At 42.0% G+C, this 57,671-nt stretch carries 54 protein-coding genes and 1 riboswitch (1 of these 55 running past the window's edge); of the genes, 12 read left to right on the forward strand and 42 right to left on the reverse strand.

The annotated features are described in order from the left end of the window. Window positions 1-538: 538 nt before the first annotated feature. Window positions 539-979 (forward strand): RNA recognition motif domain-containing protein, encoded by a 441-nt coding sequence (locus tag OH461_RS17930; RefSeq protein ID WP_270021928.1) that lies wholly within the window; start codon window positions 539-541, stop codon window positions 977-979. On the opposite strand, the gene murI is transcribed toward OH461_RS17930, so the two are convergent. The 8 genes from murI to OH461_RS17970 all read right to left on the reverse strand — a co-directional run bounded on the left by murI (window position 954) and on the right by OH461_RS17970 (window position 13,290). After that, entirely contained in the window at window positions 954-1,745 is a 792-nt protein-coding gene (gene murI, locus OH461_RS17935) for a glutamate racemase (protein WP_270021929.1), read from the reverse strand. The two genes, OH461_RS17930 and murI, sit on opposite strands and share 26 nt — an antisense overlap. 31 nt (window positions 1,746-1,776) lie before the next feature. Further along, window positions 1,777-2,466, reverse strand: coding sequence for an ATPase (locus OH461_RS17940; RefSeq protein ID WP_270021930.1), 690 nt, complete (start codon window positions 2,464-2,466; stop codon window positions 1,777-1,779). 50 nt (window positions 2,467-2,516) lie between these two features. Next, the gene (locus OH461_RS17945; RefSeq protein WP_270021931.1) at window positions 2,517-4,286 is read right to left on the reverse strand and encodes a TonB-dependent receptor domain-containing protein; all 1,770 of its coding nucleotides are present in this window, start codon (window positions 4,284-4,286) and stop codon (window positions 2,517-2,519) included. 52 nt (window positions 4,287-4,338) lie between these two features. Continuing rightward, a riboswitch (cobalamin riboswitch) is annotated at window positions 4,339-4,656 on the reverse strand. 201 nt (window positions 4,657-4,857) lie between these two features. After that, on the reverse strand, window positions 4,858-6,057 hold the full coding sequence (locus tag OH461_RS17950) for a hypothetical protein (RefSeq protein WP_161439471.1): 1,200 nt from the start codon (window positions 6,055-6,057) through the stop codon (window positions 4,858-4,860). Window positions 6,058-6,063: 6 nt separating this feature from the next. Then, the gene (locus OH461_RS17955) at window positions 6,064-7,158 is read right to left on the reverse strand and encodes a nucleoid-associated protein (RefSeq protein ID WP_038160567.1); all 1,095 of its coding nucleotides are present in this window, start codon (window positions 7,156-7,158) and stop codon (window positions 6,064-6,066) included. Between the two features lie 125 nt (window positions 7,159-7,283). Next, a complete protein-coding gene (locus OH461_RS17960; RefSeq protein WP_161439472.1) occupies window positions 7,284-8,543 on the reverse strand; it encodes a GIY-YIG nuclease family protein in 1,260 nt (419 codons plus the stop codon). 3 nt (window positions 8,544-8,546) lie between these two features. Further along, complete coding sequence (locus OH461_RS17965; RefSeq protein ID WP_270021932.1) at window positions 8,547-10,577, reverse strand: DEAD/DEAH box helicase; 2,031 nt, start codon at window positions 10,575-10,577, stop codon at window positions 8,547-8,549. Between the two features lie 31 nt (window positions 10,578-10,608). After that, window positions 10,609-13,290 carry a class I SAM-dependent DNA methyltransferase gene (locus OH461_RS17970; protein WP_270021934.1) on the reverse strand — a complete coding sequence of 894 codons (2,682 nt, stop codon included), beginning with the start codon at window positions 13,288-13,290 and terminating at the stop codon, window positions 10,609-10,611. A gap of 385 nt (window positions 13,291-13,675) precedes the next feature. Between OH461_RS17970 and OH461_RS17975 the strand changes: the two genes are divergently transcribed. From OH461_RS17975 to OH461_RS17985, 3 genes are all read left to right on the forward strand, one after another. Continuing rightward, complete coding sequence (locus OH461_RS17975; protein WP_270021936.1) at window positions 13,676-14,851, forward strand: SIR2 family protein; 1,176 nt, start codon at window positions 13,676-13,678, stop codon at window positions 14,849-14,851. Window position 14,852: 1 nt separating this feature from the next. Then, window positions 14,853-16,685: an ATP-binding protein gene (locus tag OH461_RS17980; protein ID WP_038160581.1), complete on the forward strand. Its 1,833-nt coding sequence runs from the start codon at window positions 14,853-14,855 to the stop codon at window positions 16,683-16,685. A 114-nt stretch (window positions 16,686-16,799) separates the two neighbouring features. Beyond that, window positions 16,800-17,096, forward strand: coding sequence for a cyclic-phosphate processing receiver domain-containing protein (locus OH461_RS17985; RefSeq protein ID WP_094147019.1), 297 nt, complete (start codon window positions 16,800-16,802; stop codon window positions 17,094-17,096). Between the two features lie 122 nt (window positions 17,097-17,218). Here the strand turns inward: OH461_RS17985 and OH461_RS17990 are convergent, their stop codons facing one another. From OH461_RS17990 to OH461_RS18015, 6 genes are all read right to left on the reverse strand, one after another. Continuing rightward, on the reverse strand, window positions 17,219-18,085 hold the full coding sequence (locus OH461_RS17990) for a hypothetical protein (RefSeq protein ID WP_038160585.1): 867 nt from the start codon (window positions 18,083-18,085) through the stop codon (window positions 17,219-17,221). Between the two features lie 114 nt (window positions 18,086-18,199). Continuing rightward, complete coding sequence (locus tag OH461_RS17995) at window positions 18,200-19,183, reverse strand: hypothetical protein (protein ID WP_270021941.1); 984 nt, start codon at window positions 19,181-19,183, stop codon at window positions 18,200-18,202. 399 nt (window positions 19,184-19,582) lie between these two features. Then, window positions 19,583-20,107 (reverse strand): hypothetical protein, encoded by a 525-nt coding sequence (locus tag OH461_RS18000; protein ID WP_270021943.1) that lies wholly within the window; start codon window positions 20,105-20,107, stop codon window positions 19,583-19,585. Between the two features lie 19 nt (window positions 20,108-20,126). Next, complete coding sequence (locus OH461_RS18005; protein ID WP_011149152.1) at window positions 20,127-20,432, reverse strand: hypothetical protein; 306 nt, start codon at window positions 20,430-20,432, stop codon at window positions 20,127-20,129. Window positions 20,433-20,475: 43 nt separating this feature from the next. Next, complete coding sequence (locus OH461_RS18010; RefSeq protein WP_038160595.1) at window positions 20,476-21,858, reverse strand: DEAD/DEAH box helicase; 1,383 nt, start codon at window positions 21,856-21,858, stop codon at window positions 20,476-20,478. Beyond that, entirely contained in the window at window positions 21,852-22,394 is a 543-nt protein-coding gene (locus OH461_RS18015; protein ID WP_011149150.1) for a hypothetical protein, read from the reverse strand. The genes OH461_RS18010 and OH461_RS18015 overlap by 7 nt, the downstream gene beginning before the upstream one ends. A 92-nt stretch (window positions 22,395-22,486) precedes the next feature. On the opposite strand from OH461_RS18015, the gene OH461_RS18020 reads away from it, so the two are divergent. Further along, on the forward strand, window positions 22,487-22,693 hold the full coding sequence (locus tag OH461_RS18020) for a helix-turn-helix domain-containing protein (RefSeq protein WP_161439476.1): 207 nt from the start codon (window positions 22,487-22,489) through the stop codon (window positions 22,691-22,693). Between the two features lie 82 nt (window positions 22,694-22,775). Here OH461_RS18020 and OH461_RS18025 read toward each other — a convergent pair whose 3' ends face one another. From OH461_RS18025 to OH461_RS18040, 4 genes are read right to left on the reverse strand one after another with little or no spacing between them, the layout of a single operon-like run. Next, window positions 22,776-23,321 carry a hypothetical protein gene (locus OH461_RS18025; RefSeq protein ID WP_161439477.1) on the reverse strand — a complete coding sequence of 182 codons (546 nt, stop codon included), beginning with the start codon at window positions 23,319-23,321 and terminating at the stop codon, window positions 22,776-22,778. A 3-nt stretch (window positions 23,322-23,324) separates the two neighbouring features. Beyond that, complete coding sequence (locus tag OH461_RS18030) at window positions 23,325-25,502, reverse strand: integrase (RefSeq protein WP_161439478.1); 2,178 nt, start codon at window positions 25,500-25,502, stop codon at window positions 23,325-23,327. 11 nt (window positions 25,503-25,513) lie between these two features. Continuing rightward, window positions 25,514-27,982, reverse strand: coding sequence for a hypothetical protein (locus tag OH461_RS18035; protein WP_161439479.1), 2,469 nt, complete (start codon window positions 27,980-27,982; stop codon window positions 25,514-25,516). Between the two features lie 4 nt (window positions 27,983-27,986). After that, window positions 27,987-29,393 (reverse strand): tyrosine-type recombinase/integrase, encoded by a 1,407-nt coding sequence (locus OH461_RS18040; protein WP_161439480.1) that lies wholly within the window; start codon window positions 29,391-29,393, stop codon window positions 27,987-27,989. 467 nt (window positions 29,394-29,860) lie between these two features. Between OH461_RS18040 and trmA the strand changes: the two genes are divergently transcribed. Further along, the gene (gene trmA / locus OH461_RS18045; RefSeq protein WP_270021944.1) at window positions 29,861-30,970 is read left to right on the forward strand and encodes a tRNA (uridine(54)-C5)-methyltransferase TrmA; all 1,110 of its coding nucleotides are present in this window, start codon (window positions 29,861-29,863) and stop codon (window positions 30,968-30,970) included. A 70-nt stretch (window positions 30,971-31,040) separates the two neighbouring features. On the opposite strand, the gene OH461_RS18050 is transcribed toward trmA, so the two are convergent. Together OH461_RS18050 and fabR are read right to left on the reverse strand one after the other, a co-directional pair. Beyond that, window positions 31,041-31,430, reverse strand: coding sequence for a YijD family membrane protein (locus tag OH461_RS18050; RefSeq protein ID WP_270021945.1), 390 nt, complete (start codon window positions 31,428-31,430; stop codon window positions 31,041-31,043). Further along, on the reverse strand, window positions 31,430-32,071 hold the full coding sequence (gene fabR / locus OH461_RS18055; protein ID WP_270021946.1) for an HTH-type transcriptional repressor FabR: 642 nt from the start codon (window positions 32,069-32,071) through the stop codon (window positions 31,430-31,432). The genes OH461_RS18050 and fabR overlap by 1 nt, the downstream gene beginning before the upstream one ends. A 253-nt stretch (window positions 32,072-32,324) precedes the next feature. Between fabR and sthA the strand changes: the two genes are divergently transcribed. Beyond that, window positions 32,325-33,755: a Si-specific NAD(P)(+) transhydrogenase gene (gene sthA / locus OH461_RS18060; protein WP_270021947.1), complete on the forward strand. Its 1,431-nt coding sequence runs from the start codon at window positions 32,325-32,327 to the stop codon at window positions 33,753-33,755. Window positions 33,756-33,842: 87 nt separating this feature from the next. On the opposite strand, the gene dinF is transcribed toward sthA, so the two are convergent. The 4 genes from dinF to OH461_RS18080 form a co-directional block, all read right to left on the reverse strand. After that, the gene (dinF, locus tag OH461_RS18065) at window positions 33,843-35,162 is read right to left on the reverse strand and encodes an MATE family efflux transporter DinF (protein ID WP_270021992.1); all 1,320 of its coding nucleotides are present in this window, start codon (window positions 35,160-35,162) and stop codon (window positions 33,843-33,845) included. Between the two features lie 75 nt (window positions 35,163-35,237). Then, window positions 35,238-36,065, reverse strand: a complete 828-nt coding sequence (locus OH461_RS18070) for a class I SAM-dependent methyltransferase (RefSeq protein WP_443088478.1) — start codon at window positions 36,063-36,065, stop codon at window positions 35,238-35,240. A 112-nt stretch (window positions 36,066-36,177) separates the two neighbouring features. Further along, entirely contained in the window at window positions 36,178-36,798 is a 621-nt protein-coding gene (gene lexA, locus OH461_RS18075; protein WP_260261981.1) for a transcriptional repressor LexA, read from the reverse strand. 94 nt (window positions 36,799-36,892) lie between these two features. Beyond that, on the reverse strand, window positions 36,893-37,255 hold the full coding sequence (locus OH461_RS18080) for a diacylglycerol kinase (protein WP_270021949.1): 363 nt from the start codon (window positions 37,253-37,255) through the stop codon (window positions 36,893-36,895). Window positions 37,256-37,460: 205 nt separating this feature from the next. Between OH461_RS18080 and plsB the strand changes: the two genes are divergently transcribed. Further along, a complete protein-coding gene (plsB, locus tag OH461_RS18085; RefSeq protein ID WP_270021950.1) occupies window positions 37,461-39,902 on the forward strand; it encodes a glycerol-3-phosphate 1-O-acyltransferase PlsB in 2,442 nt (813 codons plus the stop codon). Window positions 39,903-39,984: 82 nt separating this feature from the next. On the opposite strand, the gene ubiA is transcribed toward plsB, so the two are convergent. After that, complete coding sequence (ubiA, locus tag OH461_RS18090) at window positions 39,985-40,839, reverse strand: 4-hydroxybenzoate octaprenyltransferase (RefSeq protein WP_270021951.1); 855 nt, start codon at window positions 40,837-40,839, stop codon at window positions 39,985-39,987. Next, window positions 40,840-41,379: a chorismate lyase gene (locus OH461_RS18095; RefSeq protein WP_270021952.1), complete on the reverse strand. Its 540-nt coding sequence runs from the start codon at window positions 41,377-41,379 to the stop codon at window positions 40,840-40,842. It abuts the gene before it with no gap. Between the two features lie 163 nt (window positions 41,380-41,542). Between OH461_RS18095 and OH461_RS18100 the strand changes: the two genes are divergently transcribed. Then, entirely contained in the window at window positions 41,543-41,950 is a 408-nt protein-coding gene (locus OH461_RS18100) for a flagellar basal body-associated protein FliL (protein WP_270021953.1), read from the forward strand. 53 nt (window positions 41,951-42,003) lie between these two features. Here OH461_RS18100 and glpG read toward each other — a convergent pair whose 3' ends face one another. The 6 genes from glpG to ftsY all read right to left on the reverse strand — a co-directional run bounded on the left by glpG (window position 42,004) and on the right by ftsY (window position 47,555). Then, entirely contained in the window at window positions 42,004-42,828 is an 825-nt protein-coding gene (gene glpG, locus OH461_RS18105) for a rhomboid family intramembrane serine protease GlpG (protein ID WP_270021954.1), read from the reverse strand. A 14-nt stretch (window positions 42,829-42,842) separates the two neighbouring features. Further along, complete coding sequence (glpE, locus tag OH461_RS18110) at window positions 42,843-43,163, reverse strand: thiosulfate sulfurtransferase GlpE (RefSeq protein ID WP_270021955.1); 321 nt, start codon at window positions 43,161-43,163, stop codon at window positions 42,843-42,845. Between the two features lie 429 nt (window positions 43,164-43,592). After that, entirely contained in the window at window positions 43,593-44,450 is an 858-nt protein-coding gene (rpoH, locus tag OH461_RS18115; protein WP_270021956.1) for an RNA polymerase sigma factor RpoH, read from the reverse strand. 186 nt (window positions 44,451-44,636) lie between these two features. Beyond that, window positions 44,637-45,605, reverse strand: a complete 969-nt coding sequence (ftsX, locus tag OH461_RS18120) for a permease-like cell division protein FtsX (RefSeq protein WP_270021957.1) — start codon at window positions 45,603-45,605, stop codon at window positions 44,637-44,639. Beyond that, the gene (gene ftsE / locus OH461_RS18125; RefSeq protein WP_270021958.1) at window positions 45,595-46,269 is read right to left on the reverse strand and encodes a cell division ATP-binding protein FtsE; all 675 of its coding nucleotides are present in this window, start codon (window positions 46,267-46,269) and stop codon (window positions 45,595-45,597) included. Before ftsE ends, ftsX begins: the two co-directional genes overlap by 11 nt. A 38-nt stretch (window positions 46,270-46,307) precedes the next feature. After that, window positions 46,308-47,555, reverse strand: a complete 1,248-nt coding sequence (gene ftsY / locus OH461_RS18130; protein ID WP_270021959.1) for a signal recognition particle-docking protein FtsY — start codon at window positions 47,553-47,555, stop codon at window positions 46,308-46,310. Window positions 47,556-47,766: 211 nt separating this feature from the next. On the opposite strand from ftsY, the gene rsmD reads away from it, so the two are divergent. Continuing rightward, window positions 47,767-48,366 (forward strand): 16S rRNA (guanine(966)-N(2))-methyltransferase RsmD, encoded by a 600-nt coding sequence (rsmD, locus tag OH461_RS18135; protein ID WP_270021960.1) that lies wholly within the window; start codon window positions 47,767-47,769, stop codon window positions 48,364-48,366. 9 nt (window positions 48,367-48,375) lie between these two features. Continuing rightward, window positions 48,376-48,642, forward strand: coding sequence for a DUF1145 domain-containing protein (locus tag OH461_RS18140; RefSeq protein WP_270021961.1), 267 nt, complete (start codon window positions 48,376-48,378; stop codon window positions 48,640-48,642). 30 nt (window positions 48,643-48,672) lie between these two features. On the opposite strand, the gene OH461_RS18145 is transcribed toward OH461_RS18140, so the two are convergent. The 4 genes from OH461_RS18145 to OH461_RS18160 form a co-directional block, all read right to left on the reverse strand. Continuing rightward, window positions 48,673-49,257: a YhgN family NAAT transporter gene (locus OH461_RS18145; RefSeq protein ID WP_260261995.1), complete on the reverse strand. Its 585-nt coding sequence runs from the start codon at window positions 49,255-49,257 to the stop codon at window positions 48,673-48,675. Between the two features lie 119 nt (window positions 49,258-49,376). Continuing rightward, window positions 49,377-49,613 (reverse strand): YecH family metal-binding protein, encoded by a 237-nt coding sequence (locus OH461_RS18150; protein ID WP_270021962.1) that lies wholly within the window; start codon window positions 49,611-49,613, stop codon window positions 49,377-49,379. Between the two features lie 68 nt (window positions 49,614-49,681). Next, the gene (locus OH461_RS18155) at window positions 49,682-50,299 is read right to left on the reverse strand and encodes a lysoplasmalogenase family protein (protein WP_270021963.1); all 618 of its coding nucleotides are present in this window, start codon (window positions 50,297-50,299) and stop codon (window positions 49,682-49,684) included. Between the two features lie 981 nt (window positions 50,300-51,280). Then, window positions 51,281-51,646: a DUF4145 domain-containing protein gene (locus OH461_RS18160; RefSeq protein ID WP_270021964.1), complete on the reverse strand. Its 366-nt coding sequence runs from the start codon at window positions 51,644-51,646 to the stop codon at window positions 51,281-51,283. Between the two features lie 256 nt (window positions 51,647-51,902). Between OH461_RS18160 and OH461_RS18165 the strand changes: the two genes are divergently transcribed. Then, the gene (locus tag OH461_RS18165) at window positions 51,903-52,232 is read left to right on the forward strand and encodes a DUF2500 domain-containing protein (protein WP_270021965.1); all 330 of its coding nucleotides are present in this window, start codon (window positions 51,903-51,905) and stop codon (window positions 52,230-52,232) included. A gap of 7 nt (window positions 52,233-52,239) precedes the next feature. Here OH461_RS18165 and OH461_RS18170 read toward each other — a convergent pair whose 3' ends face one another. From OH461_RS18170 to OH461_RS18195, 6 genes are all read right to left on the reverse strand, one after another. Beyond that, window positions 52,240-53,253 (reverse strand): acyltransferase, encoded by a 1,014-nt coding sequence (locus OH461_RS18170; RefSeq protein ID WP_270021966.1) that lies wholly within the window; start codon window positions 53,251-53,253, stop codon window positions 52,240-52,242. Between the two features lie 114 nt (window positions 53,254-53,367). Then, the gene (gene arsJ / locus OH461_RS18175; RefSeq protein ID WP_270021967.1) at window positions 53,368-54,588 is read right to left on the reverse strand and encodes an organoarsenical effux MFS transporter ArsJ; all 1,221 of its coding nucleotides are present in this window, start codon (window positions 54,586-54,588) and stop codon (window positions 53,368-53,370) included. 100 nt (window positions 54,589-54,688) lie between these two features. Beyond that, a complete protein-coding gene (locus OH461_RS18180; RefSeq protein ID WP_270021993.1) occupies window positions 54,689-55,198 on the reverse strand; it encodes a cyclin-dependent kinase inhibitor 3 family protein in 510 nt (169 codons plus the stop codon). 5 nt (window positions 55,199-55,203) lie between these two features. After that, complete coding sequence (locus tag OH461_RS18185) at window positions 55,204-56,205, reverse strand: ArsJ-associated glyceraldehyde-3-phosphate dehydrogenase (RefSeq protein ID WP_270021968.1); 1,002 nt, start codon at window positions 56,203-56,205, stop codon at window positions 55,204-55,206. Between the two features lie 76 nt (window positions 56,206-56,281). Further along, a complete protein-coding gene (locus OH461_RS18190; protein WP_270021969.1) occupies window positions 56,282-56,623 on the reverse strand; it encodes a metalloregulator ArsR/SmtB family transcription factor in 342 nt (113 codons plus the stop codon). A 125-nt stretch (window positions 56,624-56,748) separates the two neighbouring features. Continuing rightward, window positions 56,749-57,671 carry the 3' portion of an EAL and HDOD domain-containing protein gene (locus OH461_RS18195; RefSeq protein ID WP_270021970.1) on the reverse strand. Its footprint extends 304 nt past the window's final position, so 923 of the gene's 1,227 nt are visible here — the last part of the coding sequence; its start codon lies off the right edge, out of view — the gene reads right to left on this strand; its stop codon occupies window positions 56,749-56,751.

The following is a 57,671-nucleotide window of genomic DNA, read 5'->3' on the forward strand; positions in this document are numbered from 1 at the left end:
CTTATTGGTTTTCACTTTAAAAAGTGAAATCAAACAGCTCAAGGCTGCTTCCCAATTCGAATGGTCACTTCGTTTCATTGAAACCTAATTTGAAGCCTAAGCTTCTAATTGGATTATCATCAACGAGTGCCCACACAGATTGATAGGTCTATATTTTTAAAGAGCTTTTTCTAACTTCCTCAGCGCTCAGCGCCTCGTCGTTAGGGGTGCGTATCTTACGCTTCCCGTTTTGAGAGTCAAGCATTTTTTCAAACTTTCTTTTCTCTCTCAACCGAATCGGTTTGTGACTTTCGTCTCATTCCGTGTCGATGGAGGCGCATTATAGGGAGCCTCAAATTTATGACAAGTGTTTTTTGCAAAAAAGATTTCGTTTGGCTAAAAAGAAAACAAATCGTTTGAAATAGAATAAAATTTCAACATTTGAGTCATGTCACATCAATGAATTGGAAAAAGACCAACCATATACGTAAGATCCGTGTGTCTATTTTGTTAAATGTAGACACCCTTTATTTCTCTGACTTAGAAGTAGTATTCCAATATGAGTTCAAATAAATCGACTTTAATGATTGTCGCATTAGCTGCACTGGGTGGAATTGCCTTTTCACAGATTACCATTTCACCCGCTGTGAGTTTTGTTATTGGTGTTGTTGTCACCGCTTTTGTATTTAAATTTTCCAACACGACAACAGAAACCATTTCAACAACTGATCCAGCCACCAAGACTTTATATGTAGGCAACTTGCCTTACAAAGCAAATGAGTCTCACGTAAAAGAGTTATTTGCAAAGCATGGTGAAGTTTTCGCTGTACGCTTAATGAAAGACAAACGCACTGGTAAAAGAAGAGGTTTTGGTTTTGTAGTAATGGCAGCCGCAGATGCAGCGACTGCTATTGAGGGGTTAAACGAGCAAGATTATATGCAGCGCACTTTAAAGGTTCGTATTGCTAATGATCCTAAATCTCAACCTGACAGGGACTAACCGAACTAAAACCAAGTAATAGCAATGCTTGATTCAAGGCTCCTTCTTCCCAAGGGGGAGCGCTTGAAAAAATCTCTCTTCTTCCCTTGTTCTCTTCCCGCTGTTTTATTCCCAATAACTCTTGTACGCGTCTTGCTATCGCCTCACCCGAATCCACCAGCGATACTTTCTCGCCAAGAACCGTCTGGATTTCTTCTTTAATAAGAGGAAAGTGAGTACAGCCTAATACCGCAACATCCACTTTATCTTGAATAGGTTTAAGCAGTTGAGCTAACTCGTTTGAATCAATCGCTTTACCGCGGAGCTTTTCTTCGGCCATATCCACCAATCGAGTCGACCCTAACATTTCGACCGGTTTGCTTTGAGAAAAGTCGCGGATCAGTTCGTGAGTATATTCTCGCTTGATGGTCGCAGGCGTAGCAATTAGGCCAACGGCTTTGTTAGCTAGGTTAGAAGCCGGTTTAATGGCTGGTACAACACCAACAACAGGAATTGATAGCTTAGATCGAAGTGATGGCAATACGATGGTACTTGCGGTATTGCACGCGATGACGACCAAATCAATATTGTGCTTAGCGACCATGGTCAATACCAAGCGATTGACTCTTTCGAGTAGAGTGTCGTGGTCTAACTCTCCATACGGGTATGCCGCATTGTCAAAGATATAGAGGTAATCCAATTGCGGGAGTCTCGCTTCAATTTCTTGATAGACCGATAGTCCACCGACTCCTGAATCAAATATCAATACTTTGGCTTGTTGCGACACTGAGTTATTCCACTAATTAAGATGGAGCAAATCATACCCTTCGATTTGTATTTGGCAATGCTTTCGCCGTGTATCTTTGGTACGTGAAGCGTTCTCCAGATTCTAAGTGGCTTACTTGCAGCTCGATATGACCATTAAAGCTATCAGTTTTGGTCACTAAAGTATGAAACTCTCCATCCTCACCGCATGGGTCGACGCCAACTGGTAAGCTGGATAGGAAATCATGGCTATACCACTGCCCGCAATAGTCCGAGCTCAACTGACTACCATCGGTTGTCACCACCAGCGTTTTAATGCCTCGATCTAAAATCTCTTGAGCGAGCTTGGCACTCGACTCGCCCAAAAGAGGGAACACAGCTTGCCATCCCGCCGGCTCGATATAACTTCTTCGGTACTGTTCGATGCCATTGCAAAACATATCACCAAAAGCGACAGCATCAATCTGAAGTGAACTGGATTGTAACGTTTCAACGATACGAGATTGATAGATGTGGTTTGGTGGAAATACTTCAGGCAGTTCAATAAGGAGCAGTGGTAAACCAAGCAGCTCTGCCTGCATTTTTAACACTGGAATTGGCGTCGCTTGAAATGGCACCTCATCTTTAACGTAAGTGGTGTATAAGCCAATTACATTATATGAAGGGTCTTCCATTAAACGTTCAAGCACTAATGTCGAATCTTTGCCGCTCGACCAACTGATAATGACGTTTTTCTTTTGCATGATATTCAGAAGTAAAAAGCCGCCCGAAGGCGGCTTAGGATTAAATCTAATTAGAAGCGGTACTCTACCGTACCAAAGTAACTACGCTCTTGCGTATTGTAACCATCAACCAATACGTATTCTTCATCGAATAAGTTTGCCACTCGAGCGCGAAGAGTTAGGTTATCAATCACTTCGTAGCTGATCGCCAAGTCCACAAGGACATACGCATCAAGCTCATCAGAACCGTCTGTTCTATCACCTTGGTACAAGGTGCTTAATTCTCCACGCCAGCCATTTTCTTGATAACTGATATTCCACTTGTAACTGTCTTTCGCACGGCGATCCAACTGTTTACCTGTGGATTTATCTTCCGCATCGAGATATTCAAGGATCAACTCATGTTGAATAGGGCCTGTATCAAATAGCGCAACAAGCTCCGCACCAAAGATTTCTACAGAATCAACATTCGATGGCTTCCACGTACCCGCGTTGTCTACTGGTGCCCAAGCAATAAGATTGTCGATATCGTTTTGGTAAACGGCCAAACGCCAATCAACCAAATCATAATCCGCTTCGAATGCCAACTCATACTGAATTGACTCTTCCGGCAGAAGGTTTGGTGTTTCATTCAGGTCATTGAATGTCGGCGCTTTAAATGCTGTACCTGAATTCACTTTCAAACGGTACTGATCATTCAGATTCCACACTGTTGCAAATTGCCAAGTCGTTTCATTGCCATAATGCTCATTGTCGTCATGACGAAGTGCAAGTTCGAAATCAAACGCACCAACTGTTGCAAAGCCTGTTGTGTAAATAGCAAAGTTATCACGCGCCGGGTTTTCAAAAGCCTCAGATGACTCAGACACATCATCACGATACCAATCAAAGCCACCACCAAGTGAAATAACGTTGTTCACATGATAATGATTGGTCCACGCTACACCCGTTCGGTCTGTTTGATATTCACTGTCGTAAGCATAGTTATAGTTGTAATCTTGGTTCTGACTTAACGCTAACTTAGATTGCCATTTAGCTGACTGATAATTAATGTGAGCAACCACGTTATACACGGTTTCATCTTTCTTCGCGTCAGCAGCGTCATATTCTACTTCGCCATCATGATAGAAACCTTGAACACCGAGTTGTACTTGCTCATTTAATTTATAGGTTAATGCCGCGGTGACATTCTTCGCATCGTAACCATCATCATCTTCATTACCCGTACCATTTTGAACCGAGAAACCATCTGTCTTAGACTGATTTAACGTAATAGAACTATGAAGCTTTTCAGTTAATTGATGCGCAATAGCTAAAGAACCTTGAGCGTATGCGTCACTACCCGCGCTCAGAGAAAGCACCACTTCTTCTGCATTGGTATCTGTAATTACATTAATAACACCACCAAGTGCATCTGAACCATACGCAACGGCTCGAGGGCCACGTAAGTATTCAATGCGCTGAACACCCGCTAATGGCATTGCTGAAATATTTGCACTACCTAACGTCGCACTACCGGTGCGCACACCGTCTACAAGCAGTAGTACGTGGTCCGAGTTTGTACCACGAACAAACACACTCTGAGATTGGCCGTATCCACCGTTAGATGTAATTTGAATACCCGGAAGACGATTCAACACTTCAAGTAAACTCTTGGCTTGAAGTGCATCGATTTCTTCTTTAGTAACCACTTCGACAGGTTGTATTACACTGTCTAGTGTTTGCTCGAATCGGTTCGCTGTTACAACGACGGTTTCATCGGCTGATGATTGCTGTGCTTGTGTAAAAGAGGCATAAGGAAGCAGCGACACCACGGCCACTGCTAAAATAGATTTGTTCATTGTCGTATCCTAAGTCGCGTAAATTCCTATGAGTCGATCATATGCAGACCACTGCTGTGACTCATTGCTGGCAGGTATTCGGACTTAAGAGCGTATGCTTGCATATACCTAGTAACTCGACTTCCCACATAATCTAATGCAGTGTCTCTTGAGCGTTCGTTCTCTCTTACCGCTGCGCGTCAGCTATCTACAGTTGGGAAAGAATACGTTTAAAAAATAGATTAGATAAGGATAAAGCCTTTAATAATGGGAGCTAGTGCGTCTAAAACTGAAAATATCTACCCAATCCGTATCACTGTCTAAATTTTTCACATTCTCTTATGGTCTGTCTAACTTTTTATTCAATTAGACCATTGAGAATCATGAGATTCGCGTTCTTACTTTCCCTGCAACATAGACGGACAGAAAACCTAAACCTGCCAAAAAAATCGATTTTAATCAAAACCAACTTGATTACCAGTTTAATCTATTGAAATTAAATAAAGTTGTTTATGAAATTTATTAATAGTAACTATTCAGGGGGCAATTGGAGATAAAATTAGAAATCGGGAATTAGTACCACTCATAACTCTTAAGCGATGATTATAAATAATATAAGTGCTATCAATGGAGAAAATATGGCGACCTTATAGTAACCAAGCCATTTACCTGTCGACTTAAAATGTTTGTTTAAGCGACTCTTCATTGCTGTAATTTCAGTATTTAACTCATCTGGGTACTCAGCTTCTTTTCCATCAATAGAGCTAAATACAAGATCTTTAGCTTTCTCCAATGATTCATACTTATTCTTTTGACTTTTAAGCAATCCGTACATAAGCAGAATCGTAACAATAACTCCGATTACTAGCAGGACAAAAACTAGTGCGTCTAACTGACCCTTTTGCATAATTGCGGCTAATGCCATAACAGAGGCTGGGACGGAAAAAAGCTTAAAAACAATGTCACTAGTCAGATTAGTTAATTTTTCAGATAGCTCAATTTCAGCTTCAGCAACTTCTTTTTTAGCCTTATGAAACGAAAAACCACTTAAGTAAGTAGACAGATTATTCTGATATAAAGCAACGAATGCTCCCCAAGAATCAATCAATTTGTTAAAGGCTTCATCTGGGGCATAACCTCCACCTAAAAATTCATGCAATGAAGCATAAAAAACACTCAGTTTATCACTGTAGTGCATATTCAATTCGGATTCGGCTGAAGTCAACTCATTCAAAAGAGAGAAATTAATGTCTTTCGATAGTAAATTTTCAGAAATACTTACACTTAAAACTATAGGTGTTCGATGTTCACCTGAGAGATAAACTAAAGTCCGAGAATCACCCATTTTTTCATCATGATAATGAGCTAAGTTTTCAAGTTTAGCTACACTTCTAATTAGTAATTTCAGCCGGCTAAAAATATCATCGTCATCAGATTCTATTGAGTTAGCTGAATAATATAAATCTTCATCGAATAAATAAAATTCAGGCAATTCAACAACTTCAGAATAAGAAAATGTAAAGTTATCAAGAAAAGCATTTAAGTTTTGGTAAAATTGAGATTCATTAGTTCTAGGCGTTCGAAAAGTTAACTCAATTTCTTGGTCTATATAATCATTAAAATTGACTGAATTTCCATCAATATCACTACCATTTATCTCACGCAGGTATTCACATTGCTCAAGAATTTCAGCTATACCCTCAGTAACATGAACAGAGCAACTAAACACAGGCCGATTAAAGCTATGCTGAGATGCTGCTCTGCGTAACTGAACTAAAGGATAAAAAGACACTGGTTGCTACCCATTAATTTGCTGATTTAGTTTATCAATCAGATCTTGTGGAAGATCCTTGATTATAACTTTAGCTCCATCGAAGTAAACCCTTGCACTGGGATTACCACCTATATCTTCCTTATCAAATTCTAGGTGTAAATCGTCACCTTTGTAGACTAAATGAGTCATTGTTTTGAGTTTTGTCTTATTAACAGGGAACTCAGGTGGAACACCACTTTCTTCGCGGTTTAAATATGTAACAAACTCATCAGCATATCTATCAGCCTGCTCTTCATCATCGGTAGGAAAAAAACGTCGGGCGATTCCTTCGATATCAGGTAAAGTTGCTGGTTCATTAGATTCAGCTTTTTGTTCCAGATAAACAGTCAACGCTCTTTTTAAGTTTGGAGCATGCGCTTTCAAATCTTCTTTAGACTCGAAAAAACCAACACTTTCATCAACAGCCGCTTGAGTTGCTTTTGCTGAAGGTGCACCAGCTTTACATCCCATCGCCTGAATGAAATATCCAGCTGCTGACTGACTTGTTTGTGGACTAACAAAACTTAAATACGTAGAGTCCTGACGTTCAATATCATCAGCGTTTTGATAGGCGCTGTATTTAGAAAAATTAATTTTAATTGCTTGATGAAGCTTACTTAAATCAATGTATTCAAGATCTTCCACACCGAGTGTATCGGAGAATGCGAATCCTGACTTTTGCTTGATCATCGCAGCTAAATAGAATCTAACTCCATCACTCTCATAATCCGAAAATAAGATATGTCCACCAGTAGCGAATGCAACCCCAGTAGCTTCTCGAAATAACTCCTGCATGACTGACTTTGATAGAACCATGAAGTCTTCATCACTAACATCTTCTAGTTCTGAGTATTCATAAAATGAATCGGGTACACTTCCAGAGGCCTCATCGTCCCGAAAAACACCATATCTGGCACTGTTATTCTTTCTTCCATAAATATTAACAACGCCAGCAATTACATTCTGTACACTCTCATTATCTACAGGTAGAAGGGATTGTCGGTAATGCAATGGTTGAGGTTCTTCATTTTTTTCTTTTATCAATTCATGCACAACAGCTCGATGAATAGTGATTGCCATGTAAAGTCCTTGAAGATAATTATAAATATGCAATCGCCTTACTATATAAAAGCCACACGAGAGAGTAAATGAGACCCGCTTACATTTTTTGCACTTTACACATAAAAACAAAGATTAAGAATTGCCTACTTTTTCATAACTTTCCCTGAAGTATTATCCATACGGTACTGTGAGATCGTTCCATCCAAGATATGTTTTATTACTTCAACAACTGTCGCCAGCGGTACATTAAACCACTCTCTGGGCTTGTAGCTCTGCCCATCATGTCCTTTGAGGGTGATATTCAGTCGCTGGTATCCCAAGAAACCATGCACTAAAGTCTCTAGCTTATGAGCATCTATGTTGTAACATTCTGTCGTCATTACCACGCGAACAGGTGCTTCCAAAAACGTACGATCTTTCTCTGCATGTTTAATACGGTCTTCAACACTACCTTCGGTGAACCCAACTTTGTAAAGGTTCGCCTTATAGGGTGCAAGAACACTATCTGGACTCTTAGTAGCAAGCACATATACCAACCCGGTAGGAACTGGGTTACCGTCAGGCTCAAGCAATGCTCCCTCACGAATAATTTTACATCCATGATCGTCACGGACTAATCCGTGTGTCAAAGACTGAAACAGCATATGTAGCTCTGTGCCATTTTCGAAGACTAAATGCAGCCTTGCATTGTAGCTACTGTAACCTTCCAATCTTTCTCCAGCATAATGAACATACCCCATCAAGCCATTAAGAATAAAAAAATCACCAACCTGTATTTTTAGTTCATGGCGAAAACGCTCAAGTGACGCAGCGCCTGCTTTAAGTTCTTTTTGGACTGTTTCAAAAATAGGAGCATATCGAGGAAAATCCGCACATGGCTGACGTTTGGCAATTTCTTCCGGCTGCGATTTTTTTTCTGCAGGAACATGGCGAATAGTGAAAATGTCAGGGGCATCAAACTCTAGCAGATCATCATCATCGTCAAAGATATCATCCAAAGACGTAACTAATTCAGACTTATCTATTTCAGACGAGGGTGTTGATTCTTGAATTTCGTAGGTTGAAGAGCCGACAGATTCCATTGACGGTATGTACGAACACTCAGCTAACAGGCCATAAGAATCAAACTTTTTAAGCGATTCTCTCTGTTCACCGTTTGATTTAAAGGCTTTTAAACGTCTAGCCAACCGCTTTTCATCGAATGAATCCGCATCACTAGCTGGTATACGTCCATTCTTTTCAAAGAACGCTGTAATTTCCTCAAACTGACTTTCAATCAGATTACCAGCAGGTGCTTTTGCCTTTAACGGAGCTACATCAAGCAGCCCCAAGTCATCGTCTTCAGAAAAAATATCATCTAAGTCTCGCTTTGGCGTTTTCTTAGAAGAGCGTAAACAAATCACACCTTATCCCTCTTGTTTTGCCATTCTCTGTTGCTTCATCTTGCGAATATAAGCAAGCACCTCCGCATATCGGACTTCAATAGGATCAGATGCAGTTAATGACGGTTCTCGTTGATGTTCTTTACTGAAAGCTTTAATTCTAGGCCATAGCATCACAGCTTCTTCTTCAGAGACTTTGGCTTGACTAGCTCTTACTGTCTCTTGAATCGTCTTCAACATTGCGGCATTTACAGACTTAGATAATATTTCATAAGCACCATGAAACGGGTTTACAGCATCAATCAAGTCAATATCTAAATTTTCAATGTTGACGAACTTATCACCCATCTTAATAAATTGCCGACTCGCACCAGAATCATTATTCCCAGGCTGATTATTTTTACCATTTCCTGATGTTGAACCATCATCGATATCAGCATCATCTGGCAAATCTTTTTCATCGATAACACCGCCATGTTGACCAATATACAGGCTCTGAAGAACCCCTGAGCGAACCTGCTCAATCTCATGCTCTTCCAAGTCTGGGTATAAAGTTTGAATTACAGAAGGTAGCTCTATTTCATTGATAACTTCTGGCGGTGTTGTTTCGGTAATGACACCTTTTACAACAGGTTCTTTTGCCATTAATGCCGACAATATTTCACCTTTATCACCATTTAAAATATCTAGAACTTTCTGGGATACTGGTGTAGCTGTGTCATCGATGATAAGAGTGTTGGCAGGTAATTCCCCACCTTGCCATTGAGAGCGGGGTTTAAACTGTATACTTGGAGCCAAAATCTGCTCCATAAGTAACGATGTAGTAATCGCTTTAAGCATATTGTTAACCGATACCTTAACATCGTCGTCTTGCGCATCCGGTTGAGCGATGAGGTTCGTAAACTGAGCGTGTGTTTTACCTTTACAATCGCGAGTTGCTCGGCCAATTATCTGAACAATTTCGGTCATTGAACTACGATAGCCGATGGTTAGAACATGTTCACAGAACGGCCAATCAAACCCTTCTTTTGCCATCCCCAAAGCGATAATGATATCCATCTGTTCAGCAGACTCGATATCTCTTAAATATGCTTGGACTTTTGGTCGCAGATGAACGTTATCGTCAACTAAGTTGGCAACCAACAGAGTTCGCCCTGTTTGCTTGCATTTTACTTGGTATATACCGGTATTGGGATCTTGCAGAATAACTTCGCCAAGCACTTCAAGAATTTGGTCGACTTCCATGTGCTTATCTTTGGTCGATTCGCCAGAATTCACGTTAGGAATATGAATGATGGTTTTTTTAGAAGGGTCAAGAATTGATGGCAAAGCCTCTACATAAGGGCCTTGATAAAAGTGATAGCCAATACCCAATGTTTTTAAATAGTTATAGCCATTTAACTGTTCATAGTAGGTGTATGTTACCTTAGTAAACTTTGCTTCATCTTCTGGCAATAAAATAGGTACTGTATCTCCACGGAAATACGAACCAGTCATCGCTAAAATGTGAGCAGAAGAGCCATTCATCAAGACATCGATCAGATTCCCTAATCGACTATTCTCATCTGCAGACACATGATGAAATTCATCTATAGCGACAAGACAATTATCGAAATCTTTCGGAGACAACTTGTCGAATACACTGCGTAATGTTGAGTGCGTGCAAACCAATGTTTGCTCTTCGCTTTTCATAAAACGCTTAAATGCGTTCGTTTTACCTGATTCACTACCACTGATACATAGATTGTATTCTGGCTTAATCGTCCAATCAGAGAAGAATCCATACTCAGTCAAATTGGTATCTTTAAATGAACCACCAATAGACATTTCAGGAACGGCGACAATCACTTTTCGCAGCCCCTGATGAATCAGTTTATCCAACCCTAAAAACATCAAAGCACGAGACTTCCCAGAAGCCGGTGGCGCTTTAATCAAAAGGTATTGACTATCACGCTGGGCGAATGCCCGCGCCTGCATTTCACGCATCCCCATGTCGTTATGGTTCGTACTTTGCCCTGTCTGTTTATAACTAACTTCCAAAATATTGTTATTCATTATCTTAAACCTTTTGCCAACGAAACTATTGTTATTTTTCTTCCGGAGAAGTCAGCTCTTCATAGCGAGACAACAAGAAACTCAAACGGTCGGCTGTATCTCGAAATGGTTTATCACGATAAAGCTTATCAACAGCTATATCTAACTTATGATGTGCTTCGCTTAACTCTATAGGCATAGAATCGGGGTTATATAACTCAGCTAGAGTTTTTCCTGGGAAATCCTCTCTAGTAAAGAGAATATTTTCAGCAAGATTAACAATATTGGCTCGTTGCTTCTCATTTACAGTCGGCCAAGGAAAAGTGTTATAAACAACTTTATTGCCATAGCTGTAATCACTCTTTAAACGCATTGCAACTAAACGCATCCAATCGTTATGCATAGATGAATTAAGAATAGCAAACTCATACATAGTCCCATTAGGTAATATGTAATTTCTATCCGTGCTAATAACATCTTTGTTAAAGAAACCAATTGGAATGTACTTTCGACGTTCTGATGATACTCTAGGTATTAAAATATAGTTCTCTGGATTATTAAGATCTCTAAAAAGGTGTGGTTTTTCGGCTAGCTTTTGAGCACCTATATCAGGACTATTTTTCCTTGTTTCAGCCACTTTTTGAACTCTTTGGCATACATGAGGCATAGATTTCAATTCAGACTCTTCAATACCGACTAACCATAAACACCAACGTTCTTTCGCATTTATAAATTCAGCTGAACCTACTACTTTCTTAATCCATTTTTCAGAATTTGGTTCTAACCTCAAAAGTTCATCACGTTCATTTCTATTTAAAAATAAATACCCACCATCAGTTGGTTTATTTCCGTAAAGAAGTGGAGGAGTTGATTCTGATAGGGGTGTATTTCGTGTAACAACTGATGTATTTAAACCTTCTACAAGGTAAGGGCTAATATTACTAACAAGTTGACAATGCCATTCCGAATCAACTGTTTGATATAGTTGACGAACTTTATCTTGAGCAGATAAACCAACAATGATCACATGTACGGCAGCTTTATCTCTAGCATTGTTTTTCCAGGTAAATGTTCGATATGCAAGATGTATATGTAACCCTAAATCAAAAACAGATGGCCATAATGCGGCTACCTGCTCGCCTTGACAAAGCGAATTAGTCGCCACTAAAGCAAGCTCAGATTTTGAGTTTCGAATATAATGAGCCCCTTTCCAAAACCAACATGCGACATAATCTAAATTACCTAATGCGTTAAAACCTGAAAAAACCATCTTCATGTCTGCACGTTGTGAGTCTGTACGGCCTAATGTTCCTAGGAAAGGAGGATTGCCAATAACATATACTTCATCTTCAGATTTTTTAGGGCAAACCTCATTCCAGTCTAGATGCAAACTATTACCGCTAACAATTTTACCTGATGCTTTAAGTGGCAATGCAGGCTCTGCAGGGCCTATATGCTCTTCCCATTGTTTATTGATTTGGTGTTCAGCTAACCAAAGAGAAAGTCGTGCGACCTCACATGCAAAATCATCAATCTCGATGCCATAAAACTGATCAAGATGAATATTGCTCATGAAAAAACTTTGGTCGATTTTCATCAACGCTTTAATAACGTCAATTTCAAGGAGTCTGAGTTCTTTATAAGCAATGATCAGGAAGTTCCCAGAACCACATGCGGGGTCAAAGACCTTGATTTGGCCTAGTCGGACAAGTAGGCGTTTAAGTCCATTGACACTGGGCCGTTGTTTTTCCAGTTCAGCTCGAAGTGAATCAAGAAACAGAGGCTGAATCACTTTCATAATATTACTGTAGGATGTGTAGTGCTGACCTAGACGTGCTCGCTGATCGACATCAATTACCGCTTGGAACATACTACCGAAAATATCAGGGTTAATAGCGCTCCAGTCTTCCATACCACATTCAATAAGAATACGGCGTCCTTTTTTACCTAACGTTGGTATCGGTTCATCACTAGAGAACAAGCCACCGTTAACATATGGAAAATCAGTAAGATGTTTAGGAAGATGCTGACGGAGATCGCTATCATCAGGGCTATTCATCACTGAAAATAGATGATAGAGAAACTGGTCTAGATTACTCCCATCTTCTTCCGTACAACTTTTGATAGCAGAAGTAAATTGACCTTTTTGCTTGAAAATACCGGTATCTTCAGCAAATAAGCAAAACAATAGCCGTGTAAGAAACACGTTTAGCGCATGAATATCTTCTGGTTTACTTAAGTGATTGTTCACACGGATTAAGTCGAACAGCTTACCCATTTTGACTGCAGCCTTTACATCTGCAGGCTTTTCGCTGTTCAAAATAGCCTTTTCTAAGCCAACCAGTGGCAGGAAGAAACTGTAGTTGCGATGCAGCACTTCAAAGTCAATATCCAGTCGCTCGCTAGTTGATGTATCCCACGCAAGAAAACGTTCAAAATCGGTAGTCAGAATAAAGCGAATTTTGTTCTTAGCTATCGATGGATCGTCAATTCGCTCATCCAATGCAGCATCAATATCCTGACCATGCTCTACTGGAAAATAATAAAGTTTATTCTTCAACCCAACATGACCTGGAATCTTAGCCACATTACGAGCACCATCCTGACGAACCTGAGTAATCGTTGCCTTGGGGAAGTTAAAGGCTGTTAGGAATCCATATATAAATTCATTGGTATCTACTGATTCAACTAGAGATTCAAGTTGTTCAAAAATCTTTGCCTGATTGACGGCCATGCCTTTTCCTTTATGAAAGCTGCTAATCTGCAATTCAGTAGCAATCTTGTCTAACGGCAATCAATTCTTATCAAAGGAATTGATTTCCTTTTAAAAATGCTTTCGATTATACATCAAGTTAGTTATGCAATCCCATGAGTCGTATCAGATAAACCGCTCATTGATACGTTCGCTCCCCTTATGACTAGCCGATGACTTAAGTCGCTGAAGATATTGTTCAAAAACCTTTACACGAGAGGTTAATCAACCTTTCTTATGTGTGTGGTGTTATATTGGTGACAATTATGGAGACGACTGTTCGTTACTACCAAAGAATAGGCAGCCAAAACCCTGCCATAAGATCGTGTAGCAACTGGCACAACAATCATTGTTTAGAAGGTTATAAATGGAAGACTTAGCTAAGGAAGAATTGTTTTCTCAGATAGAAGAACACTTAAAGTGCAGTGAACAAAGTTGGCTGTTGGGTGCAGGAATTAGCTTCGATGCTAAATTACCTTTGATGTATCCCTTAACCAACAAAGTTAAAAAAGACTTGGAAAACAAGCATGAAGAGTTGTTCAACGATATTGTTGTTCCTTTGTTCAATGAATTACCGCTGGAATGCCATATAGAACACGTACTCAGTCACCTAGGCGATTATGCTGCTTTAGCGGAAAGAAACAAGGAAAAGAAGACAACGATTAATGGCAAAGAAATAGAGTTATCTCGTCTTGAAGACATCCACTACGCCATTTTGGAATCTATTTCTAACGTTATTAGATGTGGTTATGTCGAAGATAAAGACGGTAACACAGTTGAAGAAGGTACATTATCTGAACCAATTGTTGATATCGAGGCTCACCTAAATTTCATTAATATGCTTTTCAACCATGCATCCGCTGGAGTTTATGAAAGAAGAAAAACGGTCAATATTTTTACTACCAATTACGACACTTTATTGGAAGACGCTTTAGCTCTGAATAAAGTTCCGTACTGGGACGGATTTGCAGGAGGCGCTGTAGCACATAGAACTCAACGATACGGCGAGCCTATTCCTTTGAACGGTCAACGCGCCAACGTAATTAAAATGCATGGTTCTATAGACTGGTTTCTATGTGAAAAAGGTTATGTATGGCGAGTTAGAGATAATGACCGCTACCCAGAAGTAAACCGTAGAGTTTTAATCTATCCCCAAGCGACAAAATATGTTGCAACTCAGCAAGACCCTTTTTCGGCACAATTTGATCTGTTTAGGAAGACTCTAAATTCCAATAGCAGTAATGTTCTCGCTGTATGCGGCTATAGCTTTGGTGATGAACACATTAATAACGAAATCGAATTTGCCTTTTCTAAAGAAGAAAATAAAACAGTACTCATCGCATTCTTGGAATGTAGAGAGCAAACCCTCCCTAATTGCATTGAGAAATGGCGCAATTCAAGTTTTGGTCGAAGAGTTATCATCGCATCCTTACATGGTTTGTATGTGGGCAATGAAGGACCATTTACAAGAAAGGATGGTGATGACTATTGGTGGACTTTCAAAGGTGTCACATCAATATTAGAAAATGGATGCGAGGTATAACATGTTCACACCAGTTGACGAGTTGAGAATAGGACAAGTTGTTGAAGTATCAGGCACCAATATTAAAGTTGAGATATCTGATAAAATTTCCGAGTTGAATCGAACTTTTGATGGACGAGTTTATTCGATAGGACAAATAGGAAGCATGGTTAAGATTCACTATGGCCGAAAAGTGATTTTTGGCTTAGTAACCATGCTTAGAATGCGTTCAGAGGAATTAATTGAAGCTGGTAAACCAGTTAATGCAGATGCCGATCAGCGAGTAATGGAAGTTCAATTATTAGCTGAAGGTAGCTGGAATGCTGTTAAGGAAAAACTAAGCTTTCGCCGTGGTATTAAAACCTATCCTCTACCGCAACAAGGCGTATTTCTTCTAACAAGTGAAGAAATAGCCTGTGTGTATCGCTCAGCTGAAGGAACAAGAGATGAAGAGGTCGATCCATTAGTTCCTTTCGCAACATACAGTGCATCGGAGTCAACTGCTTGCAGAGCTAATATTAATAAGATGTTTGGTATGCATTGTGCCGTTCTGGGATCAACAGGCTCTGGTAAATCAGGTACGGTAGCAGCCATTATTCACAGTGTTCTTTCCCATAAGCACAACCAAGTAGAGCTATCACCACAAATAGTAATCATCGACCCACATGGAGAATATGGTACAGCATTTAAAGAAAGAGCTATTCAATATCGTGCATACAATATTGCGGCTGGGCAAGATGAACAAGAGGAAATAAAACTCCCTTACTGGTTAATGTCTAGTGATGAATTTACTAATTTGGTAATTGGAAAAACAGAACATAGTGCTACTAGCCAAAATAACGTGGTTCAAAAGGCTCTCGCACATGCCCGGATGGTGGCATGTGGTATTGTGAAGCCTTGCCCTAATGAGTTTGGTACTGATGCGCTGGTTCATCTAATTAATATGGATGACCCGGATTTATGTGACGATAAAGATACGTCTGATATCTTAGAGTTTGACCGTGACAAACCGAGACCTTTTTCTTTGGACGAATTTGAAAACCATGTCCGATACATACAAGGAGGCAGAATAAACAAAGGTAAGCATGAGAGTTTAACTAATTCAGATTTAGCCAAATCTCCAGTTCCCTCTGTACTTGAGAAATTGAAAGTTCTTCGTAGAGATACTCGTTTGGCATTTATGATGAAAAACTGGGCAAACAATGGTGATATAAAATTGCATCAAGTTCTAAATCAATTTGTTGGGGCACCTCAACAAGCAGGTAAAGATATCAGAATTATTGATATTTCTGGCCTGCCTAACGAAGTCGCAGGACCTCTAGCAGCATTAATAGCTAGATTACTTTTTCAATACAAAGTGTTCCAAACTCAAGATGAAAAAGAAAAAGATCCCATTCTATTGGTATGCGAGGAAGCCCACCGATACGTTCCAGATCATGGGGAGGCTCAATACGCAGCTGCGCAGGGAGCGATACGACGGATTGCGCGAGAAGGTCGAAAATATGGCATAGGATTGATGTTGGTAAGTCAACGACCTGCCGATGTTGACAGCACTGTAATATCTCAATGTGGTACATGGGTAGTATTAAGGCTTACAAACTCTGCTGACCAGCAGCATGTCGCTCGCTTCTTACCTGATGGTCTATCCGGGATGGTTGGAGCCTTACCTATCTTGTCTCAGCAGGAAGCCATTTTTGTTGGGGAAGGGGCCGCTTTACCCTGTAGAGTTAAAGTTAAAGATTTGAAAGAAGATCAGTTACCTAAATCTAGTACCATTCCGTTTGCTTCTGGTTGGTCAAAAGGTCGATTAGATCTAGAAGAACTTGAAGATATATCTCGAAGAATGTGTTCTTAAGTTAAGTAGGATGCAATCTGTTAATTTATAAGCCATGATTCAATAAAACTAACAGATTGCTCCAAAATCAGGTTTGCGCTGCAGAACGCCCCCCCATAAAATAAGACCTAGAAAATGAAAGTTTACCTTGATGATGAACGACCAACTCCGGAAGGATGGCATAGGGTTTACTGGCCTGAAGAGGCCATTGCCATTTTGAAGCAAGGACATGTTACTGAAATAAGCCTCGATCATGATCTTGGCAACGATGAACACGGCACTGGCTATGATGTTGTTTTATGGATTGAAGAGGCGGTTGCAACTCAAGGTTTTCAACCACCGGTTATACGAGTTCACAGCGCTAATTCATCTGCAAGGCAGAAAATGGAGTTTGGGATTGCCAATATCAAACGTTTGAATATGTTGGGTTAACACCACATGACATGTATTACAGCGCTACCTGATATAGGAATAGAGGTTTCAAGAACAGAATCGCAATCTTGATCTGCAACGACGAAAATTGAAAGCATATCTATGAATCACACAGTTAAGATTCAAAATAATCGGTACGGAGATACGTTCAGCTCACTGTTTTTAAGGTAATAATCGTCCCAGCCACGAGTATCAAATGGAACTTGTTTACCTTGTATATCTATATGCAAATAACCTAGCTTTGCACCAACAACAGCTTTCGAACGAGCAATTGGCATCACAATCGCGTCTATCATCTTTTGAGCATCAGATTTTGAAGCGGGTTTATATACCAAAGCTACTTTATTACCTATCTTCATACACTTACGGCTAAAGGTTATATGTTTATCACCAACTTTACCATAAGCCTGACTTCTAAGTTTGCCTAATTCACATGTTGGTTTCTCTAAATTGACAACCCCAAATCGAACACCATAGTCAGTGTATTGATTTTCTCGGTTCGCATATAAAATAGCGATCAAATCGTCATTAGCACTGAATGCCGGATAAAATGAATGTGACTCTTTCATCCAAAAACTATCCAGTTGTGTCGGCCGGTTGAACTCTAAGTTGTATCCATACTTCGCACTTGCTACGAATCCATCACCGTTGAATTTTAACTGGCGACCAGTTGGCTTTTGATTCAATGAACCACGTTCAGGATCAACGAATCTTGCATTTCGCGTTTGAAGTGAACCATCGCGGTTGAAATACTCTCTGAGCCGGTACAACCCGTTTTCCAGTGTATGAGAACTTATCGAACCATCATCAAAGTGAGTAAACTTTTCTTCTTTATCATTCACGTAAAATGTCGGCTTTGGCGACGTGTTGTCATTAGCTTGAACACAAGGTTCCCCCAAACACATTGCTACTTTTTTCTCGCTCGTTGTTGAGCATCCACTGAGAGCCAATATAGACAGCCCAATTACAAACAACCCCTGCTTTTTCATAAATTACATTCACCTTTTTATTTTAAACCTAATAAACAACCTATCTTTGTATCTATCTGTTTTTTCTTAGATTTTACCTTGCGATAAAATAAGACTCTGCCGTTAATCACCCTCTTAATCACTAAGATTAAAGACTCTGTACAACGAGTAGCGATCTCTTTGTTTTGCAGTAATTTTAGGGTTGAAGTAAAACACCGTATCGTCGCTTAATCGCTTGATATACGGGTTAATCGATATGCGCTGCTGATTATACCAGCCTGTAAAATAGGAAAGATTTTCCTTTCTCCAGAGATCTTTGTGCCCATTCATTTTTACAGCTGGTACATAAAGGAATTGCTCAACCCCAGCAACGTTAGCAAATTTTATCTGCTCTATTGGAAAACCAATCGGCAAGTAAGTCTTAGCAGCCATATAATCGCCACCTTGCGGCACTAGCGGGATATAACCATTATTGTCGCGGATAAGCATAGGAATTCTGGCTGTGAGTGAGTAGCAAGGCGAATAGACAGCAGTACAACTCTCATCTGAAGTACTGGTCACTTTAATTCTGTCCAAGAAATAAAAACCTTCTGAGCCCACTTTTTGATATTCTTCCTTCGCTTCACTTCCCATTGCCATTTTTATGGTATCTACAGCAATTCGGTTAACGTATTGTGCCTGAGTATCCAAGTCTTTATTGTTATCCACTTGAATAAGTGTGTAGAGATATTGTTCGCCTAAAAGGGAATCATAGCCAGATCGCGAACCTTGTTGAGCTAGTAATCCCATCACCGCATCAAATGAGGTGATACTTCCTAATCCAGCGGCGACAACTGTAGCCACAGAAGAAGTATTAGCCAGTTCTTTGTGTGAATTTGTATCGTAATAAAACTTGTCTAAGTTGTTGGCATTACGTCCAGGTTCTATCCATCTTAGTGGATAGTAGAACCGTGTAGCTTCGGAAAATTCTTCCACATTGAGCGCATAGTCATCCGCATATTTACCCTGAGATTCAATGGACTCATTGGGAGTGCTTGCGCATCCAGATATCGCTAAAGTGAGAGCTGAAATCATGACGTTTTTTTTCATAGCACTATTTTTTGATGAGTTACCTAACATTAAATTCCCTATATTTATCAATAAGTAAACTTTTTGGCGAATGGCGTTTTGAGAAGCTTGATACCGAATGAATGAAGTCAGACCAACCCCACAACTTTCATTTTTAAATGAACTGAATTGCAACTATCATGACTATAAAAATTGCAGACAGTTTTATCGCAAAGACTATAGGTACCCTCTTATAGGTTTGATAAATTACCTCATAAAGTTCGTCCTGCTCTCTCTGCATGCTCTTTTCTTGAGACAATAAGACGCCATCACGTACCTTTTGAGCAATTCCTGGTTTCCACTGTTCGTACAGCTTTAGTCTTTCTGGAGAAGGAAATTCATCAACGTAATTTCTGCCCCTGATAGAAGCGAGAATCTGCTCTACGGTTCCGCTCTTTCTTAAAAACACCCTCATTTGTCCCGTAAAATGTTATCAGTCAAATTTGGCATCTTGGTCGCTTTTAACCTTAGAATCTGGGCGAGTAATTCACTCGTTACTCCTTTTCCAAATTCTGAACGTAAGTGACGTTCCGGATAGGGTTGTAATAGTTCATCAGATCCAATTTCGCCGCAGGCGTACCATTGGGCATTCAATCCATGTGCGTGGGCTATCATCCGACGCACAGGGTCGTTGTCGTCCATTTGCATCCTGAAGGGTAATTCTGTATCAGGCGCTAATTCATCAGCGGAAAACACACCATGTTCAATAAGGTATGAACGATCATAAAAAATCCCTAACGGGTAAAGTAGTAGCCCCGATTCTGACGCTGCATTTTTTAGCTTTGCGATAGCTTGAAAATCCGGCTCCACCATTTCTAACAGTGTCTTTGTGCGAGTATGGAACCATTCTTTATACTTAGTGTGCACACTTGCATTACGTTGAAAATACTCATTCGAATAAAGCAAACTAAGCGTATCAAAATATAAAACCTTCACTGAAACCACCTAGTTCGTATTAGGCATAGTTAAAATGGTGCTTCATGAAAAAGTCCAGATGACATCCTCTTTCTAACGCTCTTTCCTCAATTTGCTTCCATAAGAGTGGTAAATAGGCTTTCAGATCTTCCGCTTCCGATTGATGATATTCATCCTCACAGTCCCCTGCAGCAGCTTTTAGCCACTCTGAAGGTGTTAAAATAGTGAGCCCAAGATGAAAATATTCTGGAATGGCTGCCCGTATTGATTCTTCGCTACCGCTAGCAACATACATTGTGAGGCCTTCACCTGTTGCGTAATAATGGCTAACACCGATGTAGAACATATCAATACCTCGCTAACATATTGTCTAATATTAAAAATATTTATTACTGAAATGCAGCAATTACACGCTCTCTGAAATTTCCTAAGTTCAATTGACCAGAAGAAGCTGAGTATGCAGTTATGATTGACGGTTTTTCCAAACGTTCTTTATCCCAACTAAGCTGTGTCTTCCCAATATCAGTTTTTTTCTTTTGTTGATCAGAGAAATAGGCTCGATCTAACGAAACAGAAGCTTGAGGTCTATCTTGCCAATTATCTGGTTTGATAAATAAGCATGAGTCCGGAATATCTTGCTCGATCTGCTCAGCAAAACTCACTAGGCTTTCTTCAGCAAAAGTGTACAACCAAGCTTGCTGATTCGAGGATTCATGCGTTCGCAAAATTCGTCCTAAAACTTGCCTGAAATAAAGTTCTGTCTTCACAAAACTTAAATGGCAACAGACTTGTAGACGTGGGATATCGGTTCCCTCACTAATCATTCCGACGCTGATAATCCACTGAGTCGTTCCGTTTCGATACCCATTGATTTTTTCTAGTGGATTTTCATGATAGTAAGTGACTATCTCTGTACTTTGCTCATATGTCTCAGTCAAAACTTTCTGAATTTCGATTGCATGTCCTACTGATGAAGCAACAACCAAACCACCGGCATTAGGGTTATCCATACGTATATCTGCTAGCTTTTTGCAACCAAGGCCAAGTACATAAGTCATTGCATCAATATTTTGCAAAATGCTTTGATACGGAGTTGCTGATTGCTTTAAAAGGTCAGGAATTGACGAAAATGACTTTGATTGTCCACTTTCTGAAATAGATAAGCGATCATTATCAATTAGTACAATTTTAGGTGAGCGACAGACCTTATCGATAATCGCTTGCTTTAAACCGTATTGATAATCACAGTGGATACGACCTTCTGCGTCAGAATACTGTGCTAACGTAATTGGCAATAAATCTGAGCGCCAAGGAGTGCCAGATAGGGATAATGTAAACGCAGCAATCCCTTGAATTTGTCTCAAAATTTGCTCACCCCATACATTGGCATTTTCAATTTCATCACCTGAACAATGGTGAATCTCATCAAATACAACCAATACGCGGTGCTTTTTAATTGTTTCCCAAAAGCTATCTCTAAGGTATTTCATACTCTGATATGTAAACGATGCACCTATTGAACCAAGTCCACCGGAAAAAGAGCATCCCAATCGCCATGAAAAGGTATTTTTGATACCATCAGCAATCGTTAATGATGGCGAAAAACAGAGGACCAGGTCAATTTTGTCTAAGTCATACAGCCTTTTGGCAATTTCGGCAGCGGCCACCGTTTTTCCAGCCCCTGGAGTCGCCTGAACCTGAAAATGTGAATGTCCAGCTAGATACTTTTCTAAAGCCGATCCAACACACTCCTCTTGCCATAGTCTTAACATTTTACTTCCCCACAATTACTAAGCTTTAGGGCGTGATTAAGAACATTTATTTTGGCTAGATATCTAACAGAGCGTTCTCTAGTTTCTTCGGATAGTTTTAACAATGATGATTTCTGTAAAGGTAACCTTTCAGACAATAGTTGAAATTCTTCGATCTCAGCTAAAGCTATCGCAAGTTCAGCTTCATACTTTCGTCGTTCCAAAGTCAGCTCATCAAGGGTAAGTGCTTCGTCCGAATTTTTTACGACTGTTTTTAGCTTTTGTTGCTTACGCTTTTTCGGTTTGAATACAGTTTCTTTAAACTGCTCTGATTTGTGGTATGTCCTTGTCCGCCCTTGGCCATTAGTCCAAAGTAGCCCTTTCTTTTCTAAAGGCAATAACTGACGATAAAGAAATTTACGCGCTTCCGTTATATCCTCAAATTCTCCCGTAATCGTTAGTAGTTCGTCCCTTAAGGCAGGAACCGTTAATCCATCAAGTCCTTTCTCGATGAATAAGGTAAAAATATATTCATTAATCGCTGTTTTCTTCGTCATAAGAGCTCAACTACGAACCAAAATGCGGATTATAGTCCGTGGCTATAAAATCCGCAATGAAGGATATTCTTTCATTTTGAGTACCATTAAAAATGAAAGACTTAGCGAAACGGTTTGGGGATAACTTACGTAAAGAGCGTAAGCTTAAAGGTATATCTCAGGATAAATTGGCTATTTCAGCAGACATCGACCGAAGCTATGTCGGTCGAATCGAAAGAGGAGAGGTCAATATCACACTGGAAAAAGCATACCAGTTGGCAAGTATTCTTGGTTGTGATGTGCGTGATTTGCTGCCATAAGGTAAACCCTAACTATAAGATTTATAAACACCTAAGGAAGTAAAATATTATTGGAGAAATCGAGAGATAATGGTTTGCAAAACTAATCTAGTTTTTCACGCTTTTTAAAGTCTAAAATGTTACTGTTCATTCCCATATCTTGAACATCAATCATCAACTCAACATGTTTTTTTTCATCAGGAATCTGCCCCCACATGGCAACATTCATTTGATGCATTCTTACTGCTTGCTCTTTTATACGCTCTTTATAGCTCTCTAACTTTGAGTTTTTCGACGTTAATTCTGCCTTGAGCATTTTTATTTCAGCCTTAGCTTTATCTAGATCATTTTTAGCTTTAATGTATAAAGGATGCCTACGGATGGCTTCATCAGACACATCTTTTACAGGACCATATTTACGAGCAGCTTCAGCGCTCAGAATATCTTCCTTTAGTTTTGGATAACGTTCAGGTTTAACTACACCATTCGATAATCCAGCTTCCTTCTCGACACTTGAAACAGTAATTTTCAACTTATTGGCTTTAAGCTTCTGTTTTAACTCCCTTTGGGTTGGCCTTTTGGCAACAAGGCGTGCTAATGCGTCTCTTAACAGCCTCTCGGTCGGGCTTAATTCAGTTTCATCTGTCATATCTTACGCCACCGTTTTTGTTGGTATAACCAAACTCAACACATCTTCTTCAAATTCGTACTTATCATGCTCGAACGCTAAATCATCCATTATTTCTTCAGCAGCTTTTACTTGCATATAGTATTTGGTTGCAGCGCTTGAATTTAACTCATTGTTTTCTTTTAAAAAATCAATATTTCTCATCGCATCCATACGGGACACTTCAGCGTAAACAGCATTTTCAATAAAGTCATATTCACAGTCAACACACTCAGTTAAATCAATATTGATACGCATTGAGCATTGAGTGTTAGTACAATACATACCAGGAGCCACAGCATGTAAATGAGCCTTACCGTTGGTCAACAGATCTATCCAGTATTCCTTTGACAGCTTACGTTTATTTACTCCATCTTCAAAATAGCTTTCACCTTCACGACTTATTGCTTGACCTTTACCCCCTGCAATACGTTCACGGTTTGCCATTTTTTGATATATACGAGCGAAGATCTCAGCCTGTTGCGTGATCCGCTCTTTTTGAATTTCGCTGTAAATTTTTTCAAATGAAAAGGCGTTGCGAGCATACCAGCGTGTCATCGCCATCGACCAATGCGACAACTGTTGCTTCAAAGCAGGGAAAGAACACAACTCATAGCCAATTAGGTAATATGCAAGTGAACGTCGCAACTGATGACACGTAAAGTGAAATTTGTCACCCAGTTTAAAAGATGTCTGGGTTGGATCTGATGTTTGTAAATAGCCCATATCATCTAATGTCAGAATAGAATCAACGTTGTTTTTATTAAAATTATTTACGACACCTTTACCCAACGCAGACTTTCCTACAGACTTGAAATAGGTAACCTTTTGCAAGTTTGCGAACATTCGATGACTGTCATTCTCTGTAAACCTGTTTCGATAAGGTGTATGAATGGCATTTAACACATGAAAGGCTTTCCAACCAGTTTCAGTGGTAACAAAAACATCATTTTTGGTTTGACTGTTGAGTGTAATTTTTGATTGGCGTGTTGTTAGAAAGTAAATTTGTTCCTTGCCTGTATCTGACTCATCGCCATCTTTATCAAACTTCTTTTCCTGCGCTCCATATACAGGACTAATTCGATACAACTCATCTATCCTCATCCCTGATAACGCCAGACATAACCACGAGGCCTTTGCACTAAGGCTAACTAAATACCGTCTAAATTCACCCCAGTCATAGAAAGTGTCACCGATGTACACATTAAAACGGTGAAATTGTGAATCTTTTAAGAGAATACGAGTTTTAAGAGAGGTGAATATTTCCATCCATCGCGGATTTTTGCCTTTATCGACTAAAGCAACTCCCTCGCTTTCTAATGCTTGAGTGAATCGCGACCAGTTTTTCTCATAACCCTTTATAGGTTTATATATCTCTCCATTTCTTATATCTAAAAGCCTCCTTTTTTCTTCATATTTATAAAAAGAAAGCATCTGCTCAACCGCTTGTTCGATTTCATCTCTTAACCCATAGGCTTTTGCAATCCCTTCGCTGTACTCCGTTAATGCCGCAAAATATATCCGCGGAGGGATAACCAATGTTCCTTCAGTGTCATCAGGTCTTGCGTTAAACATTTTATGCGTTAGGCGATTAAAATTAACCGTAAATGGCAGTAAACCTTTTAAAGCGGGAAGATAGTTTAACCCAGTAAACACTTTGGAGTTAGACATGTCAAAAAATCCATCTTCGACCAAAATTTCTAGATGCTCTTGGTTTAACTCTTCAAAAGAAGTAATACCACGCTTAAACAGTTTAACAATATAATTTCGCAAAAGACCTATCTTGCTTGAGAGAGAACCTAACTCAATATGTTGACCTGAAAACCACATATTCGCTACTGCGATACACTTCACTTGATTAACTAAATGACGTTCGTTTTGACGAAGTACAATGACATTCTCGCCTTGTTCTAACTCTATATTAAAATAAATATTTGACTTATTTTTTCCTTTATAAGCAGACTGTGCAAACATCCAAGCATCTTCCCCAAACAAGATTGTCTTTCTCTCATCTTGATAGACAACCATTTTGTCCAACTCTTCCCAATTACCTCGCAGTAGCGCTGGGAAAAGCACTTGCTGCAAATAATCTTTTTGACCACCAATGGAGCGCATGGCATCTAAAGTTAATTCTAAATCTTGCGAATTTTCAAAAGACAACATAAGTATGATCCTTATAGGTATTGGGTAACAGAAGATAATGAGTTAAAAAGTAAATAACGCCCTTTTTCTTCTAGCAAATATTCAGCTTGTTCAATTGTTTCTAATGGTACGTCATCAAGATGGGCTTGAAAGCGTTCTATCTTCGATTGGATGATGGACGCTCGTTCTGGATATTGATCAATACCTTCACTTAGCGCATCGAGAAAACTCAGCAATTTATAAATAGCGTAGGGATCATCAACAAGCTTGGCGCTTTTGCAAAAGGGGCAAAGATCGTATTGATAACAGGTGATATCCTGCCCTTCTTCAATAATCCCCTTTTCTTCTGCAAATTTACGCGCCGCATAATGCCAATCTTTTTCTGAACTCAGATCAATTTGACCGTCACAATCAACACCGTTAGGGTTAGTGGGTCGGTTGCGTTTTTTCCAAATTTCGTATTCTAAGACAGGAATTTTTAGCTCTTTCTCAACTGTTTCTATAGCTTCATTGCGTGTCTTTCCCGCAGCGATGTGACTTAGCACCATCATTCCTTGCGATGTTTGCTTACTATTTGAAACAGGATGCCCATTTCGGTATCGCCTATCAGCCGTTTCAATGCTGTGCTGCAAAATCTTTTGAGCAGTCAACCCACGCTCTTCTGGTTTGTATTCCAAGTCAGAGTGAGTAACTCGAATTCGACTTGAATTTATATTTAAAAAGTAGTCTCCATGATCTATACCGCACAAATTCAACAAATATGAGCTTATAGGCACCTTTCCTTCGGACCACTGGTAAGTATGATTTTGCTTCCCCAAAGGCAGTAGAAAAGGAGGTTTGGTTCCACCACTACGCCGATTACTCAGACCAACTCGCGTTATACCAGGTATCGGGTTTCTCGTTGCTGCATAGCGCTCAACTAATTGAAGGAAACGGCGGTATTTAGAATCAACTGTAAAATCGCCTTTTGAGCCATCAAGATATTTAAAAGAAATCGTGATATTTCCATCTGTATCTTTATCTGAATAGCTGAGTGGCATCAGTACGTTTCGAAGTGAAACATCCGTCATACATGAGATGGCAGCGTAAGCTATGGGAATTGCTCTTTGTGTTACAACTTTTTTACCTAGTTCGATGACCTGCCTGTCCATTACCCATGAGTTATCTTCTCTCTGAACCCAGTTAAAAGTGGTCATCTTTTGATTTTCAACAATATCGGTATAGGTTTTAACTAAGTGAGCGACTAGCTCACCTCTGTCACTAGAAAGTAAATTTAAATTCCTTGATAACGCCGATAGAGCCTGCCCCATCTCCACCTTAGCTTTTTCTCCTTGGCTATTGAGAAGATATATTAAGGTATCAAACGGGTCATCACTGTACGTTTTTGAGAGTAATTCAAAGGTCTGGAGAAATGTGATGCCGTCGGCTTTCCCGACACTGTCTCGTTTATTAATATTAGCAACAATAAACCCAGCACTTTTTTCACTAGCTTCGGGATGCAAGTTTTCTTCTGAACCTGAAAACAACGCCTTTACGTCTTTTGCTGCACGACCTTTATATGCGCGAACTTGAGCTGTTTTCGATGTGCGATTTTCTGCCTTCGATACTACTACTTTAATAGGATGACGAACCTCTTTGATCGGAGTGTCATTAAATGCGGTGTAGTAGGCAAATAAGGTGTAAGCTGCGGCCATACATTGATTAAAAGGACTCCCAGCTCCATCTTTTACATCACCGCCCCCCAACTCAATTGTAATGTCACGACCATTTACCCTATCTACGACAATACCTTCTAAGCATCGAGGGGGAAGTACTTCAGGGTTCTCCTCTTTTAGAGCAATAAGTTGAGTTGCCAAAGAAAAAAAGAAAAGTTGAGTGCGTCGAACTAATCCATACCACTCACTTGATATATAAGGTTGTGTTGATGGTTCATCCTTCATAGTAGAAAAAGGTTTAAGCGTGGCTTGCCACTCAGATATATCAACACCAAGCACCGAAAGAAGATTATCGAGGAACATCTTTCTCCTACAAGCAGTGGATTCCAATATGCCAGCTTCTTCACCATCATAGTATTGAAAGCTATATTTTTTCTGCTCACACCCCTCATGAACTAAACGCCACAATTCACCAGCGTTCCCAACATAAGAAAGGTATCCAGCCTGACAAAAAGGGGAGTTCTTTTTAAAGTCACAAAAAACAAGGTACTGCTTTAAAATGGATAACCTAGCAAATATAGAACCTTCACTACTGTTATTTTTTTTCTCTTGATCAACCCAGAACCTTAGCTTTTGCATTATTTTCAAGCGAGATGGTTTTACTAATGGCCTTTGGGGATCGCACTGCTCATGACACCAATCAAGAAGACTGAATTGATAACCATACGCATTCTCTTTTCGATACAGTTTAAAACTCAAATCTAATGAAGTAACGTTATCTTTCGCTTTTGGTTGAGTAATGAGTTTATTTTTATTTCTAGATGCTGCTAATCGACTTTTTGCCATATGCTCACCTCAACACTTCTTGTGCAAATTGATTTTTTCGCTGAGAGAACTCAAACCATGTTTTATCATCATTTAGATAGTTAATGTATTTTTGAGTAGTACCTGTATTCTCATGCCCCATCAAGTATGCTAGTTCGGAGATGAGTGCCTCAAAGGGCTTACCTGTTTCAATATGTCTCTTGTACAGCCAATCGGTCGCAAAAGTAGCTCTTAAATCATGCGTAACAAAATAAATATCAAGCCCGCTAAGAATCATATCATTGCGTACAGCTTCCACATGCTTTTGAATTGTGTTTGGTGCGTAAATACTGCCATTAGATTGAACGAATAAGTGATTATGACGCAATAACCCACTGTCAATAGCTTCCTTCCTTGCCTTACTTAGCTTGTACTCATACAAAAGATCCATAACGTAGTCTGGAATTTCGATCGTTCTCTCTTTTCTGTATTTGGTAAGACAACCATTGATGCGCTCACCAATTGGCACTTTCATAACTTTAGATTTTGGCCTCTCTACGACAGAAGCAGGAAAAGTTATCAGTTCCTCAAGTCTTACCCCAACCTCAGTTGCCGTGTACAACATTAAGTCCTTAGTATCAGATGAATTTTGCACATCGATATATCGGTAAAAGGCTTGTTTTTCATCTTCACGCAAGGGACGTAGCTCTCGGATATCAGCATCTTGAGGCTTTTGTCTGTTCTTAAATGGCTTGGTGAGACCCGTCGTATACACGGTAATATCGCCGCGATAACTATTGAGATGTGAGAGCATGTCATGTTGCGCTCTCTTATTTTTGTTCTGTATACGAACTTTCTTGGCTGAAAACTCAAATGGGCGAAAAGTTTTGCTAAGTGGGACTATCCGTTGGCGATGAAGATAGGTGTAGTAAGCAACTACTTTTAGTACATAGCTAGAAGCCGTATTTGGAGAACCACCGATTTTTCCATTTTCATCTTCGGTATAAAGATTCTCTAATAAGTAATCACGATATCTAACGACCGGGCTTTCTTCTACTTTCTCTGTGCAGTCAAATATTGTTAATGGTAGCTTCTCTTCAATCAAGACACCTGTTCTTTTGTCAGTATGTTCTGGGATTTCCATACTCATCCAACGATAGAAGCTTAATAAGGCATTTGCATGAGATTCAATTGTATCAACGGATGATATATCTGGATTTGACAATAGAGAGTGCAGGTATAAATTGACTGGCACTACATTAATGCCATCTGGGTCAACTAAAATCGGAAGTTTATAAATAAATGGTTTTGAATTGTCATTTACTTCGTGGACTATTTCTCCACTATCAGGGGCCGCCCTACTGGTAAAAGAAGGATATTTATCCGTATTGATCCACATAAGACAGTAATCAACACCATAGTCCTCTGGAAATGCCTTACTCTGCTCAATCAAATTAGCACCAAATAATCAAACAATTATAGCACTACACTAAGCTAATAAATCCATTATGTCTAATTTTTTATACTAACAGCTTATTAACTTGCGTCGTCTAATAAAGATCCCAACCGTAGTTCTGGATTCTCACCAGATTCCCTATTGCGTTATTTTTGTGATCTAAATAACACCAGCGAGAGCGAATGCTACAAACTTGTTAACTGACTGTCTAGCGAATAATCACATAAGCTATCGTTTTCTCAGTAAAAATTTGTGTCGCGTAAGCATCGCTATACTCAGTCATGTTCAAGGAGTTAATTGCTCAACCTCCCCTATGTGCGAAATCGAATAATGCTACCCAACCAGTCTGTAATTCATACTGTCCGCATTATCGTGCACTATTTGTCGCGCAAAACTGGACATACCGATAGGATTGAATAAAATCTGCGCTCTTAAATTAAACGCACCATACAAAGGTAATGACTATGGCGACTCTTGATGTAAATCCACAACGCTACCAACAGCAACTGGCTGAAAAGGTTGAACGCCTTACTGGCATGTTCACTGAATACAATGTGCCAGAGTTGGAAGTGTTTGAATCTCCAGAGCAGCACTACCGTATGCGTGCAGAGTTCCGCGTGTGGCACGAAGGTGAAGACATGTACTACATCATGTTTAACCAAGAGACGCGTGAAAAGTACCGTGTTGATCAGTTCCCAGCAGCAAGCCGTCTTATTAACGACCTTATGCCGCTACTGATGGATGCGATGAAACAGAACGATACATTACGTCGCAAGTTGTTCCAAGTTGATTTTCTATCAACACTAAGCGGTGAAATCTTGGTATCACTGCTTTACCACCGTCAACTTGATGAGGCTTGGACTAAAGAAGCTAAAGCACTTAAGCAACGCCTAAATGACGAAGGCTTTAACCTAAACCTGATTGGCCGCGCTCGTAAAATGAAGATTGTGTTGGACCGTGACTTTGTCATTGAGAAACTCGATGTTAACGGCCAGCCGTACATCTACCAACAAGTAGAGAACAGCTTTACTCAACCAAACGGTAAAGTAGCAACCAAGATGCTTGAATGGGCGATTGATTGTACTCAAGACAGCACAGGTGATTTGCTTGAGCTTTACTGCGGTAACGGTAACTTCTCACTCGCGTTGGCACAAAACTTTAACCGTGTATTAGCGACTGAACTGGCTAAGCCATCTGTAGAATCAGCGCAGTACAACATTGCGGCTAACAAGATCGACAATGTGCAAATCCTGCGACTGTCTGCTGAAGAGTTTACCCAAGCGATTGAAGGTAAGCGTGAGTTTCGTCGTCTAAAAGATGCGGGCGTCGATTTGCAAAGCTACAACTGTAATACCATTTTCGTTGACCCACCACGCTCAGGCATGGACATTGATACCTGTAAAATGGTGCAAGGTTACGAGCGTATTGTTTATATCTCTTGTAACCCAGAAACACTGAAAGAGAACTTGGATGTGCTTTGTGAAACTCATAACGTAACTCGCTTTGCGCTATTCGATCAGTTCCCTTATACCCATCACATGGAAGCTGGTGTGATGCTTGAGCGAAAAGCTTAAGTCTTGTTATCAGTGAGAAATGACGAATAAAAAACGAGCCTTTCGGCTCGTTTTTTTGTTTTCTAGACGTTTAGCTTTCGTCTTGAACTTGTTCCGTCTTCGACATATAGCCAAGCTTCTTGCCAATCCACAACATCAATAGCATCGAAACGAGAATCGCGAAGAAGTTTGAGCCTGAATCTGGGTGTGCTGCTTTAATAAATGCAGAGTGACCAAATGCCCCTACAAAGAAACACGCAAGGCCAACCAGTGGAATATCTTCTGAGACTGGATTATTAAGATACTCTTGGTACAACGCTTGAACAGCGAGTACTAAAGCAATGATAGGGAAAATAGAGAAGCCCACTTCGCTCATCGTTAGCCATGACAACAGCGCATCACTACACATACCTGCAACTAGCGCGAGTACCAGTGTTTTTCTTTCAGAACCACGATTAACTGGATTATTTTCATTAGACATTAATCAATTCCGCCTTTTAGTCGGTTACGTTCACGTTCTTTGCGATACCAATAAGCCCCTTTGGCTATCATTCGCAACTGCATGATCAATCGTTCAGCAAGGATCTCTCGCTCACGTCGATCCAAATCTAAAACCTCAGCACCAGAACTAAATACTAATGTTACTGACGCTTCTGCTTGAGTGAAGGCTTCATCACGGCTCATGCCAGTACTGATCAAATACTCGGTCAGCTCCGCTGCGAAATGTTGAATCTCTCTTGCAACAGCGGTACGGAAAGCAAATGAGGTTCCTGAACGTTCACGTAGCAACAAACGAAAGACGTTTGGGCTACTTTCAATGAACTCCATAAAGGTTTCCACAGAGGTGCGAATTACGCTGCCCTCTTTGACAATCCGTTGACGAGCTTGGCGCATCAATTGACGCAGCAACAAGCCACCTTCATCTACCATGGTTAATCCTAGCTCATCCATGTCTTTAAAGTGACGATAAAATGAGGTGGGTGCAATTCCCGCTTCTCGAGCCACTTCTCGAAGACTCAAGTTAGAGAAACTGCGGTCAGCACTTAACTGACTGAATGCCGCGTCAATTAAAGTTCGGCGCGTTTTCTCTTTTTGCTGTGCGCGAATTCCCATGGTTTTCATATTCTAAAATCTACTTCTATTGAGTTGGGTCGGGTGACCTTCCAACCTCTAATATACACTTAACAGCAATCACCTTTCATCAACCAGCAGCAATAAAATGCACTTACGCAACTTTTTCAATTATTTCAGCACAAATTAGAGAGATCGACATTGAAGATAGCGCATTTTTGCTCTCTATCACGTGATCCGCTCGACTCTCTCAATGCGCAAAGATTTACCCAAAGTTTATATCGGTTAAAATATCGCTAAAGCAATGTTAATACAATATAACAAGGATAGTGTCATGGCCGAGAGCAATCATTTTGATGTCATCGTGATCGGGAGCGGTCCCGGTGGCGAAGGCGCAGCAATGGGATTAACCAAAGCAGGGTTAAACGTCGCCATTATAGAAAAAGAGAGCAGTGTTGGTGGCGGTTGTACTCACTGGGGCACCATCCCATCCAAAGCCTTACGTCACGCCGTTAGCCGGATTATAGAATTCAATAACAACCCGCTGTTCTGCCATAACAACTCTAGCCTGCACTCCACTTTCTCTAATATCCTCGGCCATGCAAAATCAGTGATTGATAAACAAACTCGCTTACGCCAAGGGTTTTATGACCGGAATGATTGCACATTAATCTTCGGGACCGCCCGTTTCACGGATAAATACACAGTGGCAGTAACCCAATCTGATGGTACAGAAGAGATCTACAGTGCGGATAAATTTGTTATCGCGACCGGCTCTCGCCCTTATCAACCTGATGACGTCGACTTCTTGCATGAACGTATTTACGACAGTGACTCTATACTGAGCCTTAAACATGACCCTCGCCATATCATCATCTATGGAGCAGGTGTAATTGGTTGTGAGTATGCTTCGATATTCCGAGGTTTAGGAGTCAAGACTGACCTTATCAACACCCGAGATCGCCTGCTTTCATTCCTAGATAATGAAGTGTCTGATGCACTCTCTTATCACTTCTGGAACAGTGGTGCGATCATTCGCAACGATGAAACTTATGAGCGTATTGAAGGCACGGAAGATGGTGTCATCATTCACCTTAAATCGGGCAAGAAAATGCGTGCCGATTGCTTACTGTACGCCAATGGACGAACCGGTAATACCGACAAACTCAACCTCTCAGCTGTTGGTTTAGACGGTGATTCTCGTGGGCAACTCAAAGTAAACAGTAACTATCAAACTGAAACTGACCACGTTTACGCAGTCGGTGATGTCATTGGTTACCCTAGCCTTGCCAGTGCCGCCTATGATCAAGGACGCTTTGTCGCTCAAGCCATTACCAAAGGCCAAGCGGATAATTACCTCATCGAAGATATTCCTACCGGTATTTACACCATTCCTGAAATCAGTTCTGTCGGTAAAACCGAGCAAGAGTTAACGGCCGCGAAAGTACCTTATGAGGTGGGGCGTTCTTCATTCAAACATCTGGCTCGCGCACAGATAGCGGGAAAAGATATTGGTAGCTTAAAGATACTCTTCCATCGCGAAACCAAAGAAATTCTCGGTATTCACTGTTTTGGCGAGCGTGCAGCGGAAATCATTCATATCGGCCAAGCCATCATGGAACAAAAAGGCGAAGCCAATACGATCGAATACTTCGTCAATACCACATTTAATTACCCAACGATGGCAGAGGCGTATCGCGTCGCTGCGCTCAATGGCCTCAACCGCCTTTTTTAATCGACGGTTAATCAATTAGATTAATGCTAATAACAAATAGGCCACTCGATTGAGTGGCCTATTTTATTATAATTGTCTTATAACGGATCACGCGAAGAAACGTTGTCTCTTCCACTGATAAATAAACACCACGCCTAACGTTATACCACGCATCGCCATAAAGCTGAGCATTGCTAACCACAACGCATGGTTTTGTTGTTCTTGGCTCAACACATTGGCCGCTAGGTAGAATATCGCAAAAAAACTGCTGGTTGCGACAAACATACCATTACGCATCTCTCGCCCTTTCGTCGCGCCAACAAAGATGCCATCTAACAAGAAACACCACATCGAAACCAGCGGCATCGCCACCAGCCATGGCATAAACTCCATCGCTTTAGATTGCACTAACGGAATGTCCGTGATCAAACTGATCATCTGCGATCCCGCCATCAAGAACACCAACGTCAGCCCTGTGCAGATAATGAAGCTCCAAAAAAACGTTCCGATTAACGATTGATTCAATTGCTGTTTATCTTTCGCGCCGATAGCTTTACCGACCATTGCTTCCATCGCGTAAGCAAAGCCATCCATACCATAAGAGATGATCATCAAAAAGCTCATCAACACCGCATTAGCTGCCACGATGTCATCGCCAAAGCTCGCGCCCTGAAAAGTCATAAAGGTGAAGGTTGCTTGTAAACAAAGAGAGCGTAAAAAGATATCTCGGTTAAGTTTCACAAAGCGCAGCAGGCCATTAGATGTATCTTTTAGCAGACTCAAAATAGACGGAATATGTTGCTTAACCCAAATACGACTGGCACACCACAAGCCAAAAGCACAACCAGAATAGTCTGCAATCACTGAAGCCAGCGCCGCCCCTTCGACCTTCCAACCGAAGCCAATCACGAACAATATATCCAAGACGATATTGGTGACATTGGAGATGATCACCATCCACATTGGCGCTTTCGCATTTTGTGTACCGAGCAGCCATCCGAGCAAAACGAAGTTAGCGAGAGCGGCAGGAGCACTCCAAGCTCGTATCATGAAATATTGCTGTCCATAGTGCTTAACTTGTTCGCTGGCATCGCTAAATGAAAACACCCAATCAGCCACAAACTGATGCAAGAGCAAAAACAGCACAGCAAAGCCCATTGCCATTGCCATACCCTGAGTAAAAACGAGGCCAAGTTGATGAGAGTTCTTCGCGCCATAGGACTGAGCCGTTAACCCTGTGGTAGACATACGTAGAAAGCCTAATAACCAGAAGGTCACACTGATCATGGTGCTCCCTAAGGCCACACCACCTAAGTACCAAGCGTGTTCCAAATGCCCAATGACGGCTGCATCCACTAAACCAAGCAGAGGCACTGTAATATTGGACAACACCATAGGGATAGCGAGCAATAAAACTTGCTTATGCATTGCTCGATTAGAAAGGGTTTGGAAGATTTGCACGTTGCTACTCTTTAATCAATTAGAGCGCAAAGTGTAACTGGATCACCAGCGAAGCTGAACCACTACCGGAGTGAATCTTTGTTTAACTTTGATGAACTTGTTTATCCAGCGCTGCCATAATTTCCAGCGACCGCAATGTTTATCAAGAGGTGAGTATGTTTTTGCCCATCGAGCCCATGGTAAGTAACGCAATACCGCATCACCAGCCGCACTGTAGCCGTGAGCATACTGACCAGAGCCCATTTTTTGCCCTAACTTGGTATTGGTGAGATCTCCCGCTAACACAATACATGCTCGTGCACTGTCAAAGTGCCGGCCTAGCGCTTGAATAAACTTTGCCACTCTAGGCTCATCGCAATCTAATAACGCATGTTCACACACAATCAGCAATGGTGCTTTCTCAGGTACTGGCAGTTCATCTAGCCAAGCTAAATCTTCCACACTGCCGCATTTGTGGTGGTAACGCTCGCTTTTGTGAAATAACTTTTGTCGCCAAAGCAGGTTTTCAGTGACATCAAGCTCTAGCCAATGGCAGCGACCATTGTCTACACGATAGAAACGAGTATCTAAACCTGCGCCAACGTTAAGAATCCAACCATCTGGGTTGCGCGCAATGAAAGCACTTACCTGCTCATCGCAAAGTTGGGTAAGCGTGGCGTGAAGAAGTTGCTTTTGGTCAATGTCGCCAGATAAGCATTCAGGAGCAAGCTGACAGCGCTGACATGCTGTCGCTGCAATAGGATCATAGACAAGGCCATTGTCTACGAGGCTCTCTCTGCTGCGCAACCACAAAGGCTGCAAAAGATTTGCAGGTATTTGATAGCCCTTTTTCAAGTGGCTATGTTTTGGGGATTGCTGAGAAGAGGCCATTATCATCTTCCTTCCATAGATAGAACAAAGATGATAATGAATATCAATTACAAAAACAAGCTAATGAGAACAGATGTCATATAACTTATTTGTAATTGGTGCGAATTTCGTCTTACATCCAGTCAGTATTACGAATAATACCAACGGCAATACCTTCGATCGCTAGGTGTTGGCTAGTCAGGTCAACTTTGATTGGTTCAAACTCTTGGTTCTCTGCATGCAACAATACCGTTGCACCTTTACGCTCCAAACGCTTCACCGTTACGTCTTCATCAACACGAGCCACAACAACTTGACCATCACGAACATCTTGAGTTTTATGCACAGCTAACAAGTCGCCATCCATAATACCGATGTCCTTCATTGACTCCCCGTTAACGCGCAGAAGAAAGTCAGCTTGAGGCTTAAACATACCAGGATCAACTTGGTAATGAGCTTCAACATGCTCTTGTGCCAAGATTGGCTCACCTGCGGCAACTTGACCGATCAAAGGTAGGCCTTGATCGTCATTCGCTGCGTCTTCAAGCAGGATACGAATACCACGAGATGCACCTGGGATAATCTCGATCGCTTGCTTACGAGCAAGGGCTTTTAAGTGCTCTTCCGCAGCATTTGCTGAACGGAAACCAAGTTCTTTTGCAATTTCAGCACGCGTTGGTGGCATGCCTGTGTCTTCAATTTTGCCTTTGATTAAATCAAATACTTGTTGCTGGCGGGGCGTTAACGGCTTCATAAGTCACCTGTCTTTTTATACAGTTAACTGTGAGTATATCCAGTAAGTGAACAAATGAAAAGCGAATTGATGGTTTTTTAATGGCTTAGCCTAACTAGAACACGATGATCTCTAACCAAGTGTATCCGGTAAGCAACATGGCAAGCATCACCGCCGCAGAACCGATGTCTTTTGCTTTACCCGCGAGTTCATGATGCTCTGTCCCAACCCTATCTACAACCGCCTCTATCGCACTGTTCACAAGTTCCATCACCAAAACGAACACGACCGTCGACACCAGCAGAATGCGTTCTACTTGAGAAACATCCAGCCAAAATGCCACTGGCAACATGATACTGGCGAGTAAAATTTCTTCGCGAAAAGCGGGTTCACTTTTAAAAGCCGCTTTTAATCCTTGGCAGGAATAGCGGGTGGCATTTTTGATGCGTTTTAAACCGTGGACTGTTTTTTGTGGCACGTTATCTACTCAACTAATTTTGCGGTGATGAAAGCGTTGTGTATAAATTGACGCTTTCATACTCAATTACCATTAAAAGGTTCGACCAGTTTCTGTTATCCTTGCAGCCGAAAAAAATACCTGCTTGGGCGCATCCCCACTTCTACACTTAAAGAATTGGAAATGTGCTTATGCTTATTACCTATTTTTGAGGCAAAGAACCTTTATGTCTTCTGGACGCTCTCTATCTCGCTCACTGCTGAAACTGCCAATGTCAGTTCTAGTGAAGGGAACGGCTATTCCTTCAAATCCGATTGAAGATCATAGCATTGATGTTAACAAGCCCATCATTTACGCACTACCTTATCGTTCTAGTGTTGACTTGCTAAGTCTACAAAAGCAAGTGATTAAGCTTGGTCTACCAGATCCTCTTGAGCCAGTTGAAATCAATGGCAAAAGCTTCAGTCGCTACGTGTTTACCTCGTCTCGTGAAACCGTGATGGGTAATGACCAAGACGTACCTGCAGAATCTATCGCGCTGTTTTCTGACTTACTTGCACTGCATAAAGACGACACAGAACTCGATGTTCAAGTGATCCCTGCGACCGTTCTTTGGGGACGTAAGCCGGGTAAAGAAGATAAACGAACCAATTATCTACAATCGCTCAATGGCCCTCAAAAAGCCAAAGCGGTAATTCTTGCTGGTCGTGACTGTTTAGTGCGTATTAGCCCAGTCGTATCTCTGCGCTACATGGCGAACTCACATGGCACTGATGCCTCTATCGCGCACAAGCTAGCGCGCGTTGCACGCATTCACTTCTCTCGTCAGAAGCTTGCTGCATCAGGCCCGAACTTGCCAAGCCGTCAAGCTCTATTCAATCGTTTAATGAAATCAAAAGCGATTGAAAAAGCAATTGAAGATGAAGCAAAAGCGAAGGACATCTCATTAGATAAAGCACGCAAAGAAGCGCAAGACATCATGGATGAGATCGCGGCAGACTTCTCCTACTCACTGGTAAAAAACGGTGACCGTCTTCTTGGCTGGCTTTGGAACCGTATCTACCAAGGCTTAAACATCAACAATGCTGCGACAGTGCGCCGCTTAGCGCAAGATGGCCATGAGATTGTCTACGTGCCATGTCACCGTAGCCACATGGACTATCTACTGTTGTCTTACGTGCTTTACCATGAAGGCATGGTTCCACCGCACATTGCTGCGGGTATCAACCTAAACTTCTTCCCGGCGGGACCTATCTTCCGTCGCGGTGGTGCGTTCTTTATTCGTCGTAGCTTCAAAGGCAATAAACTGTATTCAACGATTTTCCGTGAATACCTCGCTGAGCTATTTGCTAAAGGTTACTCGGTAGAATACTTCAGTGAAGGTGGTCGTTCGCGTACAGGTCGCTTACTACAAGCGAAGACAGGTATGCTCGCGATGACCATTCAAGCGATGCTTCGTGGTCTAAACCGTCCTGTCACTCTAGTGCCAGTTTACATCGGCTACGAGCACGTTATGGAAGTGGGCACTTACGCCAAAGAATTACGCGGAAAACGCAAAGAAAAAGAAAACGCCGGCCTTGTGCTGCGTACGATTCGTAAACTACGTAACTTCGGCCAAGGCTACGTCAACTTTGGTGAGCCAATTCCACTGAACCATTACCTCAACGAACATGCGCCTGAGTGGACTAAAGATATCGATCCAATGGGCGCGACTAAGCCACAATGGTTGTCACCAGTAGTAAATGGCCTTGCCACTAAGATGATGACACATATTAACGATGCGGCGGCGGCGAACGCCCTAACATTGTGTGCCACCGCACTGCTGGCTTCTCGTCAACGTGCGCTTTCTCGTGACAGTTTGGTTCAACAAATTGACTGCTACTTATCGCTACTTAAGGAAGTGCCTTACTCTGGAACATTCACAGTGCCAGATGAAGATGCAGAAGCTTTAGTGAAACACGCAGAGTCACTGGATAAATTTGTTGTCGAAAGCGACAGTATTGGTGAGATTGTCTCTCTTGACCGTGAACAGTCGATCTTGATGACGTACTACCGTAACAACATCATTCACTTATTTGCGATTCCATCATTGATTGCCCAAATGCTGGTTCGCCACCATGCGATGAGCGTTGAGCAAGTAAAACACAACGTTGCGAAGGTTTACCCATTCCTCAAACAAGAGCTGTTCTTGAGTGTTGATGAAAGCCGCTTAGATGAAGTAGTAGAAAGCTACCTACAAGAGCTTGCTCGTCAAGGTCACATCGCGATTGAGAATGATCAGGTAACGATCAATGAGAGTAACACTCAAGTGCTGGTACTACTGGGTCGCACCATTAGTGAAACTCTACAACGTTACTCAATTGCACTAAACCTACTGGTGAAGAACCCTGAGCTAGGTAAGTCTGACTTAGAGAAGAAGAGCCAAGAAATTGCTCAGCGTTTAGGCCGTCTACACGGTATCAATGCCCCTGAGTTCTTCGATAAAGGTGTCTTTGCCTCACTATTTGCAACGCTAAAACAGCAAGCTTACTTAGACAGTGACGGCAACTGTGATACAAGCAAAACTGCTGACTTAGCTGAGCTACTGTACTCAATGCTTTACCCAGAAGTGCGCTTAACTATTAAAGAAAGTGTCTGCCAAGCGACTGAAGATTGCTCTGAAGACTAACGGCAACGCTTTTCGACACAGACTAAAAAGGCACTCATTGAGTGCCTTTTGTTTTGCTTCTATTTTCGCTTTAACTGAGCAATCACCAATAAGCGATCAGCAAACCTAGCGCGATAATCATACCGACGTAATTGTTATTCAAGAATGCTTGAAAACATAAGTCACGTTCACGGTGACGAATTAAATGCTGCTGGAAAACAAACAAAGCGCCAACCGCTAGTACGCTCCAGTAGAAGCTTGTACCCAACGACAAGTAAATACCAAGTCCAGTCAGCATCGCAACAGTCACCAACTGCAACACGCCGATAATCATCTTATCAAAACGGCCAAACAAGATTGCCGTCGACTTGATACCAATTTTTAAATCATCATCACGATCGACCATGGCATATTGGGTATCGTAAGCAATCGTCCATAAAGCATTCATAGCAAATAGAAACCAAACCACTGGCGGCAGCTCATTAGCCTGCGCCGCCCATGCCATAGGAATCGCCCAACTAAACGCCAAACCTAAAAACAGTTGCGGTAAATGAGTATAACGCTTCATAAATGGATAGATGAACGCCAACACAATACCAACAAATGACAGCTGAATAGTCAGGGTATTCATGCTCAGTACGAGTGCGAAAGAGACGGCAGCTAATAGGACAAACAACGCAATGGCTTCTTTCGCTGACACTAATCCTGAAGGCATAGGTCGGTGTTGGGTACGCTTAACATGACCATCCACTTTACGATCTGCAAAGTCATTTATCACACAACCCGCTGAGCGCATTAAAAACACCCCCAGCACAAATACCACCAACACGTCCAAGCGTGGCATTCCTTCTGCTGCAATAATCAATGCCCACATTGTCGGCCATAGCAGTAACAGGCTACCAATTGGCCTGTTCATACGCATCAATTGCCAATATGCGATTGCTTTAGCTGTGGTCATTTATACTCTCTCCTTAGAGTAAATGGGCGCGTCAGGCAAAAATAGTTCAGCCACCAGCATAGGCTTGTCGTTCATCCATAAACGGGAACGACGTGCTAAACATAAACCTTGCTCGGTTTGCGCCCAACCGACTTGTAGCGCATCTCGCTTCACGTTGTCAGAACTAAACACCGTAAGACCTAACGGAATTTCACCTTGCTGAGATAAGTCGTATGGCTGATCAACCAATGAGGAGTTAGGGATCAGGGTTCTACCTAGCACCCATGACTGCTCATCACCTTTCAATACCACTTTTCGCAATAAGCAGCTTTCACTGCCTAATAAAGCTTGCTCTTGTTGGTCCAACTCATTTGCAGGTACAACATGGTTGTGAAATAGATCTACGTTCAATTGCTGACAACAGGATTCTAATAAACGTGACAAAGAGCCCTGTTCTAACAACCATTTTTTCGCAATCTGAGAAGGAAAGCTAAACTTATCAGGCTGTTGCCAATCGACATTTCGCAGCGCTGACAAATAAAGCGTTATCATTTGATTCATACTAGTATTCAATAAGTCGCTTTATCATCGTACAATAAAGCCTCAATCTGTCGTGTTAACTGCTAGGTAGCCGTTAACAAGAAATCATTACAAATAGATGCTCTATTGTAACAAGACTCAAGCGATTCGAGTATCACGATCAGAACAAAGAAAAGTTATAAATATGTTTAAACGTTACGTAGCCCAAATATTTGCCGTTTTAGCCATCCTCATTGCTATGCCATCGATAGCACAAGAAGAAGCAGCACCTAAATTGGCATACTTTACTTTAGAGCCAGATCTAACCACCAACTTCTACACCAAAGGTAAGCAACTGGGCTATATTCAGGTGCGTATCGATATCATGGTGGCAAACGAAACCGACCTACCGCTGATTGAACTCCATCAGCCGTTAATCCGAGATGCTGTCATTGAGCTGCTAGGTAAACAGACAGAAGATACCATTAAGTCATTAGCAGGCCGTGAAGATTTACGTAAGCACCTAGTCGAAGAGCTAAACTCTATTCTGTTGCCAGAAACGGGCAAAACGATTATTGCCGACTTACTGTTTACTAAATATTTGTACCAGTAACATCGAGACAAACAAAAAGCGGCGTAAGCCGCTTTTTTTAATCCTGACACAAACTACTTTCTGGAACTATCAATCAACGCAATCAATACACCGGCAATCAAACCGACTAAATGCGCTGTATTGGCAATGGCCATGACGGGTTGTATGTAACCAAGCACTAACCAAGCAATCATAAAACCAAAGACTGGCTTAGGCATAGATAGGCCATATTGAGGGGCCCTCTGTCCCAATACCCATGTATAGCCGACCAAAGCGTAAACCACGCCAGAAAGTCCACCGAAGTTTGCTCCTTCAACCCAATATTGACCAATGCCTGATAGTGCCGCAGAGAAGACAAACAGCTGGACTAACTTGGCGCTACCTCGGCGCTGTTCTATATCGCCACCAAGTTGCCACCACCACAGTAAGTTAAACGCGATATGCATAATAGAAAAATGTAATACACCATGGCTTACCCAACGCCATAGCTGCCACTCTTGGCCTGCAAACGCCGGGAAATGCAGAGCTCTAAAGATGGCTTCACCGTAGCCAATCTGCTGCAATACGAAAATCACGATACAAGTCATCATTACCAGCAAGCTAAACGGCCCTGCTTTGGCTTTAATCATCGCCATTAAACTGGGTGAGCTGTACTTGAAGTGGTTTTGGCGACTTTCGGCCATATCCCAAGACGCAGCTTGATACTTGGCATCGTTAGGGTTATCTAAGAAGTGTTTAAGTTCGGCTTCGGCTTCAACTTGCTGCTGCACATCAATCAGCCACAACGCAAACTGACCACCACCCTCTGGCATCATTTGAATCTCTATTTGACGTGAAGCCATATAGTCAATAAACGCCTGTGCCACTCGTGGCTGGGTTAATGTGATCAATCTAATCATATTTGTCTTTCGCTCTATTTAGTCGTAATTGGCAGACCCGCGCGTTGCCACGCTTCAAAGCCTCCATCAACACTATACACCTCGTCAAAACCTTGGTTAACCAAATACTGAGCGGCACCTTGACTACTGTGGCCGTGGTAACACATCACTAAAACAGGCTGATCAAAGTCCACTTCATCCATAAAGCCAACAATCGTATCATTGGTTAAATGGAATGCGTGTTCTGAGTGAGCAGTGGTAAATGATTGAGGATCACGAATATCGACTATTCGCGCTTCTCCTTGGTCTAGCAGAGCTTTCGCTCCAATTACATCGATATGCTGAAACTGGTCCATTACTTTCTCTTTATAATTCAGACACCCTTACGGAAAGCAGGTTCCCAGCCAAGAGTGAACGGTTTGTTTGCCGTCATTGTAACCTATCCAGTGCTCGACAAGTACACTCAGTCAATAAGGTTATCCACTTGCGATCACTTATTCGCCATTTGTGGATAAGTTTGTGGATTACGTTGATAAAGTGGTTTTGAATTATTCGATCCACTAGATGTAGTGATGATCCTTATTTTTATGTGTGTAAAAATAACAATATCCCCAATGCATCATCCCCTCAGATCCCTTTATTCACCCCGCTTTCTGACATCTAACCAAGAAATTTACCACAGAGTTATGCACAGGCTGTGTTGCGCAAACGGATCGCAATTTTCGATCGGGCATAAAAAAACCGAGATCATTTGATCTCGGTTTTCATGTTCTTAACGGTCGTTTTTAGAATTCGCCGACGGCTGCTTTTAGCTTCTTCATCGCGTTCTTTTCTAATTGACGGATTCGCTCTGCTGATACGTTGTAAGTTTCAGCCAGCTCTTGAAGCGTCGCTTTATCGTCTTGTAACCAACGAGAACGAACAATGTGTTGGCTGCGCTCATCAAGGCTTGCTAATGCATGACCTAAACGGTTATTGGTGTGCGCTTCCCAGTTTGCCGCTTCTACGTTTTCAGCCACATCAGATGCTTTATCTTCTAGGTAAAGCATTGGCGCTGAACTTGCGTTGCCGCTATCGTCATCATCTGAACTTAGTTCAAACGTAGGATCTTGTGCCGCAAGACGAGATTCCATCTCACGCACTTCTGATGGCTCTACACCTAACTCACGCGCAACGGTTTCTACTTCACCGTTGTTAAACCAACCTAAACGCTTTTTAGACTTACGTAGATTGAAGAACAATTTACGCTGCGCCTTGGTGGTTGCGACTTTAACGATACGCCAGTTACGTAGTACGTACTCATGGATTTCAGCTTTAATCCAGTGAACCGCGAAAGAAACCAATCTAACCCCTACTTCAGGGTTAAAGCGTTTTACCGCTTTCATTAGACCAATATTACCTTCTTGGATTAAGTCAGCCATTGGCAGACCATAACCTGAGTAACCGCGAGCCACATGCACAACAAAGCGAAGGTGCGAAAGAATCAATCCTTTAGCTGCCTCAATTTCACTGTTGTAATGTAATCGCTCAGCCAAATCTCTCTCTTCGTCAATCGTCAGCATTGGGTAGCTGTTCACTGAGCGAATGTAGCTATCTAAGCTATCTTGGGAGACAACGGCCATTGGATACGCTTGGTTTGTCATTCAATTCCTCATCAATCTCTGATCTGGAGTAGGTGTTTTAGCCCAACAATCTTGAACCTAAAATGAACAGGTTTCAAGCAAGGGAAAGTAATTATGCATAAACAAAACGTCTATACAAGCAAAAAAGTATACGGTAGCGTCTACTTTTTGCAAGTCTCGTTTGTGTCAAAATTCGACAGCGTGAGTTTAGACAGGTTCAATTTCTTTTAGATGACGCTGAGCAGAGACTTTAGCCGCGAGGCAGCCAATGAATGTGCCTAGCATAAGAAGCAATAGCGATTCATCCCAACTCAAGCCAATCAACCTGAAGCGGCTATCATACAGAAGTGCTAATTGTTCAACACTGCTATTAAGCAGAATTGTGATTAACGCTGTAAGAATCCAAGCAGTGACGGCGCCTAGCAAACCAAACCACATACCTGAGTAAAGGTAAGGACGCAAAATGAAACCATCAGTAGCACCAATCAGCTTCATGGTCTGAATTTCATCTTTGTTAGCTAATACGTTAAAGCGCAACGTATTGCCCACAATTAAAAATACCGATCCCAGCATTAACACCGATAAGGTAACCACAATACCCGTCACGAGGTTTTTGATCGCATCCAGACGAGTTAACCAATCTTCATCCATTCGAACATCAGAGATCTCATCTTCGCTTTCCATCTTTTTAACTAAGCTGCGGATTAACGATTTGTCATCCATGCTTGGAGTAATAATCAGCACCCCCGGCAAAGCGTAATCGTCCAGCAAAGAGATAGCCTGATCAAAACCTGAATATTGGCTCAGATCGGCCAAGCCTTGCTGCGGTGAAATGTATTCCACCTCAGCCACTTGCTCTAAGCTCTCTAACTGATCTTTTAAAACCATGATACGCGGCTCAGGGGTTTGCTGCTTAACATAAGCACTGATTTGCGCTGGGCTGGTAACATCACTGGATGCCACCGCAATATTTTTACCAAGCAAGTAGAGCGAAGCAGGTAACGCAAGAGCCATAGAAATCACGGCGAGCGTCAGTAGATTGCCTAACGGACGAGAAAGCAGTTCCGACAGGGAAGAACGCGCTTGCTTGAAATGAATGGCAAAGAAGCCATCTTTCTTTACTCGATTTGCCCCTTTGGCTTGGGTAGCTTTTCTATTTCGTGTATTAGCGGCCACAGTCTTCCACCTCACTTAAAAAGCCTTGATTGAGTTCTAAATGACGATATTGAGGACGTGTATTCACCAAGTTCAAATCGTGAGTTGCCAGCAAGATGGTCACGCCAGCACGATTAAACTCTTCAAGCAACTTTAGCACTCGGCTTGAAAGTTGCGGGTCTAAGTTGCCCGTAGGCTCATCGGCTAGTAACAAGGTAGGACGATTCACTACCGCGCGCGCAATGCCAACACGTTGCTGCTCACCACCCGATAACTGGCTTGGTAAACAACGGGCTTTATCGAGCAAATCGGTTTTATCTAATGCTGCCGATACGCGGCGCTTAATCTCATTCTCTGAGATCGATTCAATCCGCATCGGCAACGCCACGTTGTCAAACACGGTACGATCCATCAGCAAGCGGTGATCTTGAAAGACAATACCGATATTGCGGCGCAGCAGCGGAATGTCTTTGGCAGGAATACGAGTAATATCGTGACTGTTAAAACTGATTCGTCCATCTGTTGGACGCTCAATCGCACATATCAACTTAAGCAAAGTACTTTTACCCGCCCCTGAGTGGCCACCTAAGAAGGCCATCTCACCACGACGTAAATGAAAATCGACTTTTTGTAGCGCTTGTCGACCTCCACGGTAAGCTTTACTCACTTGCTGAAACTTTATCACCCGTAATTCCTCTTACTGAGATAGTTTACTGCGCCGAGTTATTCGTCTCGGCTAAATAACGCATCAATAAATTCTTGTGTCTCAAATGGACGTAGATCATCGATTCCTTCACCCACACCGATGTATCGGATAGGGATTTGGAACTGATCCGCAAGAGCAAAGATAACACCACCTTTGGCTGTGCCATCCAGTTTAGTCAATGTGATACCGGTTAAAGGAGCAACATCGCTAAACAGTTTTGCTTGGCTAATGGCATTTTGACCAGTACCCGCATCGAGCGTCAGCATGATTTCGTGCGGAGCAGAATCATCCACCTTCTTCATTACACGAACAATCTTACGTAACTCTTCCATTAGGTTGGCTTTGTTTTGTAAACGACCCGCCGTATCAGCTATCACTACGTCATAGCCACGCGCTTTAGCCGCTTCAATCGCATCGTAAATAACAGAGGCACTGTCGGCACCGGTGTGCTGAGCAATAACAGGCACTTCATTGCGCTCACCCCATACTTGCAACTGTTCTACCGCTGCAGCACGGAAAGTATCACCAGCCGCCAGCATGACTTTCTTGCCTTCCGCTTGGAACTGCTTAGCCAGCTTACCGATAGTGGTGGTTTTACCGACACCATTAACACCAACCATTAGGATAACGTAAGGAGTTTTACTGCTATCGACTTCAAGCGGCTTCTCGACATTCGATAGAATCTCGGCCATCTCTTCTTTTAGTAAACCATAAAGTGCTTCACCATCTTTGAGATCTCGACGAGATGCTTTGTCAGTCAAGCTATCAATAATCTTGAGCGTGGTATCCATGCCAACATCGGCAATCAACAGTTGCTCTTCTAGCTCTTCAAATAGCTCATCATCGATTTGTTTGCCTTTAAACAAACCAAAGAAGCCAGCACCGATATTGGTTTTTGTACGCGCTAAGCTGCGCTTTAAACGAGCAAAGAAGCTTTCACTTGGCTTTTCTTGCTCTTGAACTCGCGCTTCTTGTTCCTCAACCGGTTCAACTTCTGCTTCTGCTTCTGCTTCTGCTTCTGCTTCTGCTTCTGCTTCTGCTTCTGCTTCTGCTTCTGCTTCTGCTTCTGCTTCTGCTTCTGCTTCTGCTTCTGCTTCTGCTAAAGCAGCATCAACAACTGGTTCTGATTCGGCAACGGTTTCTTGCTCTTTTTCTACTTCCTCAGCCGATGTCTCTACTGGCTGTTCTTCTACTGGCTGTTTCGCTTGCTCTTCGTCACCGAAGCCAAGCCAGGAAAGCAATCCGCGCTTCTTTTTTTCCGTCATCTGGGGCGATCCTAGATTGTCTAAATTAACTCTCAATGTTAGCCAGCGGCATCATGTCACACTGGATAACAACAATGACAACAGAGTGAAAAATTTCCCCGCTTTACACGTTTAGGGTTACACTTTGTCATCAATTAAAATTCGGCCTGTACTCAGGCGTGCTCTATGAGCGACTGGGTATAGTATCACTTTATTAGCGGTCAAAAAATCTATGGTAAGACGTCGCCAACAAAACACATCACAAAATAAACCATCCAACGGCTTTGTTCGTATTATTAGCGGCTTATGGCGCGGACGAAAACTGCCCGTACAAGACGCCGAAGGTTTGCGCCCAACGACCGATAGAGTAAAAGAAACTGTCTTCAATTGGCTTGCACAAGATGTGCCAAAAGCTAAGTGTCTGGACCTATTTGCCGGTTCTGGTGGCTTAGGTTTTGAAGCAGCATCACGCCAAGCGGAAAATGTCACCCTGATTGAAATGAACCCATCCGCTTTCAAACAGTTACAACAAAACATTGCCTCGCTAAAAGCCAACAACCTGCACGCAATCAATACCGATGCCCTCAGTTTCCTCAAGCAACCAGGCACACCGCATCATGTTGTGTTCATCGACCCACCTTTTCGTAAAGGTCTGCTCGATGAAACCATCTCTCTGTTAGAAGACAATGGTTGGCTAGCTGAAGACGCCATGATCTACATCGAAACAGAAAAAGAACTCAAACTAGAAAGTATTCCAGAGCATTGGCATTTGCACCGTGAGAAAAGTGCAGGCCAAGTCAGCTTTAGGCTCTACGAAAGACAAGCAATATAAGGAAGTAAAATGAAAACGTTAATTCTATTGGCAAAGGCCGCTATTGGCTTTGTTTGGTTGGTATTATTCCTCAACTTCTTTATGCCATTTCCCGGTAATGCCGCTATTGCGCTCTACATTTTAACGGCCTTTTTGTTCTTTATGCACGGCCTACAAATGCTGATTTTCATTGGCGCTTTTGGCGACAAAATTTCCATGAGCCGCTGGGAAAAATGGTCAATTTTAATATTCGGCATTTTCGCTCTGCTCGATATCCGACGTAAACATATGATGTAAAAAAAGCCGCTCAACTGAGCGGCTTTTTCTTTAACCTAAATACCCCTTGATACCATCAAGGAACATCTGCGTAGACACCATCACCAGTAGTAAACCCATCAAACGCTCTACGGCTTTGAGCCCTCTTTCTCCTAAGACTCGATGGAAGAAACCATAGAACATCAAAATAAAGAAAGTTGTACCCCACGCGAGCAATACGGCCGCAGAAAGCTCAAGCAACTTATCAGGATGCTGAGTTGAAAGTAATAGCAGCGCCGCAATCACCGAAGGGCCAGCAATCATAGGGATTGCCATCGGAACAATGAATGGTTCTTCACCTGCGGCTAAACCAGTGATGCTACCACCACTTGGGAAGATCATCTTAATCGCAATAATGAACAAGATGATACCACCAGAAATACTTAAGGTTTCAGGCTGAACATGCAAGAAGCCAAGAATGCTCTTACCTGCAAACAGGAACAACATCAAAATCATCAGAGCAAAGCACAACTCACGAATCAATACCTTACGACGACGTTTTGGGTCAAGGTGCTTTAAGATCGATAAAACGATAGGCAAGTTACCAAGCGGATCCATGATAAGAAATAACATGGTCGCAGCAGAAAGAATGTCCATTGTTTTTCACCTCCAAAACAGTGCATGTGATTAAAGTCGGCGAAGTATATACCTATGCAGCAAATTATGCTCGCTATTCGCTTACTAAATAGCCAAATTAACTCTAACGAATAGTATCCTTAGTGATTACACATTCGAGCGGCATTCAAAACCCATTTATTACCTTCTGTGGCAACGATTTTTTGGCGTTGAATCAAGAAACTCAGTAGCGCATCGATATCCATACCTTGCTTAGAGCATGTATGAAATTTAGCAGCTTCGCCAAACTCACGCGCAACCGCTACACGAATTTCTTGTTCATCCATCGGGTTGTCAGCAAGCATGTTTAAAACATTATGAGCGTGAATCTCAGACATAGTGGTTCTCTCTTATTGATAGTAATTTTCAATAAGAATAGGTGAACGATATCAAAGAATATTTGATTTTAATTAATGAACGACGCAGTAATTAAACAATGAGCCAGAAGATAGCTGCCAGTAATGAGATAACGGCCAAACCAAATTGGGTGGCGATAATCATGAATAGCCAACAGCGCCGCAGAAAGTGTCAGAGATAGTGTTCCCAGCAAACCCAGCAAATGGTTCTGTTGCAGCAGCCATACCTCGCCTGCCGCCCAATTGAGTTGAATGAGAGCCATACCCATGATGACTACAGGAAAAATCAAACGATCGATTTTGGGCAATAACAAAAAGAAGACCACAATCCCCATCGCGAGCAACATAGCCGGTAACCACCAGACAATTTCGCCTGATATCTGGAGCCAAAAAGAGGTGCTGTAACAGATTTGAGCCGCGAGAAAAAAAGCGAAGCAGGTACGCTGAGCTTTTTTACGAATGTATAGAGCATCGGCAAGGATAGAGATGATTAATCCTAAAGAAACCCACCAAGCACTGATGCCGACTAAAGACTCTTGAGTCCAAAGCATCACCAATAATAAAAACAAAGCGAATGAGGAGAAGAAAATCGCCTGCTTTTTGTGGTTATTTTCACTGGCTGAAATGCTGATGAATCCGGATAGCGCGACTGAAAGCCAGCTCCACATAGTAATACCTCTATAAAACCGAAAGCTCAGTTTAGGTACAGAGGCAAAGATGTCCAGACTAGCGCCGCAAAACTTGGATCTTGATTGTGCAATTTGACGATATAGCGACATTAGCTTTACCACTCAAATTACCGTCACCACCCCCGTATAATCACAATAACATCAATAGCTATGTAGTTTTGACGTCAAATTAACGCCACTCACAACTCAAACTGATAAAATCTTATGTTTTCTTACTACCCCTGTAGAAAAACAAAGCCAACCAACCAATATATTCAATTAAAAATCAAATAGTTAAATAGAGTTACCCAGGAAAATATCAAGTTAACAATCCATTCAATCAAACTTGTTTCTCTATTTTTTCTATTCAATCTCACACAACCAAACTCTTAGTTGAGAATGACTATCAACTAGATCATTCAAAAAGCAAGGAAAACTCAAAAACAGCAGCATTCACGATCTCAACTAGCGAAACACTGATAAACACAACATAATTAATAGAACAATATACAAGCAAAGTATTTTTAATCTAAAAACAATAACTTACATATAAAAATTCGTTCTGCTTTTAACTTGTGACAGGTTGTGACACTTTAAAAACAACATAAAACACATTCAAAAAAGCCGATAATCGACACTATAAATTTGTTTTTTAGTAGCTTTTTATACAAATAAGTTGATCTAACCACCAAAACACTGCTATTCTGTAAAACATAGGTTAAGACATCAAATTTAAGGAGCAGGATAATGATTACACCTTCACAAAAACAGGGACTTGTAATGATCGCAGTAGTTGTTGGCCTAATGACTCTGCCGATGATGTACTAAGTCAAAATTCAAAAATAAAAAGGGACGCCGATGGCGTCCCTTTTTATTTATATGTCCAAATTTTGGGCTCAAAGAGCGTGAAAAGTAGACTCATCTCTGACTTTGATTAATTTGGCATCAACGTATAGTTTTAGGTCTTTTGACTGCAAATTATCAGAAATGCCTAGATAATATATCCCAGTGGGCATAATAGAACAGCATCGCCGCTAGTGTAATTAACGCCATCAACGATATAGCTACCCGCCAGATAAAACGGCTGCTGCGCGGCGTAAGCTCTTTCTCACACTCATCACAGACGGCTAAAAACTCTCTACGACTTTCAAGCTTATAATCGTACTCATGCACCAACTTATTGCGAATCGTCGCGATATAACGCAACTTACCCACCACATCATGCGGCAAACGTTCTTCGCAACTGGTAATCAACTGATGCAGCCCTTTACCCTGAGCATGATATTGAGTTCTTAGGAGATGTTCGATTTTACGCGTACGCTTAATTACGCTATCAATTTCTGACATAATCTCCCTCCTTCCTTGTTGAATTAATCCTACCTTACACCAATCAGTATACTAATACTGCTCTGATCTATCAGTCACTTGCAAGTAAAATGATACCCATTGAATGGTTAGATTAACGGCTTACTCGCCTAAGGCTTGTGATTTGAGTCGAAGATCTATTTCACTGATAGTAATATTTGCTTCATCTTTCACAGCATAGCCAACACAGCTCGGAAAAAGTAGCTAGAATGCTAGCTAAGTTCATGGGGAGGAACGAATGCCTATTTCATTATATGTAGCGATTGCATTATTGGGCCTTGCGGCAGGTTGGGTGTTTACCAGCTTCTATCGCAAACACATGCAGGGAGAAGATGCACCAGAGCAAACTGTCGAAGTCACTGTACTGGATAAGCAAGCTATCGCCGTCGAAGATGCTCAACCGGGCGAAGAAGATCAAGAATATTGGATTTACGTTCAGCGCGGTAAACTAGGACCTAAACGAGAATTTCAAGTAGGTATTCACTACTTCCACGCTCTAAATCCCGGCGATAAAGGCACTATGACTTACCAAGGCGATAAGTTCTTACACTTCGCAATCAAACGCTAACTCACTCTTACGGCAATAACCAAGCCGTCGCTTTGCTTCGCGCTAGCAAACTACTTAACGCTAGCGCTCCTAAACCACTCAACATCACCCACAACGGAATAACCCAAGCAGGGTGTCCTTGATACCAACCAAATGCTTTCATCGGCCATAGAAAAATAGGGTGAAGAATATAAATCCCCAAACTGTGTCGACTCACCAACGCAATGATATTGTGCGCTTTATCAGACAAATGTTCACTGACCGCCCTGCACAGCACAAACACCATACTCGCAGCCAAAATGACGTTAAATGTCTTATAAGAGAGCCAGCGACCAACCGTGTACTCACCATTTACTAAGCTGTTTTGTACCACCATCCAAACAGTAACGGCTAATGCAATCACGCCAAGTACCGAAACAATGCTTACCCAACGTTTCGTCATTGGCACTTTATTAAACAATACGTAACCAAATGGCAGGTAGCCACTATACAGCCACATTTGATGGCTCCAAGGGCCATCGATTCGCAACAAATAGAGCAAACTCGTCACTAGCCATATGGCAACAAACGCATAAATGGCTTCATCATTGCCACGCTTAACTAACCACTGAAAAAATGGGATAACAAAATAGAGCGGAATGAAGTAATAGAAAAAACCAAGATGATAGTAAGTAGCGTGATGTGGGCTATTAACGAGCACGTCGAACGCATGCTGGCTATCGAACCCATGTGCGCCCCAACCGGACAAATAAGCATAAAACAGTGACCAGACTAAGAAAGGAACCAATACCTTACCAAGCCGGCGCTTTACATAGTACCCAAGCTCAAAGTCACGCTTATCACTGAGCATCAATGCGCCTGTTATCAAGATAAATACTGGCACTGCCCAACGAGTAATACTATTGATGCCTACTGCCGTGAACCATTGATTAAAGGGAATCTGACCGAGCGCATCCCGATACGGTGCCAAAACATGAATGGCGATAACCGCCACCGCAGCGACACATCTAAGCAAATCAAAAAAGCGAATACGTTGAGCCATCAATACGTTAAACCTGAATCATCATGGTTTGACTATAGCAACAAAAAAGCCGACCAAACCATAACCACGTTACGTTTCAGTCAGCTTTTCGACAAGATAAAGCACCCTAGCGTGTTAATTCGCTGTCGCGGGTTCAATCTTAGGCAGTTTAAGAGAAATCAGTGTGGTTAGGGCTAAGAAAGCAAAAGAGACCCATAAACAAGCGGCGAGACCTGCCATTTGGAATACCCAGCCCGATAAAATGGTGCCGATCAAACGCCCCATTGCATTTGCCATGTAGTAGAAACCCACATCCAATGAGACCCCATCTCCTTTGGCGTAACTTACAATCAGGTAGGAATGCAGAGAAGAGTTCACCGCAAAAATAGCCCCGAACACCATTAAACCACCGATTATCACTAGCTCAGGTTGCCAGCCAATTTGCACCGCATAAGCAATGCCTGCCGTCACAATCGCTAAGCCGCCCGCCCACAATAATGCTGCGTGACCATCTGGTACTTTACCTTGTGATTTGCCGGTGATTTTAGGCGCGATACCTTGCACAAATCCGTAAGCGATCGTCCAAGCAGCAAGGAACCCACCAACCATAGAGTGATCCCAACCAAATACACTACCCAAGTAGATAGGCAGTGCAATCACAAACCACACATCACGCGCACCAAATAGGAACATGCGGGCCGCAGATAGAATATTGATAGATTCGGATTTCGAAAACAGTTGGCTGAACTTGGGTTTGGTTTTCGCCTTACCCATATCCGCTTCTAGACTCAGTACGCTGCCAACGAATACTAACGTTAGCACAGCAGCCATTGCCAGCACTGCATATTTGAAGCCAATCAACGTGAGCAATAAACCACCAACAAAGAAGCCTGCACCTTTCAGGGCGTTCTTAGAACCCGTAAGAATCGCAATCCATTTGTACAAAGCACCTTGCTGCTCATCGGGAACTAACGTTTTGATTGAGCTTTTCGCACTCATCTTATTCAAGTCTTTCGCGATACCAGATAAAGCTTGAGCCGCCATTACCCAAGGTATGGTTAACCACGCAGTAGGCACAGCAAGCATCGACAAGGCGATAATTTGCATTCCCAAACCAAGGTTCATGGTTTTGTTCAGGCCCAAACGCGCCCCTAACCAGCCTCCAATTAAGTTGGTTACAACGCCAAAAAACTCATAGAAAAGAAACAGTGAAGCAATTTCTAACGAACTGTAGCCAAGACCGTGGAAGTGCAACACCACCAGCATGCGCAATGCACCATCTGTAATCGTGAAGTTCCAGTAGTTGAATGTCACCAACATATATTGGCGAACGCTTTTGCTTAGGCTTGCGAACATAACCTCACACCCATGAAAAAGAAGAAAAGCGAAATTGAGAAGGGTTATAGAGCTTTTGGATCATGATGATCCAAAAGCTCTGTTAACTGTACGCAGTGAGTTACTGTGCAGCCACACCGGTAATGTAATCAACCTGCACAGGTTTGGTAAATGCGCCCGGACGAAGAGCTTGAACTTCTTGGATGATCTTATCCAAATCCCAGCCCTTCTCGAGTAACAGATGGGCCGCTAACAAACCTGTACGGCCAGAGCCACCCATGCAATGCATCGCGACTTTGCCTCCGTTATCGACAATCTTATGCAGCGCCTCAGTTGCAGCTTGCCACTTGGCAGCAAACGCTTCATCTGGCGCGCAATCGTCTTCAATCTCAATTTGGAACCACTGCATACCTAGCGCTTGGGTTTTCTTCCCCAGTGCCGCCACGTCTTTACTGGCCAGCTCTGCATCATCAAGAGCGGTCACGATCGCTTCTACACCTTGTGCTTTAAGCTGAGCTAATGAGGTTTCCAAATCCGCGTCTTTAGTACCCGGGCAAGGCGTTAACACTAACGCACCTGCAGTTAAATCAAGTTGCCATGTAGGGTGTGTATTTGAAACTGTCATAGTAATGATCCTTAAACTAAACCCACGGTACGTACGAGTTCCGCTGTACGTGTCGCGTAACCCATTTCGTTATCGTACCAAGCGTAAATCTTCACCATGCGCTTACCAACCAACATGGTTGACAGAGCATCAACGATGGTTGAGCGTTGGTCGCCTTTGTAATCGATAGACACAAGCGGACGCTCTTCAAAGCCTAGAATACCTTTCAGCTCATTCTCTGATGCTTCTTTTAGCAGTGCATTCACTTCTTCAGCCGTAGTGTCTTGCTTCACTTCAAAGATGATGTCAGTCAGAGAAGCATTGGCGAGTGGCACACGTACTGCGTGACCATTAATGCGATTTTCAAGCTCAGGGAAGATTTCAACTATCGCCTTAGCCGAACCTGTCGTTGTTGGGATTAAGCTCATACCACAAGCACGGGCACGACGTAGGTCTTTGTGCGGCGCATCTAGGATAGTTTGCGTGTTGGTGAGATCGTGAATAGTAGTAAATGATGCGTTCTCGATACCAAGCTTCTCGTTGATCACTTTCACTACTGGAGCAATACAGTTCGTCGTACAAGATGCCGCTGTCACGATTTTGTGTACTGCAGGGTCGAAGATGTTGTCGTTCACGCCCACCACGATGTTCGCGACGCCCTCTTCTTTTACTGGAGCAGAAACCACAACGCGCTTCACGCCTTGCTCTAGGTATTTATTTAGGAAAGACGTCTTACGATGCACACCTGTTGCTTCAATCACGACATCACAGCCAGACCAATCAATCGCATCGATATCGCGCTCTTGGGTTGTTTTAACGCGCTGGCCGTTGATGATCATCTCATTACCTTCAGCGGTTACTTCATGATGCCAACGCCCTTGAACTGAATCGAATTCAAGCAAATGTGCTAGCGTGGCTGTATCACCTGCAACATCGTTAATTTGTACAAACTCTAGCTCTTGCCAATCAAAAGCTGCGCGAAGTGCTAAACGGCCAATACGACCAAAACCATTGATACCTACTTTGACTGTCATGTTCTTTTCTCTCAGTTAACTGCCTTCATATTTGAAGCGGCAACTCCAACTATTTGGGCAATAAGTTTTAATGTATTTAAACGCAACATTGTGGGCGTGAAGTCATCGCTTCTAGGCGCTCAATGTCTTGTTGGTATTCAGTTTTCAAACAGTTCGATGCGATAAGATCATCAATCAGCTTTCGCATCCAACCTGGTAAATCTTGTGACAAGCGGTAAAACACCCACTGACCTTGTCGTACATCAGTCAAAATCCCGTGAGAGCGCAGCTGCGCTAAGTGACGAGAGATTTTTGGCTGACTTTCTTGCAATGCCTCTGTCAATTCACCAACACACAAACACTCTTGGCGCACGATCAGCATTAGGCAACGTACTCGCGTTTCATCAGACAATAATTTAAAAAACTGGTGAGGAAGCATACTTACATACTCATATATGGATATGCGCATATCTTTAATTAAAAATGAGCAGAGATCAAGCAACAAAGTTGATTGTCACAAAACTTTCATAAAAACGGAGGGAGTAACGAGTGTTGTTAAACGAATTATTTGATGCTGTAGACCGTTTGGCTCCAACGCTGAGCTTCGTTGATTTTCATCATCACATCATCCAGTGACAAATCCAGTAAATCACATTCAAGCTGCATACCGTGCCAATCTGCCCGCTCATAACACTCTTCAATTTTAAGCAAACTGCCATAAGGCCCCTGCCTTTCCAGTAAAGCTAATTTGATGGCCTGATTAAGAGGTAATTGCTCTACTATATGCTCGATAGAGAGATCGAACATCGCATCCAAAATGGAAAATAAGCCGATTAAGAACGCCTGCTCTTGATGGGGTTTAAACAACTCATCATGAGACATCAAGGAACAAAATTGCGCCCGCTGCAGTGAAAGGTTAAACAGCTCTTTGGGCTTTTTGGTTGAAACAAATGAAGCCACCGATAAAGACACAAACATCTTCAAACGATCTTGCCCCAAATAAACCAAAGCCTGACGGAAAGAGGAAATCGTCACTTCTAAGCGATCGGATAGTGTATTCACAAAGCGCAGCAGTTTGTATGAGAGCGTAACATCCCGCGATACGATGCCTTCAATTCGATGAAAATCGACTTCAGGCTGGCAAACCTCTCTGAATAGCTCCATCGCAATAATGTGCTCTGGGCTAATATAGCGTTCGCGAATCATCTCAGGTTTACTAAAGAAGTAGCCTTGGAAGAAATGAAAACCCGCTTCACGCGCTTGAACAAACTCGGCTTCACTTTCTACCCGCTCAGCAAGGTACTTGCGCTTACTGCCTTGGGCGATTCGTTGTTTGACGATGTCACAGGCTTTATCTAAGCCCATCGCCATGATGTCTATCTTTACGATGTGAACCAGAGGTAAGAAGCGCTCCCATTCGGGTTGATAAGCAAAATCATCAAGGGCAATCACATAACCTTGCTGCTTCAAATCGCGAATGGCTTGGA

Origin of the sequence: Vibrio sp. LaRot3 (genome assembly GCF_027587025.1) — a bacterium.
In the GTDB taxonomy this organism is placed as follows: domain Bacteria; phylum Pseudomonadota; class Gammaproteobacteria; order Enterobacterales; family Vibrionaceae; genus Vibrio.

Excerpts from the sequence above, each read along its gene's own strand:
- OH461_RS17930 (WP_270021928.1), top strand. The coding sequence starts at position 539 with ATGAGTTCAAATAAATCGACTTTAATGATTGTCGCATTAGCTGCACTG.
- OH461_RS17940 (WP_270021930.1), bottom strand. The coding sequence starts at position 2,466 with ATGCAAAAGAAAAACGTCATTATCAGTTGGTCGAGCGGCAAAGATTCG.
- OH461_RS17945 (WP_270021931.1), bottom strand. The coding sequence starts at position 4,286 with ATGAACAAATCTATTTTAGCAGTGGCCGTGGTGTCGCTGCTTCCTTAT.
- OH461_RS17955 (WP_038160567.1), bottom strand. The coding sequence starts at position 7,158 with ATGGCAATCACTATTCATCGAGCTGTTGTGCATGAATTGATAAAAGAA.
- OH461_RS17965 (WP_270021932.1), bottom strand. The coding sequence starts at position 10,577 with ATGAATAACAATATTTTGGAAGTTAGTTATAAACAGACAGGGCAAAGT.
- OH461_RS17970 (WP_270021934.1), bottom strand. The coding sequence starts at position 13,290 with ATGGCCGTCAATCAGGCAAAGATTTTTGAACAACTTGAATCTCTAGTT.
- OH461_RS17975 (WP_270021936.1), top strand. The coding sequence starts at position 13,676 with ATGGAAGACTTAGCTAAGGAAGAATTGTTTTCTCAGATAGAAGAACAC.
- OH461_RS17980 (WP_038160581.1), top strand. The coding sequence starts at position 14,853 with ATGTTCACACCAGTTGACGAGTTGAGAATAGGACAAGTTGTTGAAGTA.
- OH461_RS17985 (WP_094147019.1), top strand. The coding sequence starts at position 16,800 with ATGAAAGTTTACCTTGATGATGAACGACCAACTCCGGAAGGATGGCAT.
- OH461_RS17990 (WP_038160585.1), bottom strand. The coding sequence starts at position 18,085 with ATGAAAAAGCAGGGGTTGTTTGTAATTGGGCTGTCTATATTGGCTCTC.
- OH461_RS17995 (WP_270021941.1), bottom strand. The coding sequence starts at position 19,183 with ATGTTAGGTAACTCATCAAAAAATAGTGCTATGAAAAAAAACGTCATG.
- OH461_RS18005 (WP_011149152.1), bottom strand. The coding sequence starts at position 20,432 with ATGTTCTACATCGGTGTTAGCCATTATTACGCAACAGGTGAAGGCCTC.
- OH461_RS18010 (WP_038160595.1), bottom strand. The coding sequence starts at position 21,858 with ATGTTAAGACTATGGCAAGAGGAGTGTGTTGGATCGGCTTTAGAAAAG.
- OH461_RS18015 (WP_011149150.1), bottom strand. The coding sequence starts at position 22,394 with ATGACGAAGAAAACAGCGATTAATGAATATATTTTTACCTTATTCATC.
- OH461_RS18020 (WP_161439476.1), top strand. The coding sequence starts at position 22,487 with ATGAAAGACTTAGCGAAACGGTTTGGGGATAACTTACGTAAAGAGCGT.
- OH461_RS18025 (WP_161439477.1), bottom strand. The coding sequence starts at position 23,321 with ATGACAGATGAAACTGAATTAAGCCCGACCGAGAGGCTGTTAAGAGAC.
- OH461_RS18030 (WP_161439478.1), bottom strand. The coding sequence starts at position 25,502 with ATGTTGTCTTTTGAAAATTCGCAAGATTTAGAATTAACTTTAGATGCC.
- OH461_RS18035 (WP_161439479.1), bottom strand. The coding sequence starts at position 27,982 with ATGGCAAAAAGTCGATTAGCAGCATCTAGAAATAAAAATAAACTCATT.
- trmA (WP_270021944.1), top strand. The coding sequence starts at position 29,861 with ATGGCGACTCTTGATGTAAATCCACAACGCTACCAACAGCAACTGGCT.
- OH461_RS18050 (WP_270021945.1), bottom strand. The coding sequence starts at position 31,430 with ATGTCTAATGAAAATAATCCAGTTAATCGTGGTTCTGAAAGAAAAACA.
- fabR (WP_270021946.1), bottom strand. The coding sequence starts at position 32,071 with ATGAAAACCATGGGAATTCGCGCACAGCAAAAAGAGAAAACGCGCCGA.
- sthA (WP_270021947.1), top strand. The coding sequence starts at position 32,325 with ATGTTAATACAATATAACAAGGATAGTGTCATGGCCGAGAGCAATCAT.
- dinF (WP_270021992.1), bottom strand. The coding sequence starts at position 35,162 with ATGCATAAGCAAGTTTTATTGCTCGCTATCCCTATGGTGTTGTCCAAT.
- OH461_RS18070 (WP_443088478.1), bottom strand. The coding sequence starts at position 36,065 with ATGGCCTCTTCTCAGCAATCCCCAAAACATAGCCACTTGAAAAAGGGC.
- lexA (WP_260261981.1), bottom strand. The coding sequence starts at position 36,798 with ATGAAGCCGTTAACGCCCCGCCAGCAACAAGTATTTGATTTAATCAAA.
- plsB (WP_270021950.1), top strand. The coding sequence starts at position 37,461 with ATGTCTTCTGGACGCTCTCTATCTCGCTCACTGCTGAAACTGCCAATG.
- ubiA (WP_270021951.1), bottom strand. The coding sequence starts at position 40,839 with ATGACCACAGCTAAAGCAATCGCATATTGGCAATTGATGCGTATGAAC.
- OH461_RS18095 (WP_270021952.1), bottom strand. The coding sequence starts at position 41,379 with ATGAATCAAATGATAACGCTTTATTTGTCAGCGCTGCGAAATGTCGAT.
- OH461_RS18100 (WP_270021953.1), top strand. The coding sequence starts at position 41,543 with ATGTTTAAACGTTACGTAGCCCAAATATTTGCCGTTTTAGCCATCCTC.
- glpG (WP_270021954.1), bottom strand. The coding sequence starts at position 42,828 with ATGATTAGATTGATCACATTAACCCAGCCACGAGTGGCACAGGCGTTT.
- glpE (WP_270021955.1), bottom strand. The coding sequence starts at position 43,163 with ATGGACCAGTTTCAGCATATCGATGTAATTGGAGCGAAAGCTCTGCTA.
- rpoH (WP_270021956.1), bottom strand. The coding sequence starts at position 44,450 with ATGACAAACCAAGCGTATCCAATGGCCGTTGTCTCCCAAGATAGCTTA.
- ftsY (WP_270021959.1), bottom strand. The coding sequence starts at position 47,555 with ATGACGGAAAAAAAGAAGCGCGGATTGCTTTCCTGGCTTGGCTTCGGT.
- rsmD (WP_270021960.1), top strand. The coding sequence starts at position 47,767 with ATGGTAAGACGTCGCCAACAAAACACATCACAAAATAAACCATCCAAC.
- OH461_RS18140 (WP_270021961.1), top strand. The coding sequence starts at position 48,376 with ATGAAAACGTTAATTCTATTGGCAAAGGCCGCTATTGGCTTTGTTTGG.
- OH461_RS18145 (WP_260261995.1), bottom strand. The coding sequence starts at position 49,257 with ATGGACATTCTTTCTGCTGCGACCATGTTATTTCTTATCATGGATCCG.
- OH461_RS18150 (WP_270021962.1), bottom strand. The coding sequence starts at position 49,613 with ATGTCTGAGATTCACGCTCATAATGTTTTAAACATGCTTGCTGACAAC.
- OH461_RS18155 (WP_270021963.1), bottom strand. The coding sequence starts at position 50,299 with ATGTGGAGCTGGCTTTCAGTCGCGCTATCCGGATTCATCAGCATTTCA.
- OH461_RS18160 (WP_270021964.1), bottom strand. The coding sequence starts at position 51,646 with ATGTCAGAAATTGATAGCGTAATTAAGCGTACGCGTAAAATCGAACAT.
- OH461_RS18165 (WP_270021965.1), top strand. The coding sequence starts at position 51,903 with ATGCCTATTTCATTATATGTAGCGATTGCATTATTGGGCCTTGCGGCA.
- OH461_RS18170 (WP_270021966.1), bottom strand. The coding sequence starts at position 53,253 with ATGGCTCAACGTATTCGCTTTTTTGATTTGCTTAGATGTGTCGCTGCG.
- arsJ (WP_270021967.1), bottom strand. The coding sequence starts at position 54,588 with ATGTTCGCAAGCCTAAGCAAAAGCGTTCGCCAATATATGTTGGTGACA.
- OH461_RS18185 (WP_270021968.1), bottom strand. The coding sequence starts at position 56,205 with ATGACAGTCAAAGTAGGTATCAATGGTTTTGGTCGTATTGGCCGTTTA.
- OH461_RS18190 (WP_270021969.1), bottom strand. The coding sequence starts at position 56,623 with ATGCTTCCTCACCAGTTTTTTAAATTATTGTCTGATGAAACGCGAGTA.